Source organism: Streptomyces sp. SID5643 (assembly GCF_009872555.1).
In the GTDB taxonomy this organism is placed as follows: domain Bacteria; phylum Actinomycetota; class Actinomycetes; order Streptomycetales; family Streptomycetaceae; genus Streptomyces; species Streptomyces iakyrus.
Genome location: NZ_WWIC01000293.1, coordinates 1 through 44,918 on the forward strand (window position 1 = coordinate 1; position 44,918 = coordinate 44,918).

General features: G+C 70.1%; 42 protein-coding genes, 1 tRNA gene and 1 pseudogene. 9 read left to right on the forward strand and 35 right to left on the reverse strand.

Annotated elements, in window-relative coordinates; all coding sequences use genetic code 11:
- The first annotated feature begins 69 nt into the window (after positions 1-69).
- Entirely contained in the window at positions 70-951 is an 882-nt protein-coding gene (locus tag GTY56_RS31940; protein WP_161368767.1) for an ABC transporter permease, read from the forward strand.
- Between the two features lie 192 nt (positions 952-1,143).
- Here the strand turns inward: GTY56_RS31940 and GTY56_RS31945 are convergent, their stop codons facing one another.
- Complete coding sequence (locus GTY56_RS31945; protein ID WP_033312970.1) at positions 1,144-1,476, reverse strand: Rv1322 family protein; 333 nt, start codon at positions 1,474-1,476, stop codon at positions 1,144-1,146.
- Between the two features lie 265 nt (positions 1,477-1,741).
- Here GTY56_RS31945 and GTY56_RS31950 point away from each other — a divergent pair, with 265 nt between their 5' ends.
- Positions 1,742-2,770: an LLM class flavin-dependent oxidoreductase gene (locus GTY56_RS31950; RefSeq protein ID WP_161368768.1), complete on the forward strand. Its 1,029-nt coding sequence runs from the start codon at positions 1,742-1,744 to the stop codon at positions 2,768-2,770.
- Positions 2,771-2,854: 84 nt separating this feature from the next.
- On the opposite strand, the gene GTY56_RS31955 is transcribed toward GTY56_RS31950, so the two are convergent.
- Positions 2,855-3,247: an SCO5389 family protein gene (locus GTY56_RS31955; protein WP_053670566.1), complete on the reverse strand. Its 393-nt coding sequence runs from the start codon at positions 3,245-3,247 to the stop codon at positions 2,855-2,857.
- Positions 3,248-3,499: 252 nt separating this feature from the next.
- On the opposite strand from GTY56_RS31955, the gene nucS reads away from it, so the two are divergent.
- Positions 3,500-4,171, forward strand: a complete 672-nt coding sequence (gene nucS, locus GTY56_RS31960) for an endonuclease NucS (RefSeq protein ID WP_033312972.1) — start codon at positions 3,500-3,502, stop codon at positions 4,169-4,171.
- A 67-nt stretch (positions 4,172-4,238) separates the two neighbouring features.
- Here nucS and GTY56_RS31965 read toward each other — a convergent pair whose 3' ends face one another.
- From GTY56_RS31965 to GTY56_RS31975, 3 genes are all read right to left on the reverse strand, one after another.
- Entirely contained in the window at positions 4,239-6,746 is a 2,508-nt protein-coding gene (locus GTY56_RS31965) for an ATP-binding protein (RefSeq protein ID WP_161368769.1), read from the reverse strand.
- Between the two features lie 266 nt (positions 6,747-7,012).
- Entirely contained in the window at positions 7,013-7,336 is a 324-nt protein-coding gene (locus tag GTY56_RS31970) for an STAS domain-containing protein (protein ID WP_003993003.1), read from the reverse strand.
- Between the two features lie 150 nt (positions 7,337-7,486).
- Positions 7,487-8,335 (reverse strand): 3-hydroxybutyryl-CoA dehydrogenase, encoded by an 849-nt coding sequence (locus tag GTY56_RS31975; RefSeq protein ID WP_161368770.1) that lies wholly within the window; start codon positions 8,333-8,335, stop codon positions 7,487-7,489.
- Between the two features lie 279 nt (positions 8,336-8,614).
- On the opposite strand from GTY56_RS31975, the gene GTY56_RS31980 reads away from it, so the two are divergent.
- Positions 8,615-9,187 carry a cob(I)yrinic acid a,c-diamide adenosyltransferase gene (locus GTY56_RS31980; protein WP_161368771.1) on the forward strand — a complete coding sequence of 191 codons (573 nt, stop codon included), beginning with the start codon at positions 8,615-8,617 and terminating at the stop codon, positions 9,185-9,187.
- A gap of 67 nt (positions 9,188-9,254) precedes the next feature.
- Here GTY56_RS31980 and GTY56_RS31985 read toward each other — a convergent pair whose 3' ends face one another.
- A complete protein-coding gene (locus GTY56_RS31985; protein WP_161368772.1) occupies positions 9,255-9,833 on the reverse strand; it encodes a hypothetical protein in 579 nt (192 codons plus the stop codon).
- Between the two features lie 152 nt (positions 9,834-9,985).
- Between GTY56_RS31985 and GTY56_RS31990 the strand changes: the two genes are divergently transcribed.
- From GTY56_RS31990 to GTY56_RS32000, 3 genes are all read left to right on the forward strand, one after another.
- Positions 9,986-11,179: a sensor histidine kinase gene (locus GTY56_RS31990; RefSeq protein ID WP_161368773.1), complete on the forward strand. Its 1,194-nt coding sequence runs from the start codon at positions 9,986-9,988 to the stop codon at positions 11,177-11,179.
- On the forward strand, positions 11,176-11,817 hold the full coding sequence (locus tag GTY56_RS31995) for a response regulator (RefSeq protein ID WP_161368774.1): 642 nt from the start codon (positions 11,176-11,178) through the stop codon (positions 11,815-11,817). The genes GTY56_RS31990 and GTY56_RS31995 overlap by 4 nt, the downstream gene beginning before the upstream one ends.
- Positions 11,818-11,941: 124 nt before the next feature.
- A complete protein-coding gene (locus tag GTY56_RS32000; RefSeq protein ID WP_161368775.1) occupies positions 11,942-13,765 on the forward strand; it encodes a glycoside hydrolase family 18 chitinase in 1,824 nt (607 codons plus the stop codon).
- A gap of 35 nt (positions 13,766-13,800) precedes the next feature.
- Here GTY56_RS32000 and GTY56_RS32005 read toward each other — a convergent pair whose 3' ends face one another.
- The 26 genes and pseudogenes from GTY56_RS32005 to GTY56_RS32130 form a co-directional block, all read right to left on the reverse strand.
- Positions 13,801-14,247, reverse strand: a complete 447-nt coding sequence (locus GTY56_RS32005; RefSeq protein WP_161368776.1) for a DUF2550 domain-containing protein — start codon at positions 14,245-14,247, stop codon at positions 13,801-13,803.
- 131 nt (positions 14,248-14,378) lie between these two features.
- Positions 14,379-14,756, reverse strand: a complete 378-nt coding sequence (locus GTY56_RS32010; protein ID WP_033312984.1) for a F0F1 ATP synthase subunit epsilon — start codon at positions 14,754-14,756, stop codon at positions 14,379-14,381.
- Positions 14,757-14,868: 112 nt separating this feature from the next.
- Positions 14,869-16,305 (reverse strand): F0F1 ATP synthase subunit beta, encoded by a 1,437-nt coding sequence (gene atpD / locus GTY56_RS32015; RefSeq protein WP_161368777.1) that lies wholly within the window; start codon positions 16,303-16,305, stop codon positions 14,869-14,871.
- Between the two features lie 3 nt (positions 16,306-16,308).
- On the reverse strand, positions 16,309-17,223 hold the full coding sequence (locus GTY56_RS32020; protein ID WP_161368778.1) for a F0F1 ATP synthase subunit gamma: 915 nt from the start codon (positions 17,221-17,223) through the stop codon (positions 16,309-16,311).
- A 20-nt stretch (positions 17,224-17,243) separates the two neighbouring features.
- Positions 17,244-18,833 carry a F0F1 ATP synthase subunit alpha gene (gene atpA / locus GTY56_RS32025; protein ID WP_161368779.1) on the reverse strand — a complete coding sequence of 530 codons (1,590 nt, stop codon included), beginning with the start codon at positions 18,831-18,833 and terminating at the stop codon, positions 17,244-17,246.
- 125 nt (positions 18,834-18,958) lie between these two features.
- On the reverse strand, positions 18,959-19,774 hold the full coding sequence (locus tag GTY56_RS32030) for a F0F1 ATP synthase subunit delta (protein WP_161368780.1): 816 nt from the start codon (positions 19,772-19,774) through the stop codon (positions 18,959-18,961).
- Positions 19,771-20,319, reverse strand: a complete 549-nt coding sequence (locus GTY56_RS32035; RefSeq protein WP_161368781.1) for a F0F1 ATP synthase subunit B — start codon at positions 20,317-20,319, stop codon at positions 19,771-19,773. The genes GTY56_RS32030 and GTY56_RS32035 overlap by 4 nt, the downstream gene beginning before the upstream one ends.
- Before the next feature lie 39 nt (positions 20,320-20,358).
- Positions 20,359-20,595 carry an ATP synthase subunit C-like protein gene (locus GTY56_RS32040; RefSeq protein WP_010040161.1) on the reverse strand — a complete coding sequence of 79 codons (237 nt, stop codon included), beginning with the start codon at positions 20,593-20,595 and terminating at the stop codon, positions 20,359-20,361.
- A 79-nt stretch (positions 20,596-20,674) separates the two neighbouring features.
- The gene (atpB, locus tag GTY56_RS32045; protein ID WP_481713600.1) at positions 20,675-21,490 is read right to left on the reverse strand and encodes a F0F1 ATP synthase subunit A; all 816 of its coding nucleotides are present in this window, start codon (positions 21,488-21,490) and stop codon (positions 20,675-20,677) included.
- Positions 21,491-21,715: 225 nt separating this feature from the next.
- The gene (locus tag GTY56_RS32050) at positions 21,716-22,153 is read right to left on the reverse strand and encodes a Cg1360 family ATP-synthase-associated protein (RefSeq protein ID WP_062929089.1); all 438 of its coding nucleotides are present in this window, start codon (positions 22,151-22,153) and stop codon (positions 21,716-21,718) included.
- Positions 22,154-22,450: 297 nt separating this feature from the next.
- A complete protein-coding gene (locus tag GTY56_RS32055; RefSeq protein ID WP_161368782.1) occupies positions 22,451-23,791 on the reverse strand; it encodes an MraY family glycosyltransferase in 1,341 nt (446 codons plus the stop codon).
- A gap of 129 nt (positions 23,792-23,920) precedes the next feature.
- Positions 23,921-25,159, reverse strand: a complete 1,239-nt coding sequence (gene glyA, locus GTY56_RS32060; protein ID WP_161368783.1) for a serine hydroxymethyltransferase — start codon at positions 25,157-25,159, stop codon at positions 23,921-23,923.
- 194 nt (positions 25,160-25,353) lie between these two features.
- A complete protein-coding gene (locus tag GTY56_RS32065) occupies positions 25,354-26,034 on the reverse strand; it encodes an arsenate reductase/protein-tyrosine-phosphatase family protein (protein WP_033312994.1) in 681 nt (226 codons plus the stop codon).
- Complete coding sequence (locus GTY56_RS32070; protein WP_062929085.1) at positions 26,031-26,678, reverse strand: L-threonylcarbamoyladenylate synthase; 648 nt, start codon at positions 26,676-26,678, stop codon at positions 26,031-26,033. Before GTY56_RS32070 ends, GTY56_RS32065 begins: the two co-directional genes overlap by 4 nt.
- A gap of 70 nt (positions 26,679-26,748) precedes the next feature.
- On the reverse strand, positions 26,749-27,588 hold the full coding sequence (gene prmC / locus GTY56_RS32075) for a peptide chain release factor N(5)-glutamine methyltransferase (protein WP_161368784.1): 840 nt from the start codon (positions 27,586-27,588) through the stop codon (positions 26,749-26,751).
- A gap of 95 nt (positions 27,589-27,683) precedes the next feature.
- The gene (gene prfA / locus GTY56_RS32080) at positions 27,684-28,760 is read right to left on the reverse strand and encodes a peptide chain release factor 1 (RefSeq protein ID WP_161368785.1); all 1,077 of its coding nucleotides are present in this window, start codon (positions 28,758-28,760) and stop codon (positions 27,684-27,686) included.
- A gap of 105 nt (positions 28,761-28,865) precedes the next feature.
- Positions 28,866-29,087, reverse strand: a complete 222-nt coding sequence (rpmE, locus tag GTY56_RS32085; RefSeq protein ID WP_003992975.1) for a 50S ribosomal protein L31 — start codon at positions 29,085-29,087, stop codon at positions 28,866-28,868.
- A 171-nt stretch (positions 29,088-29,258) separates the two neighbouring features.
- A complete protein-coding gene (locus tag GTY56_RS32090; protein WP_161368786.1) occupies positions 29,259-30,395 on the reverse strand; it encodes an LCP family protein in 1,137 nt (378 codons plus the stop codon).
- A 207-nt stretch (positions 30,396-30,602) separates the two neighbouring features.
- Complete coding sequence (locus tag GTY56_RS32095) at positions 30,603-32,390, reverse strand: trypsin-like serine protease (protein WP_161368793.1); 1,788 nt, start codon at positions 32,388-32,390, stop codon at positions 30,603-30,605.
- Between the two features lie 141 nt (positions 32,391-32,531).
- Complete coding sequence (rho, locus tag GTY56_RS32100; RefSeq protein ID WP_161368787.1) at positions 32,532-34,592, reverse strand: transcription termination factor Rho; 2,061 nt, start codon at positions 34,590-34,592, stop codon at positions 32,532-32,534.
- Between the two features lie 402 nt (positions 34,593-34,994).
- A complete protein-coding gene (gene thrB, locus GTY56_RS32105; protein WP_161368788.1) occupies positions 34,995-35,924 on the reverse strand; it encodes a homoserine kinase in 930 nt (309 codons plus the stop codon).
- A gap of 361 nt (positions 35,925-36,285) precedes the next feature.
- Entirely contained in the window at positions 36,286-37,344 is a 1,059-nt protein-coding gene (thrC, locus tag GTY56_RS32110; protein ID WP_161368789.1) for a threonine synthase, read from the reverse strand.
- Between the two features lie 6 nt (positions 37,345-37,350).
- A complete protein-coding gene (locus GTY56_RS32115) occupies positions 37,351-38,643 on the reverse strand; it encodes a homoserine dehydrogenase (RefSeq protein ID WP_161368790.1) in 1,293 nt (430 codons plus the stop codon).
- 158 nt (positions 38,644-38,801) lie between these two features.
- Entirely contained in the window at positions 38,802-40,193 is a 1,392-nt protein-coding gene (gene lysA / locus GTY56_RS32120; protein WP_161368791.1) for a diaminopimelate decarboxylase, read from the reverse strand.
- A gap of 16 nt (positions 40,194-40,209) precedes the next feature.
- Entirely contained in the window at positions 40,210-41,289 is a 1,080-nt protein-coding gene (gene nrtL, locus GTY56_RS32125) for an ArgS-related anticodon-binding protein NrtL (RefSeq protein ID WP_161368792.1), read from the reverse strand.
- A gap of 424 nt (positions 41,290-41,713) precedes the next feature.
- Positions 41,714-42,115: pseudogene (locus tag GTY56_RS32130) on the reverse strand (response regulator); the annotation flags it as partial.
- Between the two features lie 163 nt (positions 42,116-42,278).
- Here GTY56_RS32130 and GTY56_RS32135 point away from each other — a divergent pair.
- Both GTY56_RS32135 and GTY56_RS32140 read left to right on the forward strand, forming a co-directional pair.
- A tRNA-Arg gene (locus GTY56_RS32135) sits at positions 42,279-42,350 on the forward strand.
- A 337-nt stretch (positions 42,351-42,687) separates the two neighbouring features.
- The gene (locus GTY56_RS32140) at positions 42,688-43,074 is read left to right on the forward strand and encodes a hypothetical protein (protein WP_161367871.1); all 387 of its coding nucleotides are present in this window, start codon (positions 42,688-42,690) and stop codon (positions 43,072-43,074) included.
- A gap of 68 nt (positions 43,075-43,142) precedes the next feature.
- Here GTY56_RS32140 and GTY56_RS32145 read toward each other — a convergent pair whose 3' ends face one another.
- From GTY56_RS32145 to GTY56_RS32155, 3 genes are all read right to left on the reverse strand, one after another.
- A complete protein-coding gene (locus tag GTY56_RS32145; protein WP_161367870.1) occupies positions 43,143-44,516 on the reverse strand; it encodes a site-specific integrase in 1,374 nt (457 codons plus the stop codon).
- Positions 44,513-44,683 (reverse strand): helix-turn-helix transcriptional regulator, encoded by a 171-nt coding sequence (locus GTY56_RS32150; RefSeq protein ID WP_237525051.1) that lies wholly within the window; start codon positions 44,681-44,683, stop codon positions 44,513-44,515. Before GTY56_RS32150 ends, GTY56_RS32145 begins: the two co-directional genes overlap by 4 nt.
- Positions 44,683-44,918: replication initiator (locus GTY56_RS32155; protein WP_346345631.1), on the reverse strand; the 236-nt coding region annotated here is incomplete at its 5' end. The genes GTY56_RS32150 and GTY56_RS32155, both read right to left, overlap by 1 nt.

Here is a 44,918-nt window from a genome sequence, read left to right on the forward strand (position 1 = left end):
CGCTCCGGCAGCGCCGCCGGCGGCCGCCGCCGCCCCGACCTCCGACCTGACCAAGCCCGAGGACGCCCGATGAGCAGCCCCCAGTCCCAGATGCCGCAGGCCGCGCCCGCCTGGCAGGCGGCGCCCGGTTCCGCCCCGTACGCCGGCGACCCCGGTTACACCTCGCCCATCCCGGTCGTGCCCACGCACCTGGGCAACGCCATCGCCTCGGAGTGGACGAAGATCAGGTCGGTGCGCTCCACCATGTGGACGCTCGGTGTGTTCGTCCTGCTCGTCATCGGCATCGGCACGCTGACCGGCGCGGTGGTGGCCAACTCCGACCCGGCCCTGGACGGCGAGAGCCCTCTCGGCCTGGGCTTCTTCGGGCTGCTCCTCGGCAGCATGTGCATCATCACGCTCGGCGTGCTGACCACGGCCTCGGAGTACGGCACCGGCATGATCCGCACCACGATGGTCGCGTGCCCGAGCCGGGGCAGGGTGCTGGCGGCGAAGGCCGTGGTGTTCTTCCTGACCGCGTTCGTCGTGACGCTGGTGTCCGCGTCCCTCGTCGCCTTCCTGCACGTGGCGATGCTGGAGGGCGACGGCACCAAGTCGCCCTCCGCGGGCGAGTGGCTGAAGGGAACGGTCGGCATCTCGCTCTACATCGCGCTGCTGGGCCTGCTCTCGCTCCTCGTCGGCTCGATGATCAGGCACTCGGCCGGTGCCATCACGATCATGATCGGCGCCGTGCTGGCCCCGCTGGTGATCGCGCTGTTCATGTACTCGGAGTCGTTGCAGGGCGTGCGCGACGCCCTGTTCGAGTACTCGATCCCGAACCAGCTCAGCGTCTTCTACGCCAACTCCCTCAGCCAGTCCGGCCCGTCCGGCTGGGACCCGCTGTGGATCATCCTCGGCGCCACGGCCGTCGCGTTCGCCGGCGCCTTCGCGCTGCTGGAGAAGCGGGACGTCTAGGGCCTGTCGTTTGGCTCAGGTCGCAGGGAAATCGGCGGTGCTTCTCGATGCCGTTGAGCGGGGCCTGGTGCGTGCAGCTGCAAGGCGGAGGAAGGAGTCGACGCGGAGCGTCGACGACTGACGACAACGCCGCAGATGCGCGTGCCAGGCCCCGCGTCTGCGACCTGAGCCAAACGGCAGGCCCTGGTCCGCTCAGAACTTCGGCGCGTTACGGGACCGCTGCACCCCCGGGGTGCGGCGGTCCCGCGCGTTCCAGCAGGCCTTGTGCCAGTGTCTGCGGTCGTCGACGCCCGTGTGCTCGGCCCAGGCCACCACGTGCGGCACGCCGTCCGGGATCATCTGGTCGCAGCCGGGGCAGCGGTAGGACTTGCCCTGCGCGCTCGCACCGGCCACGTGCCGCACGCTCCAGTTCTCGCCCTGCCAGTTCTCCGAGGACTGCCAGCCTCCGTAGCGGCCGGGGCGGTCGTCCTCGGCGCTCCGGCCGGACGAAGCGGCGCCCTTGGGTCGGTTGCGACGCGGGGACACAGGACACCTCTCGGAGCTATACAGGAAGCACGGGCCGCATCCAGCCTACGCGGCGCGCACCGGGGTACGCGTACGGCACCAATACGCCACAAGTCCTCGCGGGCGCGGCGGACGCGGCCCGGGTCCTCTCCCCCGGCCTCCCGGCGGAGCGCCCCATTCTGCAGACAATCCGCAAAATACTCCGCCCGGCCGTGTCCTCGGCACGTGTCAGACGGTTATGCGCTGTGGGGGAGCTCCGTGTCGGAGCCAAGGAAGCAGGAAAGCAATGCGCGTTGGAAGTTTCGTGTTGGCGGCCCAGTTCCCCGGTCAGGGCGAGGGAGAGGCGCTGCACCGCGCGGTCCGCTCGGCCGAGGTGGCCGAGGAGGCCGGGCTCGACGCGGTCTGGCTGGCCGAACACCACTTCGTGCCGTACGGCACGTGCCCGTCGGCCATCACCCTGGCCGCCTTACTGCTGGGCCGCACCCGCCGCATCCGGGTGGGCACGGCGGTCAGTGTGCTGCCCACCGTCCACCCCGTGGCCCTCGGCGAACAGGCCGCGCTGCTGCACCACACGAGCGGCGGCCGTTTCACGCTCGGTGTCGGGCGCGGCGGCCCGTGGGTCGACCTGGAGGTGTTCGGCGCGGGCCTGGAGGCGTACGAGAAGGGGTTCCCGGAGTCCCTGGAACTGCTGGTGCGGTGGCTGCGCGAATCGTCCGTGGCAGCCGACGGGGAGCGCTTCCGCTTTCGTGAAGTCCCGGTGGTGCCCCGGCCGTCGGAGGCGCTGACGGAGGCCGCGGGGCCCGAGCTGGTCGTCGCCTGCACCTCGCCGTCGAGTGTGCGGCTGGCGGCCGAGCGGGGTCTTTCGATGCTGCTCGGGATGCACGTGGGGGACGAGGAGAAGGCCGAGATGGTTGCGCTGTGGCGGCAGCACGCGCGGGCCAGCGGCCGGTCGCCGGAGGAGATCCGGAGCGCGTCCCATGTGTCGGCCGGCGTCTGCCAGATCGCGGACCGGCGGGTCGACGCGGCGGAGACGCTGATGAAGGCGATGCCGGGCTGGCTGAAGCAGGGCCTGGAGGCCCATGTCACGGTCGACGGGCGCACACGCCGGATGCGCGACCCGCTGGCGTACACCGAACTGCTCTGCGGGCTGCACCCGGTGGGCACCCCGCGGCTGTGCGCGGACCGGCTCGCGGCGACCAGCGAGCGGACGGGTATCTCCCGCTTCGCGCTGCTCGTCGAGGGTTCCGGGGACCTGGCGGCGACCGAGGAGAACGTGCGGCGGCTGGGCGCCGAGGTGCTCCCTCAACTCGTCTGAGAGCGCGGTGGGTTCCTGGGGGCTTGCCGCTCCGGTACAGAACTGCACCTCCCGCGTACGGAGCGGCAAGCAAGCGGCGCCGCGTCAGCAGTCCCTGAACTCGGGTGACTGGTTCAGCACCTGACTGCGGACCGAGGTGAAGCGGTCCAGCTTCTCGTCGACCGAGGAGTCAAGCGGGAACACGGCCACCCGGTGGCAGTTCTGGAAAGCCAGCCGCACACCGAAGTGCCGTTGCAGCGCGCCGCGTATCGCGTCACTCGCAAGCGCACGCAGCAGCTGGCCGCGTGCCTGCTCGTCCGGCGGGGGCGTCTGGTTGTCGGCGAACGCACCGCCGTCCACCTTCAGCTGGGCCACCAGTGAGCTGATCATCTCCCACGCGTAAGGCAGGGAGATCCGGACGCAGTCGACGAATTCCGCTTCGTCGACCTCGCCTCGCTCGGCCTGTTCGAGTAGGGCCGGTGAGACGTCGAGCGACATGAGTTCTCCTCTCGCACCCCCGGTGAGCAGGGGTTGCCGGACAGATAGGGGAAGTCCGCAATACGGACACGCTGCGTACACGCCTCGCGACCTCCCGTTCATACGGTAAGCAACGCGCGGTGACGGCACCAGGAAAATGCGCAGATGAGACACTCCCGCTGAGCACACCGTGCACACAATCGGCCATTACTGAACACGTGTTTTCCAGGGCGAATCGCGTGGACAGGTGCCCGTCGAGTAGCGTTGCCGACCATGCGTCTCGTCATTGCCCGCTGCTCCGTGGACTACGCCGGGCGGCTCACCGCCCACCTTCCCTCGGCCCCGCGCCTGATCCTGGTGAAGGCGGACGGCAGCGTCTCGATCCACGCCGACGACCGGGCCTACAAGCCCCTGAACTGGATGTCGCCGCCCTGCACCCTGAAGGAGGGCACCGGCGAGGAAGAGGGCGTCTGGACCGTCGTCAACAAGGCGGGCGAGAAGCTCATCATCACGATGGAGGAAGTCCTCCACGACTCGTCGCACGAACTGGGCGTCGATCCCGGCCTGATCAAGGACGGCGTGGAAGCGCACCTCCAGGAGCTGCTCGCCGACCGCATCGAGACACTCGGCGAGGGCTACACGCTGATCCGCCGCGAGTACCCGACGGCCATCGGGCCGGTCGACATCCTGTGCCGGGACGCCGACGGCAAGACCGTCGCGGTGGAGATCAAGCGACGCGGTGAGATCGACGGCGTGGAGCAGCTCACGCGCTATCTGGAGCTGTTGAACCGCGATCCCCATCTCGCCCCGGTGCGCGGTGTCTTCGCGGCCCAGGAGATCAAGCCCCAGGCCCGCGTCCTCGCCACTGACCGCGGCATCGGCTGCCAGGTCCTCGACTACGACGCGCTGCGGGGCATCGAGGACGACAAGCTGCGGCTGTTCTGACGGCCCCTACGACGACGAACAGGGCCGGGTCCGCGAAACGGACCCGGCCCTGCCGTGTGCTCGGGTGTCAGATCACCGTCTCCGAGCCGCCGCTCGGCGTGCCCGTGGTGCTCTCCGACGCGCTGGCGGTGGTGCTCGTGGGAGCGCTGGGCGCCGGGCCGCTGGCCGAGTCGGAGGTGGGGGGGCTGGTCGTGGGCGGCTCCGAGGTGGGCGGCACGGAGGTGGGCGGTTGCGAGGTCGGCGGCTCGGACGTCGGCGGCTTCGACGTCGGCGGCTTGGACGTCGTGGGGGGCTTGGACGTCGTCGGCGGCTTGGACGTCGTCGGCGGCTTCGAGGACGACGGCGGCTTCGACGGCGACGCGGAGTCGCTCGGGTCCTGCGAACCGCTCGGGGAGTCCGACGGTGTCGGGTCGTCCGACGTGCCGGGCGTGCCGTCGGGTCCCGGGTCCGTCGGGCGGGGGGCCGCTTCGCCGTTGTCGCCGTCGCTGTCGTTCGCCGGCCGGTCGGCGCCGAGGCTGCCGTCGTTGATGCCCTGGCTGGCGGACGGGTTGACGCCGACCTGGTCGGACGGCGGGTTCTGATCCTTGTCGGAGGTGGCGCCGAGCGTCACCACCGTGCCCAGGACCGCGACGAGCAGGGCACCGGCACCGGCGGCCACGAGGTTGCGCCGGGCCAGGCCCTTGAGGCCGCCGCGCGCCTTGCGCGAGGGCGCGGGCGAGCTGCGGTGGGTGACCAGGGCCGGGGAGGGCGGCTTCTGGAGCGTCGGGAAGGCCGCCGGAACACCACCGGGCGGCGACGCCGACTCCTCGTCCCGGGCGTCGGGCACCTCCTCCCCCGCGGTCGGCCCGAGCCCGATCGGCGTGCCCGAGCGGTCGGCGACCAGGGCGAGGGCACGGCGGCCGGCGACGGTCCCGCGCTTGTCGGCGAGGGCGCCGCGCAGGCCGATGGAGGCCTCCAGCTCGGCACGGGCCCGGTCGAGCTGTCCCCCGCACAGGGCGAGGACACCGAGCTCGTGGTGGAAGTAGGCCTCTTCGCCGACGTCCCCGGCGAGGCGGGCGGCCTCGGCGCCGGCCCGCAGGGCCCGCTCCCAGGCGCTCCAGTGCAGTCCGGCGGCGAACGCCGGGGCGGCGGTGCGGGCCAGGTGGACGGCCGCGCTCTCCTCGTCCTCGGCGGGCGGGCGGGTGGCCGGTCCGAGGAGGGCCAGGGCGGCGAGGATCACGTCGGCCTCGGCGCACACGCGCTCCGGGGTGACCGAGGGGTGCCCGGCCCACCAGGAGTAGTGCTGGGCGGCGCTGCGGGCCCCGGCCTCGGCCTCGTCGCCGTACCCGGCGGCCTCCAGCTGGGCCGGTACGCCGGCTGCGAGGCGGTAGCGGGAGCCGACCGGGGAGACCAGGCCGCAGGCGGCCAGTTCGCCGAGTGCGGCGTCCGCGTGGGTGTCGCCGACCAGGGCGGGCAGATGCGCCTGGTGCGGGACCTCGCCGCCCAGGGCGACGGCGAACCGCAGGGTGGCGCGGGCGGAGGCGCTCAGCCGGGAGGCGAGCAGCGGCGCGGGCGCGGCGGCCTCACCGAGCGCCGGCAGCGGCACGTCGTCACCGAGGTCGTAGGCGTCGGCGGGGTCGGCCGGGGGGACGTCCTCGAAGACGCCGAACTCGTCGACGGCGCCGGCACCGGCGCGCAGCCGGTCGCGCTGCCGCAGCAGGGCGCCGGCCTGGACGAAGCGCAGCGGCAGGCCCTCGGACTCGAACCAGAGGTCGCCCGCCCAGTTGGACTCGTCCTCGGTGAGGGTCCGGCCGACGGCGTGCTCCAGCAGATCGAGCCCGGCCGCGCGCTCCAGCCCGCCGAGGAGGACCTCCTCGACGCCGGCGTCGGCGGAGGGGGCCGGCACGTCAGGGGTGGCGCCGAGCAGGAAGGCGCACTCGGGGGTCGCCTCCAGCAGTTCGTCGAGCGCGGCGCCGCCGAACTCCAGGTCGTCGAGGACGACGACCGCGCCGATCTCACGGACGTAGGTGAGCAGTTCGTCCCGGTCCGGGCGGTGCAGGGGGGCGCTGTAGACGGCGTGGAACAGGTCGTACAGCAGGTCGTCGGCGGTGCGTCCGAAGCCGTTGAGGCGGACGACGCCGTCGGGGGCGAGGTCGGAGCAGTCCTCGGCGACGAGGTCGAGGAGGCGGGTGCGGCCGGAGCCGGCCGCGCCGGTGAGGCGGGTGGAGCGGCCGCGGGCGAGCAGGCGCACCAGGCGCTCGCGCTCGTCCTGGCGGGCCAGCAGCGGCAGGGCGGGCAGCGCGGGCCCGGGCGGGACGGGCGGGCGGGCGGCGCGCTCGGCCTCGGCGCGCTCGGCCGTGGTGAGCTTCACGGGCCGGGCGGGTCGTTCGGTGGGCGGGCAGGCCTCTATCTCGCTGCCGTCGACGGGGTTGACGGTCAGCAGGAAGTCGCCGGAGACGAGCTGCACCGTGCGCGCGAGCGCCGGCGCGTGCTGCGCGAAGTCCGGTGTGAGGGATTCCCTGGGAGGGCGCTGGCGCGGCGCGGGGCCGTCACCTTCGTGGCCGTACTCCTCGGGTCCCCGGTTGTCAGGATCCATAGGTCAAGCCCCCCAAAAGCGTGTGTGTGCTCGGAAAAGCCCCTCCCGGCCTTGCTGCACACCGCGCTGTCGCTTCTGGTCCGGTCCCGCCGAAGGGTTTCAAGGCAGCGGGCAGCCGAACCCTAAACCTTCGCACAGTATCTACGACAGTCCGGGGTACCGCGCCGTCCATAACGTCACGGTCTCGTGAGGATTGTGCGCGTCGCACGATGCGACGACGTGCGTCCGGGTCTCCCCGGCCGCCCGGCTCACACCCGTACGAGGCGTCACACCCGGGGAAGCGTCTCCACCCCGATGCCCCCCTCGATCGCCAGGATCCGGTGCAGGCGGGTGGCCACCAGCAGACGCTGCATCTGCGGCGGTACGCCGCGCAGCACCAGGCGCCGGCCACAGCGGCCGGCCCGCCGGTGAGCTCCCATGATCACGCCGAGTCCGGTGGCGTCCCAGGAGTCCAGTTCGGACAGGTCGAGCACCAGATCGCCGACTCCGTCGTCGACGGCCGAGTGCAGGACCGTTCGGGCGTCCGCCGCGCTCCGGACGTCGAGGCGGCCCCCGACGACCAGCTCGGCGTGGTCGCCCCTGATGTGCATATGCGCTCCCCGTGCGTGCGAATCGTGCTCCGCGTTCTGGATGTGGGTGATGCAACCTCTGACTGTGTGGAGGAGTCAGAGGTTGCTTCTTGTAAGCGAACCGATACCGAATTCACCCGGGCGTGTGATGAGCCTGGGGCATGTGCGGTTTCAGTGCTTGTAGAAGCCCTGCCCGCTCTTGCGTCCGATGTCACCGGCGTCAACCATCCGGCGCATCGACTCGGGGGCTGCGAACTTCTCGTCCTGGGACTCGGTGTAGATGTTGTTCGTGGCGTGCAGCAGGATGTCGACGCCGGTCAGGTCCGCCGTCGCCAGCGGGCCCATGGCGTGGCCGAAGCCCAGCTTGCAGGCCAGGTCGATGTCCTCGGCGCTGGCCACGCCCGACTCCTGGAGTTTCGCGGCCTCGACGACCAGGGCGCAGATGAGACGGGTCGTCACGAAGCCGGCGACGTCGCGGTTGACGACGATGCAGGTCTTGCCGACCGACTCGGCGAACCGCCGGGCCGTGGCGAGGGTTTCGTCGCTGGTCTTGTAGCCGCGGACGAGTTCGCACAGCTGCATCATCGGCACCGGCGAGAAGAAGTGCGTGCCTACGACCCGCTCCGGGCGCTCCGTGGCCGCCGCGATCTTGGTGATCGGGATGGCGGAGGTGTTGGAGGCGAGGATCGCCTCGTCCTTCACGATCTTGTCGAGCGCGCGGAAGATCTCGTGCTTGACCTCGAGCTTCTCGAACACGGCCTCGACGACCACGTCCGCGTCGGCCGCGGCGTCCAGGTCGGTGGTCGCGGTGATGCGGGCCAGGGCCGCGTCGGCGTCGTGCGCCTCCAGCTTGCCCTTGGCGACGAACTTGTCGTACGACGCCTTGATGCCGTCGGTGCCGCGGGTCAGCGCCTCGTCGGTGACGTCACGCAGGACCACCTCCCAGCCCGCCTGAGCGGAGACCTGGGCGATACCGGCTCCCATGAGGCCGGCCCCGATGACGGCGAGCTTCCCTGCCACTGTGCGACTCCCCTGACGCGCTGTTCATGTCTGCCTCTCCGGCGGACACTAGCGTTCGTGAGGCGGCACGCGCCTGACTTAGTAACGCGTTTCACGTCTCATGGAGTGAGACCCCTGTCACGTCTCACATTTCCTTGCTTTTTGCGCCGGTTGGCGCTTCACGGACCGGCCTGCGCCGAGGCCCCGACGCCCTGCGCCCCGGGTGCCTACAGGCCGTGGTCCGGTTCGCCCGCGCAGGTGAGGAGGTGGGCCCATGACACCAACGTCTAGATTGGCCACATGGTCAATCTGACGCGCATCTACACCAGGACCGGCGATCAGGGCACCACCGCCCTCGGCGACATGAGCCGGGTCGCCAAGACCGATCTGCGGATCTCCGCTTACGCCGACGCCAACGAGGCGAACGCGGTGATCGGCACGGCGATCGCGCTGGGCGGCCTGGACGAGGAGGTCGTCAAGGTCCTCACCCGCGTCCAGAACGACCTGTTCGACGTGGGCGCGGACCTGTCGACGCCGGTGGTGGAGAACCCGGAGTTCCCGCCGCTGCGGGTCGAGCAGTTCTACATCGACAAGCTGGAGGCGGACTGCGACCGCTTCAACGAACAGCTGGAAAAGCTCCGCTCCTTCATCCTTCCCGGCGGCACCCCGGGCGCGGCCCTGCTCCACCAGGCCTGCACGGTCGTACGCCGGGCGGAACGCTCCACGTGGGCGGCGCTGGAGGTGCACGCCGAGGTGATGAACCCCCTGACGGCGACCTACCTCAACCGCCTCTCCGACCTGCTGTTCATCCTCGCGAGGACGGCGAACAAGCAGGTCGGAGACGTGCTGTGGGTGCCGGGCGGGGAGCGCTGAAGCGCCCCGCGAGGGGCGCGAAGACCTGCGCGACGAGCCACGGCGCACCGGCCGCCGGGGAACCGGCCTACCGTCGCACCCTCTCCTTGTCGAGCTGCCGCTCGGCCTCCCCCGCCGGAGCCTTCCGCGGCCAGATCGCATAGCTCAGCGCGACCAGCCCGTGGATCCCGGCGGCACGCCAGGCCACATAGCGCCAGCTCTCCAGGGAGGTCACGCGGCTCGCGTCGTCCACGTACCAGATCGCCAGCTGGAGCAGCACGGTCGCGACGGCGGCCGCCGTGAGGGTCCCCATCCAGACCTTGCCCTCGTGGCGCGCCCGGGCCATGCCGTAGCGGGGAGGGCCGATCGGCTTCGGGGCGCCGCCCAGCCGGTGCGCGGCGTGGCCGTCCAGCCACTTCACCGTGCGGTGGCCGTGCCCGACGGTGTAGCCGATGTACAGCGCGGCCAGGCCGTGCGTCCAGTTCGGCTCGGCGCCGTTCTTCAGGTCCAGCGCGGTGGCGACCAGCAGGACGACCTCCAGCAGCGGCTCGCACAACAGCAGTGCCAGGCCGGTGCGCGGCATCTTCAGCAGGTAGCGGGTGGCCAGTCCGGCGGCCAGCAGCACCCAGAAGCCGACCTCGCAGGCGGCGATCAAGGCGACGATCACGGTTCGCTCCTCTCGGTCACCTTTTCAGGCTCCCGTGCGGCGTGCCCGGAATCGTCGTCGCGACTGACGAAACCGCAGTACATCGAAGGATGCAGCCGCGGACCCTCCGCGGGGATCACGCGCGGGGCGCGACGGCCGTGTTGGATGGTGACATGGCCGTACGACTCCCCCGTCCCCGCCGTTTCGACGTGCACGTCGCGCTGGCCGGCCTGCTCGGCGGGCTGCTGCTGTGGGGCGTCGGCCTGGCCACCCGGCCGCACACCGAGGCATACGTGCTCCTGCCCGGGCGCTGGCCGGTGCTGCTGCCGCTCTTCGTCATGGCGGGCTGCGAGCTGCTGCGCCGGGCCGCCCCGCGTACCGCCCTGCTGATCGGCACGCCCGCGATCGTCCTGGACACCGTCACCCAGGGCAACCTCGTCACGATCCTGATGTACACCGATCTGATGTACGCGGCCGTCCTGTACGGCCCGCCCGCGTCGGCGCACCGCATCCCGCGCATCACCGGGCTGCTCTCGGTGGCCGGGGCGGTGGTGCCGTTCGCGGTCTGGCGCGAGCCCGAGGCGCTGCTGATCGGCGTGGTCACCGGGCTCGTGTCCTTCGGCCCCGCCGCCACGGGTCTGATCGTCCGCAACCACCGTGACGCGGCCGAGGCGGCCCGGCTGCGCGCCGAACAGACCGCGCTGCTCGCCGAGATGGACCGCACCCAGGCGGTCACCGCCGAACGTGCCCGGATGGCCCGCGAACTGCACGACATGGTCGCCAACCACCTGTCCGCGATCGCCATCCACTCCACCGCCGCACTGTCCCTCGACGACCCGAGGACCTCTCAGGATGCGCTCGTGGTCATCCGCGAGAACAGCGTGGAGGGGCTCGCCGAGATGCGGCGGCTGATCGGCATCCTGCGCGACAGCAGCGGCGACGTGGAACCGTCCGCCGCACCCACGCTCGACGGTCTCGGTGCGCTGGTGGACGGCGCCCGCACCAACGGCCTCGACGTCACCCTCGACGCCGACCGGAGCGAGGTGCCCGCCCCCGTCGAGCTCGCCGCCTACCGCATCGTGCAGGAGTCACTGACCAACGCGCTCAAGCACGCCGCCCCGGGCCGGGTCACCGTGTCCCTCGCCCGGCGGGACGGCTCCCTCGTCGTCAGCGTGACCAGCCCCTACGGGGACCGGGACGCCCCGCGCGCCCCCGGTTCCGGCGCGGGTCTGGTCGGTATGAGGGAACGCGTGGCCCTGCTGGACGGCACGTTCGAAGCCGCCCCCGAGGACTCGCCCGGGGGCAAGGTCTGGGTGGTACGCGCCACCCTCCCCGTCAGCCACAGCCCCGAAGGAGACACCGCATGATCCGCGTCCTGGTCGCCGAGGACCAGTCCGCCGTCCGCGCCGGCCTGGTCCTCATTCTGGGCAGCGCGCCCGACATCGAGGTGGTGGGCGAGGCGGCGGACGGCGAGCAGGCGGTGGCGCTGGCCCGCGAGCTGCGGCCGGACCTGGTGCTGATGGACGTTCAGATGCCGCGTCTGGACGGGGTGTCGGCCACCCGTCAGGTCGTCGCGGAGCGGCTCGCCGACGTGCTGGTGCTGACCACCTTCGACCTCGACGAGTACGTCTTCGGGGCGCTGCGGGCGGGCGCATCCGGCTTCCTGCTGAAGAACACCGAGGCGAGGGAGCTGCTGGAGGCGGTGCGGACGCTCGCGCGCGGAGAGGGGCTGATCGCGCCGGCGGTCACGCGGCGGCTGATCGCGGAGTTCGCCGCGAAGCCCGCCCGGGAGCCCGCGGCCGATCCGGCGGTGCTCGAACAGCTGACCCGGCGGGAGCGCGAGGTGCTGTCCTGCCTCGGCGAGGGGCTGTCCAACGCGGGCATCGCGGAGCGGCTCGACATGGCCGAGGCGACCGTGAAGACCCACGTCAGCAGGCTGCTGGGGAAGCTGGAGCTGCGCAGCCGGGTGCAAGCGGCCGTGCTGGCCCAGGAGTTGGGTGTCTGAATCGCGTTTCAGTGCTGGTGGTCCAGACCTATTGACCGGTGGTCCAGACCTTTCTATTCTCACCGCACCAATAGTGGGCGTGAGGCTCAGTCACGCCCCCACAACTCCATCAAGGAGGCGCAGCATGCGCTTCAGACACAGAGCCGCGGCAGGGTTCGCGACGCTGTTGCTCCCGCTGGCCGGCCTCGTCGGCCTGGCGAGCCCGGCCCAGGCCGCGACGTCCGCCACCGCTTCCTACGCCAAGACCCAGGACTGGGGCTCCGGCTTCGAGGGCAGGTGGACGGTGAAGAACACCGGCACCACGGCCCTCAGTTCCTGGACCGTCGAGTGGGACTTCCCCTCCGGTACGTCCGTCACCTCCGCCTGGGACGCCGACGTCACCTCCTCCGGCACCCACTGGACCGCGAAGAACAAGTCCTGGAACGGCACCCTCGCCCCCGGCGCCTCCGTCACCTTCGGCTTCAACGGCAGCGGCTCCGGCTCCCCCACGAACTGCAAGCTCAACGGCGGCAGCTGCGACGGCGGCACCACGGAACCCGGCGACAGCGCGCCCAGCGCCCCCGGCACCCCGACCGCCTCGGACATCACCAACACCTCGGTGAAGCTGTCCTGGTCCGCCGCCACCGACGACAAGGGCGTCAAGAACTACGACGTCCTGCGCGACGGCGGCAAGGTCGCCACCGTGACGGGCACCTCGTACACCAACACCGGCCTCACCGCAGGCACCGACTACTCCTACTCCGTCCAGGCCCGTGACACCGCCGACCAGACCGGCCCGGTCAGCGGCGCCGTCCGGGTCCGCACCACCGGCGGCACCACCGAGCCGCCCACCGGCGACAAGGTCAAGCTCGGCTACTTCACCGAGTGGGGCGTCTACGGCCGCAACTACCACGTGAAGAACCTGGTGACCTCGGGCACGGCCTCGAAGATCACCCACATCAACTACGCCTTCGGCAATGTCAAGAACGGCCAGTGCACCGTCGACGACACCTACGCCGCCTACGACAAGGCCTACACCGCCGACCAGTCCGTCAGCGGCACCGCCGACACCTGGGACCAGCCGCTGCGCGGCAACTTCAACCAGCTGCGCCAGCTGAAGGCGAAGTACCCGCACATCAAGGTGCTGTACTCCTTCGGCGGCTGGACCTACTCGGGCGGCTTCGGCCAGGCGGCGCAGAACGCGGCCGCGTTCGCCAAGTCCTGCAAGGCCGTCGTCGAGGACCCGCGCTGGGCCGACGTCTTCGACGGCATCGACATCGACTGGGAGTACCCGAACGCCTGCGGCCTGACCTGCGACACCTCGGGCCCGGCGGCCTTCAAGAACCTCTCCCAGGCCCTGCGCAACGAGTTCGGTCCGGACTACCTGGTCACCGCGGCCATCACCGCCGACGGCTCCTCCGGCGGCAAGATCGACGCGGCCGACTACGGCGGCGCCGCCCAGTACCTCGACTGGTACAACGTGATGACCTACGACTACTTCGGCGCGTTCGACAAGGACGGCCCGACCGCCCCGCACTCCCCGCTCACGTCCTACCCGGGGATCCCGCAGGCGGGCTTCAACTCGGCCGACGCGATCGCCAAGCTGAAGGCCAAGGGCGTCCCGGCCAAAAAGCTCCTGCTCGGCATCGGCTTCTACGGCCGCGGCTGGACCGGCGTCACCCAGTCCGCGCCGGGCGGATCGGCCACCGGCGCGGCTCCGGGCACGTACGAGGCGGGCATCGAGGACTACAAGGTCCTGAAGAACTCCTGCCCGGCCACCGGCACCATCGCCGGCACGGCGTACGCGCACTGCGGCAGCAACTGGTGGTCGTACGACACTCCGGCCACGATCGCCGGGAAGATGACCTGGGCGAAGAACCAGGGACTCGGCGGCGCGTTCTTCTGGGAGTTCAGCGGAGACACCGCGAACGGAGAGCTGGCGACGGCCATCGACAGCGGCCTGAAGTAGGCCGGATCACAGAGAAGTTCGAAGGGTTTCAGACCCTAGGCGACATTGACGCGCTGACCGGGCGGGGCTGCCTCCAGCCACGCGAGAAAGCCGGTCAGCGCGTCTTCGCTCATCGCGAGTTCCAGACGGGTGCCCCGGTGCACACAGGCCAGGATCACATGGTCGGAGAGGAGCGCCAGCTCCTCCTCGCCCTCCGGCACCCGGCGGCCTGCCACCTCGATGGCGGACCGCTCCAGGGTGCGGCGCGGACGCGGCGAGTACGAGAAGACGCGGTACCACTCGACGCGGTCGCCGTTGTAGCGGGCCACCCCGTACGCCCAGCCCTTGCCGTTGGCGTCACCCTCGGCCGGGGCGTCCCAGCGCAGGCTGGCGTCGAAGGTGCCGCCCGAGCGCTGGATCAGCCGGCGGCGCAGGCCGAAGACGAACAGGCCCACCACCACGAGGGCCACCACGATTCCGCACACAGTCAGAGCGAGGACCATCGACACCGACCTCCTCGTCTCCTAGGTAACGGAACGTAAAAATCACCCACATCCGCCTCAGCCGCGGCTGGGTCCGGATCTCTCCGGTACCCAGCCGCGGCTGAGTGACGTCATCACACGGCGGACTCCGGTCAGCGCGCCGCCGTGGCAGCCCGCAGGCGGACGTCCGCGCGGCGCTGGGCCTCCGCGTCGTCCTCCGCCTTCGCGCGCTCGAGCTCCTGCTCCGCGCGCTGGACGTCGATCTCGTCCGACAGCTCCGCGACTTCCGCCAGCAGCGAGAGCTTGTCGTCCGCGAACGAGATGAATCCGCCGTGGACCGCGGCGACGACCGTCCCGCCCTCACTCGTACGGATGGTCACCGGGCCCGACTCCAGCACACCGAGCAGCGGCTGGTGACCGGGCATGACGCCGATGTCGCCGGACGTGGTGCGCGCGACGACCAGGGTGGCCTGGCCGGACCAGACCTCACGGTCGGCCGCGACCAGCGCGACGTGCAGCTCAGCAGCCAAGGGTGGCTCCTCGGGTCACCACCCGGCAGGGGTGCCGGGTGTTGGTTACAAGTCTAGTAGGCGTGACAGAGGGGGCGGGACGAACCCCCGCCCCCTCCGACGAGCACGGGGCTCAGGAGACGCCGAGCTCCTTGGCGTTGTTCTTGAGGTCCTCAAGACCACCGCACATGAAGAACGCCTGCTCCGGGAAGTGGTCGTACTCGCCGTCGCAGATCGCGTTGAACGCGGCGATCGACTCGTCCAGCGGCACGTCCGAACCGTCCACGCCGGTGAACTGCTTGGCGGCGTGGGTGTTCTGGGACAGGAAGCGCTCCACGCGACGGGCACGGTGGACGACGAGCTTGTCCTCCTCGCCGAGCTCGTCGATACCGAGGATCGCGATGATGTCCTGGAGGTCCTTGTACTTCTGCAGGATGTTCTTCACGCGCATCGCGGCGTTGTAGTGCTCCGCCGAGATGTACCGCGGGTCGAGGATGCGGGACGTCGAGTCCAGCGGGTCCACGGCCGGGTAGATGCCCTTCTCGGAGATCGGACGGGACAGAACCGTCGTCGCGTCGAGGTGGGCGAAGGTGGTGGCCGGGGCCGGGTCGGTCAGGTCGTCCGCGGGGACGTAGATCGCCTGCATCGAGGTGATCGAGTGACCACGGGTCGAGGTGATGCGCTCCTGGAGGGTGCCCATCTCGTCGGCCAGGTTCGGCTGGTAGCCCACCGCGGAGGGCATACGGCCGAGCAGGGTCGACACCTCGGAACCGGCCTGGGTGAAGCGGAAGATGTTGTCGATGAAGAACAGCACGTCCTGCTTCTGGACGTCACGGAAGTACTCCGCCATCGTCAGGCCGGCCAGGGCCACGCGCAGACGGGTGCCCGGGGGCTCGTCCATCTGGCCGAAGACCAGGGCGGTCTTGTCCAGAACGCCGGACTCCTCCATCTCCGCGATGAGGTCGTTGCCCTCACGGGTGCGCTCGCCGACGCCCGCGAAGACGGAGACGCCCTCGTGGAGGTTGGCGACACGCATGATCATTTCCTGGATCAGCACGGTCTTGCCGACACCGGCACCACCGAACAGACCGATCTTGCCGCCCTTGACGTACGGGGTGAGCAGGTCGACGACCTTCAGGCCCGTCTCGAACATCTCGGTCTTCGACTCGAGCTGGTCGAACGCGGGGGCCTTGCGGTGGATGGACCAGCGCTCGCCCTCGTGGGTCTCGTCGCTGTTCAGCACCTCACCGAGGGTGTTGAACACCTTGCCCTTGGTGAAGTCGCCGACCGGGACGGTGATGCCCGCGCCCGTGTCGGTCACCGGGGCCTGGCGGACCAGACCGTCGGTGGGCTGCATGGAGATCGCGCGGACCAGGCCGTCACCCAGGTGCTGGGCGACCTCCAGGGTCAGCGTCTTCTTCTCGCCTGCGAGCGCCGGGTCGGCGACCTCGACGTGAAGGGCGTTGTAGATCTCCGGCATCGCGTCGACGGGGAACTCCACGTCGACGACCGGGCCGATGACCCGCGCGACGCGGCCCGTCGCCGTGGCCGTCTCAACAGTGGTGGTCATTTGTCAGTCACTCCCCGCGGTCGCGTCGGCCAGGGCACTGGCGCCACCGACGATCTCGCTGATTTCCTGGGTGATTTCGGCCTGGCGGGCCTGGTTGGCAAGCCGGGTGAGCGTCTCGATGAGCTCTCCGGCGTTGTCGGTGGCCGACTTCATCGCGCGCCGCGTGGCGGCGTGCTTGGAGGCAGCCGACTGGAGCAGCGCGTTGTAGATGCGGCTCTCGACGTAGCGCGGCAGCAGGGCGTCGAGGACGTCCTCCGCCGAGGGCTCGAAGTCGAACAGCGGGAGGATCTCGCCCTTGGGCTTGGCCTCCGCCGCCACCTCGTCGAGGCTGAGCGGCAGCAACCGCGCCTCGATCGCCGTCTGCGTCATCATCGACACGAACTCGGTGTAGACGATGTGGAGCTCGTCCACGCCGCCCTCGGCCGTCTCCGTCTCGATCGCCTCGATCAGCGGGGCCGCGACCTTCTTGGCGTCCGCGTACGACGGCTCGTCGGTGAAGCCCGTGAACGACTCCGCGATCTTGCGCTCGCGGAAGTTGTAGTGGGCGACACCGCGGCGGCCGACGATGTAGCTGACGACCTCCTTGCCCTCGGCCTCGAGCTTCGCCGTGAGCTTCTCCGCGGCCTTGATGGCGTTGGAGTTGAAGGCGCCGGCCAGACCGCGGTCGCTCGTGAGGAGCAGGACCGCGGCACGGGTCGGGTTCTCCGGCTCGGTCGTGAGCGGGTGCTTGGTGTTGGATCCGCCGGCGACCGCCGTGACCGCCCGGGTGAGCTCGGTCGCGTACGGGGTGGAGGCCGCCACCTTGCGCTGCGCCTTGACGACGCGCGAGGCGGCGATCATCTCCATCGCCTTGGTGATCTTCTTGGTCGCGGTGACGGATCGGATGCGACGCTTGTAGACCCGGAGCTGGGCTCCCATGAGTCAGGTCCCTTCCGTCGTCACTTACCGGCAGCCGGGGTGTCCTCGCCGAGCAGCTTGCCGTCGGAGGTCTCGAACTGCTTCTTGAACTCCACGATGGCATCGGCGACGGCCTGGAGCGTGTCGTCGGACATCTTGCCGCCCTCGCGGATGGAGGTCATGAGGCCCTGCTCCTTGCGGTGCAGGTACTCCAGCAGCTCCTTCTCGAAGCGGCGGATGTCGGCGACGGGGACGTCGTCCATCTTGCCGGTGGTGCCGGCCCAGACGGAGACGACCTGGTCCTCGGTGGCCATCGGCTGGTACTGCGCCTGCTTCAGCAGCTCGACCATGCGCTGACCGCGCTCCAGCTGCGCCTTGGACGCGGCGTCCAGGTCGGAACCGAAGGCGGCGAAGGCCTCCAGCTCACGGAACTGGGCGAGGTCCACGCGCAGACGGCCGGAAACCTGCTTCATCGCCTTGTGCTGCGCGGAACCACCGACTCGGGAGACGGAGATACCGACGTTCAGCGCGGGGCGCTGACCGGCGTTGAACAGGTCCGACTCCAGGAAGCACTGGCCGTCGGTGATGGAGATGACGTTGGTCGGGATGAACGCCGAGACGTCGTTGGCCTTCGTCTCGACGATCGGCAGACCGGTCATCGAGCCGGCACCCATCTCGTCGGAGAGCTTCGCGCAGCGCTCCAGCAGACGGGAGTGCAGGTAGAAGACGTCACCCGGGTAGGCCTCACGGCCCGGCGGGCGGCGCAGCAGCAGCGACACGGCGCGGTAGGCGTCGGCCTGCTTCGACAGGTCGTCGAAGATGATCAGGACGTGCTTGCCCTGGTACATCCAGTGCTGGCCGATGGCCGAACCGGTGTACGGCGCCAGGTACTTGAAGCCGGCCGGGTCGGACGCCGGGGCGGCGACGATGGTCGTGTACTCCAGCGCGCCGGCCTCTTCCAGAGCGCCGCGCACACCGGCGATCGTGGAGCCCTTCTGGCCGATGGCGACGTAGATGCAGCGGACCTGCTTGTTCGGGTCGCCCGAGCGCCAGTTGTCGCGCTGGTTGATGATGGTGTCGACGGCCAGGGCGGTCTTGCCGGTCTGGCGGTCACCGATGATCAGCTGACGCTGGCCACGGCCGATCGGGGTCATCGCGTCGACGGCCTTGTAGCCCGTCTCCATCGGCTCGTGCACCGACTTGCGGACCATGACGCCCGGAGCCTGCAGCTCCAGGGCGCGACGGTCCTCGGTCTCGATCTCGCCGAGGCCGTCGATCGGGTTGCCGAGGGGGTCCACCACGCGGCCGAGGTAGCCCTCGCCCACCGCAACGGAGAGAACCTCACCGGTACGGGAGACCGGCTGGCCCTCCTCGACGCCGCTGAACTCGCCGAGGACGATGGCACCGATCTCGCGCTCCTCGAGGTTGAGGGCGAGGCCGAGGGTGCCGTCCTCGAACTTCAGCAGCTCGTTGGCCATGGTCGAGGGCAGGCCCTCGACCTTCGCGATGCCGTCACCGGCGAAGGTGACCGTACCGACCTCCTCGCGCGAGGCCGCGTCCGGCTTGTACGCCTGGACGAAGTTCTCCAGCGCGTCCCGGATCTCCTCCGGCCGGATCGTGAGCTCCGCCATCTGGGTTCCCTGCTCTCCTTGTTGGGCCCGAAGTTTCACTTTGGGGGTCTGGGGGCGACCCCCAGGATTCTTCTGCACGGCCCAACCAGGGCCGTCGTAAGTACGTATGCCTATTGAGTTGCTGCTCAGCCGGCGAGCCGACGGCCGGCGTCCTCGATGCGGTCCGCGAGGGAGCCGTTGATGAGCTCGTCACCGACCTGCACCCGGATCCCGCCGAGGACCTCGGGGTCCACGTCCAGGTTCAGGTGCATCTTGCGGCCGTAGAGCTTCGCGAGGACGGCGCCCAGGCGCTGCTTCTGTGCGTCGCTCAGCGGCACCGCCGAGGTGACGACGGCCACCATGCGGTCCCGGCGCTCGGCGGCGAGCTTGGACAGGGACTCCAGTCCCGACTCCAGGCTACGTCCCCGCGGCGCGGTCACAAGGCGCGCGACCAGACGCTCGGTGGCCGACTGGGCCCGGCCGCCGAGCAGGCTGCGCAGCAGCTCGCTCTTTGCCGAGGTGGTGGCCTTGCGGTCGGTCAGCGCGGCACGCAGCTCGGTGCTGCCGGAGACGATCCGGCCGAACCGGAACAGCTCGTCCTCGACGTCGTCGAGCTTGCCGGCCTGCTGCGCGGCGGTGAGGTCGGCGGTGTCGGCCAGCACCTCCACCGCGTCCACCAGGTCGCGCGACTGCGACCAGCGGGAGCGCACCATGCCGGCGACCAGGTCGGCGGCCGGGCCGCTGACCTGGGTGCCGAGCAGACGCTGGGCCAGACCTGCCTTGGCCTCCGCGTCCTGCGCCGGGTCGGTGAGGACCCGACGCAGCGACACCTCGCGGTCGAGCAGCGCGGTGACGGCGGCCAGCTCGTCGGCGAGCGAACTCGCGTTCACGGACGTCGAGTCCGTCAGCGCGTCGAGACGCTCACGTGCGGCTGCCAGGGCCTCGCGGCTCGCTCCGTTCATCGCCCGGCCTCGGCCTTCTCCTCGAGCTCGTCGAGGAACCGGTCGATCACGCGGCTCTGGCGGGCGTGGTCCTCCAGGGACTCCCCGACGAGCTTGCCGGCCAGGTCGGTGGCGAGCTTGCCGACGTCCTGGCGCAGCGCGGACGCGGCGGCCTTGCGGTCGGCCTCGATCTGGGAGTGACCGGCGGCGACGATCTCCTCGCGCTGACGCTGGCCCTCGGCCCGCATCTCGGCGATGAGCGCGGCACCCTGCTCCTGCGCCTCCTGGCGCAGGCGCGCGGCCTCGTGCCGGGCCTCGGCGAGCTGTGCCTTGTACTGCTCAAGGACGCTCTGGGCCTCGACCTTCATGGTCTCGGCCTCTTCGATACCGCCTTCGATCGCCGCGCGGCGCTCCTCCAGAACCTTGTTGATGTTCGGAAGCAGCTTCTTCCAGAAGAAGAAGAACACGATGGCGAAGGCGATGGTGCCGACGAGCAGCTCGGGGCCCGGAGGAACGAGCGGGTTCTGCTCTTCCTCGGCCGCCAGCTGCACCAGGTTGGCGATCACATCAGTGCCTTTCGTCGAAACGTGTCGGTGAGCAGGTAATTACTGACCGAACACGAACGGCATAACGATGCCGATGAGGGCGAGCGCCTCACAGAAGGCGAAGCCCAGGATCTGGTTGGCGCGGATCAGGCCGGCGGCCTCGGGCTGGCGGGCCAGGGCCTGGGTGCCGTTACCGAAGATGATGCCGACGCCGATGCCGGGGCCGATGGCGGAGAGGCCGTAGCCGATGGAGCCGAGCGAACCGGAGACAGCGGCGAGGGTCTCAGTGGCAGCCATGCTGTTTCTTCCTTCTCTTTCACGGACCGGCGGGGGTTGGCCACCGGACGTTCTTGGGATCTTGCGGGGGGTGAGGGGCTCAGTGGTGCTCGGCCAGAGCGCCCTGGATGTACGTGCAGGCGAGGAGTACGAAGACGTACGCCTGGACGGCCTGCACGAAAAGCTCGAAGACGATCATGGCCATGGTCATCACGAAGGAGATACCGGCCGCCGGGATCATCCAGCTGTTGAGCAGGTACCAGGAGGCGACGGTGAACATGACCAGCATCAGGTGACCGGCGAACATGTTCGCGAACAGTCGGACGGCGTGCGTGAACGGCCGGACGAGCAGGTTCGAGAAGAACTCGATGATCATCACGAGCGGCAGCACCGGGCCGAGCGACTTGTCGTAGCCGGTGATGTTCTTGAAGAACCCGACGAAGCCGTGCCGCTTGAAGGTCAGCGAGACCCAGGTCACGTAGACGACCGCGGCGAGGACCGCCGGGTAGGCGATGACCGACGACACCGGGAACTGCGCCAGCGGGATCACGGACCAGATGTTCATGATCCAGATGAAGAAGAACAGCGAGACCATCAAGGGGACGTACTTCTCGCCCTCCTTCTTTCCGAGGGTCTCGTAGACGATGCCGCGGCGGACGAAGTCGTAGCCGGCCTCACCGACCATCTGCAGCTTGCCGGGCACCACCTTGGCCTTGCCGAAGGCCGCCCAGAAGAAGCCGATGACGAGGATGGTGGTGATGATGGCGAGCAGCATCACCTTGTTGAACTCGTACCCTCCAACCGTGGCAATCGGCTTGAAGAGGAACGAGTGCAGGCCCGGTGCCGGAAAACCACACCCGTCGGACATGATCCGACAGCTCCAGTCAAAGGCGAGCTGGGTCTGGTCAGCACTCACCGCGGGCTCCTTCGGCGTGACGCATAGGTACGGCAACCTCGTTGTGTCGGCGCGGCGCGCAGCCGCGGTTCGGCACGGGACTGGTGTTACGGATGTGAGGGCGGCTGGGGGGCATCGAGCCTCGCGTTCGAGCAGGCGTCAGCTCAGATGCCCGCGCCCGCGATGCCGCAGTTGGCACCGGACGATAGCAGGAGTTCCTACTGCCCTTTATCGCGCCCCTACTCGTCACGACGACGGTCCGGTCTTCTCGGGCTTCTCGCTCTTCTCGGAGTCCGGGTCGATGTAGAAGATCTTGGCTTTCATATGCGCACGAGCCTGCGCGGCCATCCACACGACGGTGGCGATGACGAGCCCGAGGGCGAACGTCTTCGCGTTGAAGAGAGAGGTGTCCTTGAAGAGGGCGACGAAGATCAGGAGAAGCAGCAGCTGGGCGACGTAGAGCATCAGCCCCATGGCCTGGAACAACTGCGGGAGCGTTTTTGCCGTCCACTGGAGAACGTAGAGACCGACCCCCATGAAGAGGATGGCCAGCACGGTGCCGACGGCCGCTCCGACGGCTCCCTTGCCTCCGGCCACCACGCCACTGACGGCGACCACGACCACACCGGCAGCGGCTGTGGGCACAGCGCACTGCAAGAGGTTCCGGGCGTCATTGGACGGCATGGCGGCAACTCCGCTTTCGCAGGGGGCAGGGGTGTCGTCATGGACGAGCGTAGTCCCGGGCTGAGTGGAGTCCTCACGCCAAGGACCGTCGCACTACGGTCCTTCGGCTCTATCCGGGGGGTTCTCGTGAACCGTATCACAAACTATTTGATGCAGTCTTTACCTGGAGGTGTGCGGACTGTCACACATGAGAGTGAACCTGCGCGTCTGAGCGGGAAGTTCGCCGAGATGTCTGGTATTGCGACGCTTCGCACCCCCATCGCAACCCCACGACTTGGCAATGCTCTAGTCAGATTCTTACCTTGTCCCCGCCTTGCGCCGGTCGGCCAGGCGTGAACGGGGGCCGATGGCGGTCGCCCCGTTGACACCGGCCACCCCGGACACCACAGGGGCGCGGTCATCGGCGGTGACGGGCTGGTCCGCCGCCGACGCCGGGGTCGAGGCCTCCGGTGAAAGGGCCGCGACCGAGCCGCGGCGCCGGTAGCGCGGCGGCACGAAGCGCTCCATCCAGCGCGGGACACGCGGCGTGAAGCGCGGCAGCAGAAGCAGCAGGAGTCCGACCGCGCTGAGGAACACCACACCCAGCACGATCCACATCGACGCGGAGTTGACCGAGTAGGCGAGGGCACCGAAGGCGATCAGCGCGGACCAGAAGTACATGATGAGCACCGCGCGGCTGTGCGAGTGGCCGATCTCCAGCAGCCGGTGGTGCAGGTGGCCGCGGTCGGCGGCGAACGGGGACTGCCCGCGCCAGGTGCGGCGCACGATCGCCAGGATCAGGTCGGCGGCCGGCACCGCGATGATCGTCAGCGGCAGCAGCAGCGGGATGTAGACGGGGACCGTCTGGTGCACGGCCTCCTTCTCGGAGCCCACGTACAGGTTGAGCGCGTCCGGGTCGACCTGCCCGGTGATGGAGATCGCGCCGGCGGCCAGGACCAGGCCGATCAGCATCGAGCCCGAGTCGCCCATGAAGATCCGGGCCGGGTGCATGTTGTGCGGCAGGAAGCCCAGGCACATGCCCATCAGGATCGCCGAGAAGAGGGTGGCGGGGGCGGCGGCCTCGATGCCGTACGAGTACCAGATGCGGTAGGCGTACAGGAAGAACGCCGTGGCGGCGATGCAGACCATGCCGGCCGCGAGGCCGTCCAGGCCGTCGACGAAGTTGACCGCGTTGATGGTGATGACGACCAGCGCCACCGTCAGCAGGGTGCCCTGCCACTGGGTGAGCGCGACCGAGCCCACACCCGGGATCGGTAGCCACAGAATCGTCAGACCCTGCACGACCATCACGCCCGCGGCGATCATCTGGCCGCCGAGCTTGATCAGGGCGTCGATCTCGAACTTGTCGTCCAGCACACCGATCAGCCAGATCAGCGCCGCCCCGGACAGCAGCGCCCGGGGCTCGTTCGACGTCTCGAAGACCTGGTTGAGGTTGGTCAGGTGGTCGGCGACCAGCAGGCCCGCGCACAGGCCGAAGAACATCGCGATACCACCGAGGCGCGGAGTGGGCTCCCGGTGCACGTCACGTGCCCGGATCTCCGGCATCGCTCCGGCCACGATCGCGAACTTCCGTACCGGCCCTGTCAGCAGGTACGTCACCGCGGCCGTGATGCAGAGCGTCAGGAGGTATTCACGCACGGGCTTCCCCACAGGTCTCGCTGGCCATCTCAGCCCCACACCCTAGCGATGCGCGCATATGGGTGGGGACTTCCGGGTAGCGACGATGGTTGCACGAGTGGCTGTGCACCCTGATGCGCTTACCCCCGCTCACGCCGGATACGGCGGAAATCCACCGGCCAGCTCCCGCACATCTTCACGGGCCCTTGAGGTCTCCGTCACTCCCCCGAGCACCCCGGCGAGCAGTTCGGCGATCCGGGCCATCTCCGCCTCGCCCATGCCCTGGGTGGTGACCGCGGCGGTGCCGAGCCGCAGGCCCCGGGCGTCCCCGTGCGGCAGGGCGCAGCAGTCCATGACCAGGCCCGCCGCGGCGAGACGGCCCCGGGCCGTGCGCCCGTCGACGCCGAGCGGCGCCGGGTCGGCGGTGATCAGGTGGGTGTCCGTGCCTCCCGTGGTGACGACCATGCCCGCCGCGGCCAGCCGGGCCGCCAGAACGCGCGCATTCGCCACCACCTGATGGGCGTACGCGGCGAACGCCGGTGTTGCCGCCTCCCCGAACGCGACCGCCTTGGCGGCGATGGTGTGCATCTGCGCACCGCCCTGGGTGAAGGGGAACACCGCCCGGTCGACCCGGTCGGCCAGCTCCGCCCGGCACAGGATCAGGCCGCCGCGCGGTCCGCGCAGCACCTTGTGAGAGGTCCCGCAGACGATGTCCGCGTACGGCACCGGATTCGGCGCCGCTCCCCCGGCGACGAGCCCGAGGGGGTGCGCGGCGTCCGCGATGAGATAGGCGCCCACCTCGTCGGCGACCTCGCGGAAGAAGGCGTAGTCGAGGTGCCGGGGGTAGGCGATGGAGCCGCACACGATCGCCTTGGGCCGGCGGGTGCGGGCCAGGGCGCGCACCTGCTCGTGGTCGATGAACCCCGACTCGGCGTCCACCCCGTAGCCGACGAAGTCGAACCAGCGGCCGGAGAAGTTGGCGGGCGAGCCGTGCGTGAGGTGCCCGCCGTGGGGCAGGCCGAGGGCGAGGACGGTGTCGCCGGGGCGGAGCAGGGCCGCGTAGGCCGCGAGCACCGCCGAAGAGCCCGAGTGCGGCTGGACGTTGGCGTGGTCGGCGCCGAACAGGGCCTTCGCCCGCTCCACGGCGAGACGCTCGGCGACGTCGGCGATCTCGCAGCCGCCGTGGTGCCGCGCCCCCGGGTAGCCCTCGGCGTACTTGTTCGCCAGCGGTGACCCGAGGGCGGCCAGGACGGCCGGGGAGCTGAAGTTCTCGGCGGCGATCAGCTGGAGCGTGGTCGACTGCCGCTCCCGCTCGCCGAGCAGGACGTCGGCGAGCTCGGGGTCCTGGCGGCGCAGGACGTCGGCCTGGATGGCAGGGGTGACCGTCATGGTGGGCTCCGGGCGGCGTCGCATGTCTGGGCGGTTCGCCTCCGGGGCGCCTGAGTCGGTCCTGAGAGGCCGATCGTGCTCAGCCCTCCGGGCCTCCGCGCGTTCGGCCTCTCAGGACCGACGCGCCCCTTCGGCTCACGCGCCGGGGTGACGTACGTCCAATGTAGGCCTGGGGCCCCGGGACCGCTCGGCTGTTACATCTTTGCGGGGACGCCCGTCAGCGCCGTGACGACCGGATCGAGCGCCTGGTGTATCTCGTCGCCGATGGACCGGAAGAACGTCAGGGGCGCCCCGTACGGGTCGTAGACCTCGTCCGCCTCGGCGTTCGGTGCCAGCAGCCACCCGCGTAGAGCCGCAGCGGCGCGGACCAGCGCACGGGCGCGGACGACCACGCCTTCCTCCAGAGGAGGCAGGGTCACCGGGTCGATGGCCTTGACCAGACGGGTGAACTCCTTGAGCGTGAAGGTCCGCAGGCCCGCCGAGTGCCCCATGGAGATGACCTGCGCCCGGTGGTCCCTGGTGGCGGTCAGCACCAGGTCGGCGCGGATCACGTGCTCGTCGAGGAGCTCGCGCCCGGTGAAGCCGGAGGCGTCCGCGCCGAAGTCGGCCAGGACGGTCTCCGCGTGGGACTCCATGGGCGCGCCCTCATGACCCCAGGTGCCCGCGCTCTCCACGATCAGCCCGCCGCCCAGGATGCCGAGCCGCTCCCGCACCGCATGGCGGGTCAGCCGCTCGGTGATGGGCGAGCGGCACACGTTGCCGGTGCTGACGTGGAGGATGCGGAAGCTGTCGCGCGGAAGTCCCACGAAGGTCGTCGTGATCTCCGCCGCGCTTTCCCCGTTGCCTATGCCACGCCCCGATCCAGGGGCCGTCAATTCGCCACCTCGAGGTCGGGTACGACCTTTCGCAGCTCGTCCGCCGAGATGGCACCCGCGCGCAGCAGCAGCGGCACCTCACGGGTCACGTCGACGATCGACGACGGCACGATGCCGGGGGTCGGGCCGCCGTCGAGGTAGACGGAGACGGAGTCGCCCAGCATCTCCTGCGCGGCGTCGCAGTCCTCCGGCGCCGGGTGGCCGGTCAGGTTGGCGGAGGAGACGGCCATGGGGCCGACCTCGGTCAGCAGCTCGATGGCGACCGGGTGCAGGGGCATGCGCACGGCGACCGTGCCCCGGGTGTCCCCGAGGTCCCACTGGAGAGACGGCTGGTGCCGGGCGACGAGCGTCAGGGCGCCCGGCCAGAACGCGTCGACGAGCTCCCAGGCCAGCTCGGAGAAGTCCGTGACGAGGCCGTGCAGCGTGTTCGGGGAGCCGATCAGGACGGGGGTGGGCATGTTGCGGCCCCGGCCCTTCGCCTCCAGCAGGTCGGCGACCGCCTCCGAGGAGAACGCGTCGGCGCCGATGCCGTACACCGTGTCCGTCGGCAGCACCACGAGCTCGCCACGGCGGACGGCGGACGCTGCCTCGCGCAGACCGGTCACTCGGTCGGTCGCGTCGTTGGTGTCGTATCGCCGTGCCATCTTTAGCTGGCCTCCTCGTACACGTGCTGCTGGGATGAAGTCCGCGAAGAGCGCGGGGTGCCCGGTGTGCTCACGGCAGTGCCTTGCGTGCCGTGGCGAAGCGCGGGCGGTTGTTGAGGTCCGGGTGGTCGGCCGCGTCGGTCCAGCCGCGGTCCTCGGCGAAGATCCACGGCACCTGGCCGCCCTGGGTGTCGGCGTGCTCGACGACGACCACGCCGCCCGGCCGCAGCAGCCGGTGCGCGGTGCGTTCCAGGCCGCGGATGAGGTCGAGGCCGTCCTCGCCGGAGAAGAGGGCCAGGCCGGGGTCGTAGTCCCGCGCCTCGGGGGCGACGTACTCCCACTCGGTGAGCGGGATGTAGGGCGGGTTGGTGATGACCAGGTCGACCTGGCCGTCGAGGTCCGGGAAGGCCGTCAGCGCGTTGCCCTGCCGCAGGTCGACCCTGGACCCCTCGACGTTCTTGCGGGTCCACTTGAGGGCGTCCTCGGACAGCTCCACGGCGTGCACGCGCGAGCGCGGCACCTCCTGGGCGAGGGCGAGCGCGATGGCGCCGGAGCCGGTGCACAGGTCGACGATGCACGGCTCGACGACGTCCATGGCCCGTACGGCGTCTATGGCCCAGCCGACCACGGACTCCGTCTCGGGCCGCGGCACGAACACCCCGGGGCCGACCTGGAGTTCCAGGTAGCGGAAGTAGGCGCGCCCGGTGATGTGCTGGAGCGGTTCGCGGGCCTCGCGGCGGGCGATGACCTCCCAGTAGCGGGCGTCGAAGTCGGAGTCCTTGACGGTGTGCAGCTCGCCGCGCTTGACGCCGTGCACGAACGCGGCGAGTTCCTCGGCATCGGTGCGCGGCGAGGGCACGCCGGCGTCGGCGAGCCGCTGGGTGGCCTGGGCCACCTCCGCGAGCAGCACGCTGCGGGGGCTTGGGGGTCGCCCCCCAAATGACTGCTGCACGCAAGTCCTCCGTTGTACTCGTACGTGATCACTCGTACGTGCTCGTGCCTGCCTTACGCAGCCGCCAGCTTCGCCGCCGAGTCCGCGTCGACGCAGGCCTGGATCACGGCGTCGAGGTCGCCGTCCAGGACCTGGTCCAGGTTGTACGCCTTGAAGCCGACGCGGTGGTCGGAGATGCGGTTCTCCGGGAAGTTGTAGGTGCGGATCTTCTCGGAGCGGTCGACGGTGCGGACCTGGCTGCGGCGGGCGTCGGCCGCCTCCCTCTCCGCCTCCTCCTGCGCGGCCGCGAGCAGCCTGGAGCGCAGGATACGCAGTGCCTGCTCCTTGTTCTGGAGCTGGCTCTTCTCGTTCTGGCAGGAGGCGACGACTCCGGTCGGCAGGTGCGTGATGCGCACGGCGGAGTCGGTGGTGTTGACGGACTGTCCGCCGGGCCCGGAGGACCGGTAGACGTCGATGCGCAGGTCGTTGGGGTTGATCTCGACGTCGACCTCCTCGGCCTCGGGCGTGACGAGCACACCGGCCGCGGAGGTGTGGATCCGCCCCTGGGACTCCGTGGCGGGCACGCGCTGCACGCGGTGCACACCGCCCTCGTACTTCATCCGCGCCCAGACGCCCTGGCCCGGCTCGGTGGCCCCCTGGCCGCCCTTGGTCTTCACGGCGACCTGGACGTCCTTGTAGCCGCCCAGCTCGGACTCGGTGGCGTCGATGATCTCGGTCTTCCAGCCGACGCGCTCGGCGTAGCGCAGGTACATGCGCAGCAGGTCGCCCGCGAACAGGGCGGACTCGTCGCCGCCCGCGCCCGCCTTGATCTCCAGGATGACGTCCTTGTCGTCGCTGGGGTCACGCGGGACGAGCAGGAGGCGCAGCTTCTCCGTGAGCTCCTCGCGCGCCTTCTCCAGCTCCTTGACCTCGGCGGCGAACTCAGGGTCGTCGGCGCCCAGTTCACGCGCGGTCTCGATGTCGTCGCCCGTCTGCGTCCAGGAGCGGTACGTGGCGACGATGGGGGTGAGCTCGGCGTAACGCTTGTTCAGCTTGCGCGCGTTGGCCTGGTCGGAGTGGACCGACGGGTCGGCGAGCTTCTTCTCCAGGTCGGCGTGCTCGGCGACGAGTTCCTCGACGGCCTCGAACATCTTGGGCTCCTGTGCGGGACGGGGGTGAAGGGCGGGCGACCAAAAACGCCGGTCCCGGAGCGCCCGGTGAGGGGGCGCGTCCGTGGACCGGCGATTCGGAGCTCGCTACTTCTTGGAGCCGGCGGCCTTGCCGAAGCGGGCCTCGAAGCGGGCCACACGGCCACCGGTGTCGAGGATCTTCTGCTTGCCCGTGTAGAACGGGTGGCACTCGGAGCAGACATCGGCGCGGATGGTGCCGGACTCGATGGTGCTGCGGGTGGTGAACGACGCGCCACAGGTGCAGCTGACCTGCGTCTCGACGTACTCGGGGTGGATGTCGCGCTTCAAGGTGTCTCCTAGGTTCGGGAGGGCGCCGGGTCGCTGCCGCGGGGTGCGGGAGCGTGAACCGGAGCCGACGTACCAGTCTGCCAGGACTGGGGCCATCCCCCAAAACCGGGGGTTGCCGTTGTTTGTTCCCGGCGGGCCGGTGCCGCTTGCCCGCGCGGGTCCCCGCGCCCCTTACGGGGCGCTGACCACACCCTTGGCTTCGCCCGAGGCGTTGCCCTTCGTCGCGCTCTTCGGGATCGGCTTGTCGTTCTCCAGGGCCTTCCAGATCTGGTCGGCCTTCTTCTCCTGGAGGAGGACGCGGTTGGGGTCGGCCGGGTCGTAGGCCACCGGCATCGTGACCATGTGCATGCTGGACGGGCTGATGCCCTTCAGGCCGCTCGCGAAGGACGCGAGCCTGTTGACCGAGCCGAGGTCGGAGTCGGTCGTCACCGTCTTGGTCGCGGTCTCCGCGAGGTCGAGCAGCCGCTTCGGGTCCGAGAAGACGCCGACGTCCTTGATCTGGTGGACCAGCGCCTTGATGAAGGCCTGCTGGAGCTGGATCCGGCCCAGGTCCGAGCCGTCACCGACGCCGTGTCTGGTGCGGACCAGACCGAGGGCCTGCTTGCCGTCGAGCGTGTGGGTGCCGGCCTTCAGGTCCAGATGGCTGTCGGGGTCCTCGATGCTCTTGGTCGTGGTGATCTCGACGCCACCGAGGTCGTCGATGAGCTTCTGGAAGCCGGCGAAGTCGACCTCCAGGTAGTGGTCCATGCGCAGGTCGGTGATCGACTCGACGGTCTTCACGGCGCAGGCGGCCCCGCCGGTGGAGTACGCGGAGTTGAACATCACGCTGCGCGCGGCGGGGTACTCCTTGCCCTTGGTGTCCGTGCACGCGGGACGGTCGATGAGGGTGTCGCGCGGGATGGAGACCACGCTGGCCTTCTTGTGCCCCTTGTAGACGTGCACGACCATCGCCGTGTCCGAGCGGGCGCTGCCGTCGTCGGTGCCGCCGCCGAGCTGCTTGTTGCCGCCGGCGCGGGTGTCGGAGCCGAGGACGAGGATGTTCTCCGAGCCGTTGTCGGCCTTCTCGGGCCGGTCCGTGCCCAGGGCCTGGTCGATGTCGACGCTCTTGAGGTTGCCGTTGAGCTTGAAGTACAGGTAACCGGCTCCGGCGCCGCCCAGCACCACGATGCCCGCGGCCGTCCAGGCCATGATCATCAGGCCCTTGGTGCGCCGCGGGGGCTTACGGCGCCGGCCCTTGCCGCGGTGACGCTCTCCACTGCTACCGGTATCGACCGGTATCCCCGGTTCGGGTGTGCTCTCGGCGGACATGTACTCCTCAGCTCTTCTACGGTCGGTTACCCCCTGCGGTCAGTGCCAGGCGTGGCCGGAGAAGACCCTTCCTCGCACTATCGTCGCCCCACCTGGACAGACGGAGAAACTCGGGAAAGGGTTGCACAACGGACTGTGCCCACCGCGTAGGACGGTGGGCACAGCGCGTGTTCGTCGCAACGGAGCGGGACCCGCTCACCTGCAATTTCAGCCGAAGATGTCGTACTGCTTGAAATCGGTGCCCACGGACTTCCTTGTGGCAAAGATCTCGCTCGTCCCCTTGCCGGTGCCCGCGTACAGGTACAGCGTGCCGCCGGGGGTGCGGGCCAGGAAGTCGGCCTTGCCGTCGCCGGTGACGTCACCGGGCGCGTCGAAGGCGTTGTAGTCGGCCCAGGTGCGCACCTTGACCCGGGCGGAGAAGGCGCCCGAGCCGGCCTTGCCGGTGCCCTTGTAGAGGTAGATGGCGCTGCCGGACTTGCTGCGGGCGATCAGGTCGGTCTTGCCGTCCCCGTTGAAGTCGCCCTTGCCGCGCACGGAGTTGTACTGGTTCCAGCCGGAGCCGACCTTCACGCGGGGCGCGAAGGTGCCGTTGCCCTTGCCCGGGTAGATCCACATGACGCCCGCCGAGTCGACCGAGAGCAGGTCGGGCAGGTAGTCGCCGGTGACGTCACCGGGGGTGATGATCCGGGTGCGGGTCTTCCAGTTGTCGGCGATCTGCTTGGTGGACCAGGTGCCGCTGGAGATGACGTAGTGCGTCCAGAAGACGTCGCCGTCACTGCTGCGCCGGTAGACCAGGTCCTGGTAGCCGTCGCGGTCGAGGTCCGTCTGCAGGACGACGTTCACACCGTCCCAGTTGCCCCAGGACTCGCGGGCGGCGAACGACGTGCCGTTGGAGTCCTTGGAGTAGCCGGTCTTGGTGGAGGCGTTGCGCACCCACAGGTCAGCCTTGTGGTCGCCGCTGATGTTGGTGTCGTCCAGGCGCGGGTAGGCGGCGCCGACGTAGGAGCTGACCTTGGCGAAGACGCTGTAGGCGCCCTTGGCGACGCAGTCGGTCACGCCCCAGGACACGACGCCGACGATCCGGTTGTTGACGACCAGGGGGCCGCCGGAGTCGCCGTTGCAGGCGGAGACGGTGCCGGTGTCGCTGCCGGTGGCGGGCTTGCCCGCGCAGACCATGTGGCCCTTGACGAAGTCCGCGCCGTACGCGCCGGAGCACGTCGCGTCGGACTGCATGGGCAGCGTGGCCGTCTTCAGCGTCTCGGAGATGTCGTCGCTGGTGGAGCTGGTGCGACCCCAGCCGTAGACCTTGGCGCTGGTGCCGGCCGCGTACGACGCGGTGTCGCCGGAGGTCGTCATGCGGATCGGGGTGGCCTTGACCGGGACGGGCAGGGTCAGCACCGCGATGTCGTTGTCGATGGTCGTCGCGCTGTACGACGGGTGGTTCCACTGCCGCCAGACGCCGGTGACGGTGCCGCCGTGCAGGTCGGTGCCGTCAGCCGAGGGCAGCTGGGAGGTGCCGGTGACGACGGCGCCGTTGCCGTTCCAGTTGTAGCCCTTGACGCAGTGCGCGGCGGTCAGGATCTTCGTCGGCGCGACGACGGCACCGCCGCAGAAGAACCCGATGTCGTCACTGGTGCCGGAGGTGCCCCGGTCGTCGTAGTAGTGGAGCTGCGCCATCCACGGGGCCGTGCTGATGGTGGTCTCGTTGCCACCGATGATCTTCGGGTCGATGCTGCCGGTGACGGTGCCCGCGCTGAGCGAGGCCTTGCTCGTCTTGCCGGCGACGTCGTCACCGGCCATGGCGCCCGCGACGCGCTTCTCCAGCTCGGCGAGCGACGGCGAGCTGACGGCGGGCTTGACGGTCGGCTGCGGCAGCGGGGTGGCCGCACCGGCGGACGTCGTCAGCAGCGTGCCGGCCACGGCGGCGGCGACACCGGCCGCGGCGACGGGCAGTGCGATGCGTATCCGGCGTCTGTGCCGACCGCCCCCGGGCATGGGTGTACCCACGTATGTCCCCCCTCGGGATCACAAGTTCGAAGAGAGCGTGATCCTACCCGCACACGAACAGCACAGAGAGGGCCGCTCCCCGGACGGGGAGCGGCCCTCTCTGTGCAGTGCTTACCTCAGCCGACCGCCTCAGTCGCCGTTGCCCGGCGTCGGGGTGGTCTTCTGGATCTGCATCAGGAACTCGGCGTTCGACTTCGTCTGCTTCATCTTGTCCAGGAGCAGTTCGACCGCCTGCTGCTGGTCGAGGGCGTGCAGCACCCGGCGCAGCTTCCAGACGATGGCGAGCTCGTCGGGGGCCAGCAGGATCTCTTCCTTGCGGGTGCCGGACGCGTCGACGTCCACCGCCGGGAAGATGCGCTTGTCGGCGAGCTTGCGGTCGAGCTTGAGCTCGGCGTTGCCGGTGCCCTTGAACTCCTCGAAGATCACCTCGTCCATGCGGGACCCGGTGTCCACCAGGGCGGTGGCGAGGATGGTCAGCGAGCCGCCGTCCTCGATGTTGCGGGCCGCACCGAAGAAGCGCTTCGGCGGGTACAGCGCCGTCGAGTCGACACCACCGGACAGGATGCGGCCGGAGGCCGGGGCGGCGAGGTTGTACGCGCGGCCCAGACGGGTGATCGAGTCGAGCAGCACGACCACGTCGTGACCCAGCTCCACCAGGCGCTTGGCGCGCTCGATGGCGAGCTCGGCGACGGTGGTGTGGTCCTCGGCGGGGCGGTCGAAGGTCGAGGAGATGACCTCGCCCTTCACCGACCGCTGCATGTCGGTGACCTCTTCCGGACGCTCGTCGACGAGGACGACCATCAGGTGGCACTCGGGGTTGTTGTGCGTGATCGCGTTGGCGATCGCCTGCATGATCATGGTCTTGCCGGTCTTCGGCGGGGCCACGATCAGACCGCGCTGGCCCTTACCGATCGGCGACACGAGGTCGATGATGCGGGTGGTGAGCACGCCCGGGTCCGTCTCCAGACGGAGGCGGTCCTGCGGGTACAGCGGGGTGAGCTTGTTGAACTCCGGGCGGCCGCGGCCGTGTTCGGGCGCCATGCCGTTGACGGAGTCCAGGCGGACCAGCGCGTTGAACTTCTCGCGGCGCTCGCCCTCCTTCGGCTGACGGACCGCACCGGTGATGTGGTCACCCTTGCGCAGGCCGTTCTTGCGGACCTGGGCGAGGGAGACGTACACGTCGTTCGGGCCGGGCAGGTAGCCGGACGTGCGGATGAACGCGTAGTTGTCGAGGATGTCCAGGATGCCCGCGACGGGGATCAGGACGTCGTCCTCGTTGATCTGCGGCTCGGAGGCGATGTCGTCGCGGCCCCGACGGCCACGGCGGTCGCGGTAGCGCCCGCGACGGCCACGACGGCCACCGTCGAAGTCGTCCCCGTCGTCATCGGCTCGCTGCTGGCCACGGTCCTGACGGCCGCCGCCCTGCTGGTTCTGCTGCTGGCCGCGGTCCTGGCGGCCGCCGCCCTGCTGGTCGTCGCCCTTGCCGCCGCGGCGGTCGCCGCGGTCACGCCCGCGGTCCCGGTCGCGGTCACGGCGGTCGCGACGACGGCCCTCGCCGTCACCGGCGTCGGACTTGGCCTCGTTGTTCTGGGCCTGCTGCTGCGACTGCGCCTCGGCCTTGGTGTCGGTCTTCGCCTCGGCGACGATGGTCTCGGCGGCGGAAGCGGGGGCTCCGGCCTCGGCGGTGGCCCGGCGACGACGGCGCTCGGGCGCGTCGTCCCCAGCGCGCTCGTTCTCGCTGGACCGGGAGGCGCCTCCGGCGGGCTGGCCGGGGATCTCGATCTGCTGCTGGGCCACGGCCTTCTCGGCCTTGTCCGCGGGGGCCTTGGCCTCCTTCGCGTCCGCCTTCTTCTCCGCCTTCTCGGCGTTGTCGCCCGTACGGGTCCGCGAGGTGGCGCGGCGCTTGGGCTTGGTCTCGGCGGGGGCGTCGGCCTTCGCAGCCGGAGCGGCGCCGCCGGACGCCTGCGCCTCCTTGATGACCTCGATCAGCTGGCTCTTGCGCATCCGCGCGGTGCCCCTGATACCGAGGCCGGATGCGACCTGCTGCAACTCGGCCAGCACCATGCCCTCGAGGCCGGTACCGCGGCGCCGCCGGGAGCCGGCACCGCTGGCAGGCGCGGAGGCGTCCGTGGCGGGCGCGGCAGCGGTCTCCTCGACACGTGCGCCCATCAGATCGGTGGTGTCGCTCACGAAGGGTCCTTCCCTGGAGCGGACGTCGGCCTGTCTGGCTCGGCGACCGGTTGTGCTGTCCGGCTTCGGTCCGTGTGGTGTGAACCGTGCCGGGGCGGTGGTCCGCCTAAGCGGCGGAGGAATCTGGTGATGGCGCTTCCTTGAGCCGTGGCACCCAGTGTCAGTGTCACGCGGCGTGGTCGCACCGGTTCCGAAGCGTGCCCTGCGCCCCGCTCAGTGTCCTCGTACGGCGTACGGTCCGACGTACGGAACACAGTGCGGCTTGGGGGGCTCCCGGAAGAATGTCTGTCCCGGACGGGGACACGAGGCACCTCGCCATGGTGGGGTCGGGTGCAGACTTGAGGTTAACACTACCGGATCCAACAAACATTCCCCCTCTCGAAATCCGGCAACCGCGCGGTTTCAGATGTCACCGGAGGCGGCGAGCGGCAGCACGCTCGCGCCCTGCTGATCGAGGCGGAGCCGGTTCGCCGCCCAGTCCGCGCCCGCCAGGGCCTCGACCTTGCCGGCGCTCTCCTCGTCGGCCAGCGCCATGACCGTCGGTCCGGCCCCGGAGATGACGGCGGGGATGCCGTCGCCCCGCAGCCGCTCCACCAGTGCCGCGCTCTCGGGCATGGCCGGCGCGCGGTACTCCTGGTGCAGGCGGTCCTCGGTGGCGGGCAGCAGCAGTTCGGGGCGGCGCGTCAGGGCTTCGACGAGCAGGGCGGCGCGGCCGGCGTTGGTGGCCGCGTCGACGTGCGGCACGGTGCGCGGCAGCAGACCGCGCGCGGTTTCCGTGAGAACCGGCTTCCCGGGCACGAAAACCACCGGAACGATGGAATCCGCGGGCTCCATCCTGATCGCGCGGGCAGCACCGCCCTCCATCCAGGACAGCGTGAAGCCGCCCAGCAGGCAGGCCGCGACATTGTCGGGGTGGCCCTCGATCTCCGTGGCGAGTTCCAGCAGGGCGGTGTCGTCGAGCTTCGCTTCGGCCCCTATGGTCACGGCGCGGGCGGCGACGATGCCCGCGCAGATGGCCGCCGAGGAGGAACCGAGGCCCCGGCCGTGCGGAATGCGGTTGGCGCAGACGATCTCCAGCCCGCGCGGCTGTCCGCCGAGCAGGTCGAAGGCGGTGCGCAGGGACCGTACGAGAAGGTGCTGCTCGTCGCGCGGGAGCGTCTCGCTTCCCTCACCCGCGATGTCGATGTGCAGCCCGGAGTCGGCCACCCGGACGACCACGTCGTCGTACAACCCCAGCGCGAGGCCGAGGGCGTCGAAACCCGGGCCGAGGTTGGCGCTGGTGGCGGGGACGCGCACCCGGACGGCGGCGGCGCGGAACGCTGGACCGGCCATCGCTCGATGACTCTCCTTGAGCTGCGTGATTGTCGAATGACGTTCAGTGGACATTCGATGGCGTACGAGAACCCTGAGGGCCGCTGCCGACCGGGCCGGCCTGCGGCTGTCCCGGCCGCGGAGACGGCGCGGCACCGTGCTCCTTGCGGAGGCATATGCGGCGGGCGGGTTCAGTACAGCCTATCGAAGGAAGGTTCTGTGGCGACATAGGGCGCACAGGAGGCGCACGATGCGTGTCGTAAGCCCCCTGTGCACCCGCCGTAGGGAATCTCCCCGGGCCGACGCCGTCTTACGCCGGAACGTGTCGGGCGTAACACCGGCGCTCGGTGCATCGGCGCACGTCAGCCCCGTTCGAGCGCCGTCAGGCGAGACCCAGGCGCTCCGCCGCCGCCGCGGAGTCGACCGGCACGGTGACCGGCTGCGGGGCACCGGCGACGGCCCAGTCGGGGTCCTTCAGCCCGTTGCCGGTGACGGTGCAGACGATCCGCTGCCCCGGGTCGACCTTGCCCTGCTCCGCGGCCTTCAGCAGACCGGCGACGGACGCGGCGGACGCCGGCTCGACGAAGACGCCCTCCTGGGACGCCAACAGCCGGTAGGCGCGCAGGATCTCACGGTCCGTCACCTCGTCGATGAAGCCGCCCGACTCGTCCCGTGCGGCGAGCGCGTACTGCCAGGAGGCCGGGTTGCCGATGCGGATGGCCGTGGCGATGGTCGACGGGTCCTTGACGACCTCGCCGCGCACGATCGGGGCGCTGCCGGAGGCCTGGAAGCCCCACATCCGCGGCTTCCGGGTCGCCACGCCGTCGGCGGCGTACTCCGTGTAGCCCTTCCAATAGGCCGTGATGTTGCCCGCGTTGCCGACCGGCAGGACGTGGATGTCGGGCGCGTCGCCGAGCATGTCCACGATCTCGAAGGCCGCCGTCTTCTGACCCTCGATTCGCACCGGGTTGACCGAATTGACCAGGGCGACGGGGTAGTTGTCGCTGAGGCCGCGCGCGAGCGTGAGGCAGTCGTCGAAGTTGCCGTCGACCTGGAGGATCTTCGCGCCGTGCACGAGGGCCTGGCCCATCTTGCCGAGCGCGATCTTGCCCGTCGGCACGAGCACGGCGCAGACCATCCCGGCCCGCACCGCGTAGGCGGCGGCGGAGGCCGACGTGTTGCCGGTGGAGGCGCAGATGACCGCCTTGGCGCCTTCCTCCTTGGCCCGGGTGATGGCCATGGTCATGCCGCGGTCCTTGAAGGACCCGGTCGGGTTCGCACCCTCGACCTTGAGGTGGACCTCGCAGCCCGTGCGCTCGGAGAGCACCTGCGCGGGCACGAGGGGCGTGCCGCCCTCGCGGAGCGTCACGACCGGCGTGTTGTCGGAGACGGGCAGCCGGTCCCGGTACTCCTCGATGATTCCGCGCCACTGGTGGGTCATTGCTGGTTACTCTCCTTCAACCCGCATGATGCTGGCGACACCACGCACGGTGTCGAGCTTGCGCAACGCCTCGACGGTCCCGGTGAGGGCGGCGTCGGACGCACGGTGCGTGACGACGACGAGGGAGGCCTCGCCGTCCTTCCCCGACTGGCGAACCGTATCGATCGAGACTCCGTGCTCGGCGAAGACGGTCGCGACCTGGGCGAGAACACCCGGTTTGTCAGCCACGTCGAGGCTTATGTGGTACCGCGTGACGACGTCACCCATCGGGGACACCGGCAGCGCGGCATAGGCGGACTCGCCCGGTCCGGTCGTGTCGCCGATCCGGTTGCGGCAGACGGCGACGAGATCGCCGAGCACGGCGGAGGCGGTCGGGGAACCACCCGCTCCGGGGCCGTAGAACATGAGCTGCCCGGCGGCGTCGGACTCGACGAACACGGCGTTGTAGGCGCCGCGGACGGAGGCCAGGGGGTGACTCAGCGGGATCATGGCGGGGTGCACGCGCGCGGTGACGGACGCGCCGTCCCCTGCCCGCTCGCAGATGGCGAGCAGCTTGATGGTGCAGCCCATCTCCTTGGCGGAGGCGAAGTCGGCCGCGGTCACCTCGGTCATGCCCTCGCGGTAGACGTCGTCGAGGCGCACGCGCGTGTGGAAGGCGATGCCGGCGAGGATCGCGGCCTTGGCGGCGGCGTCGAAGCCCTCGACGTCGGCGGTCGGGTCGGCCTCCGCGTACCCCAGGGCGGTGGCCTCGTCGAGGGCCTCCTGGTAGCCCGCGCCCGTCGAGTCCATCTTGTCGAGGATGAAGTTGGTGGTCCCGTTGACGATGCCCATCACCCGGTTGATCTTGTCGCCGGCGAGGGACTCGCGCAGCGGCCGGATCAGCGGGATGGCACCGGCGACGGCGGCCTCGTAGTAGAGGTCCTTGCCGTGCTGCTCGGCGACGGCGTGCAGCGCGGCCCCGTCCTGGGCGAGCAGCGCCTTGTTGGCGGAGACGACGGAGGCGCCGTACTCGAAGGCGGTGGTGATGAGGCCGCGCGCGGGCTCGATGCCGCCGATGACCTCGACCACGACGTCGATGTCGCCGCGTTTGACCAGGGCGGTGGCGTCGGTGGTGATCAGTTCGGGGGCGATGCCCTCACGCACCCGGTCGGGCCGCCGCACGGCCACGCCCGCGAGCTCCACCGGGGCCCCGATCCGGGCCGTGAGGTCGTCGGCGTGCGTCGTCATGATGCGCGCCACCTCTGAGCCGACCACTCCACAGCCCAGCAGCGCCACCTTCAGCGGACGCGTACGCATCATCCGACCTCGTTTCCTCTTTACCGTCTACGGTGGAACCAGTCTCACTCACCGGACGGGGGTTTCTGCCCCCGGTCCGGATCGTGAGATGTCTATTTCATTTTCACGGAGGCGGAAGACAGGAGATCTTCCGCCGCGCGCCGATGCCGGCCTGTGCCGGTTCAGCCGACGTCGAGACGCAGCAGGTCCTCCTCCGTCTCCCGGCGGACGATCACGCGCGCCTCACCGCCGTCCACGGCGACGACCGGCGGGCGGAGCACGTGGTTGTAGTTGCTGGCCATGGACCGGCAGTACGCGCCCGTGGCCGGTACGGCGAGGAGGTCACCCGGCGCCACGTCGGACGGCAGGAACGCGTCCTTGACCACGATGTCCCCGCTCTCGCAGTGCTTGCCGACGACGCGGACGAGCATCGGCTCGGCGTCCGAGGTGCGCGACACCAGCGCGACGCTGTACTCGGCGTCGTACAGCGCGGTGCGGATGTTGTCCGACATGCCGCCGTCGACGGAGACGTAGGTCCGCAGCCCGTCGAGGGGCTTGACGGTGCCGACCTCGTAGAGCGTGAAAGCGGTCGGGCCGACGATGGCCCGCCCGGGTTCGACGGAAATCCGCGGCGTGCGCAGCTTGGCGGCCTCGCACTCCCGGGTGACGATCTCGGTGAGGGCCTTGGCGATCTCGTGCGGCTCGCGGGGGTCGTCGTCGCTGGTGTACGCGATGCCGAGGCCGCCGCCGAGGTCGATCTCCGGCAGCTCGACGCCGTGCTCGTCGCGGACGGCCTTCAGCAGCCCGACCACCCGGTGCGCGGCCACCTCGAACCCGGACATGTCGAAGATCTGCGACCCGATGTGGCTGTGGATGCCGACCAGCTCGAGACCGTCGAGCTGAAGGGCCCGGCGCACGGCCTCGGCGGCCTGCCCGCCGGCCAGCGGGATGCCGAACTTCTGGTCCTCGTGGGCCGTGGCGATGAACTCGTGGGTGTGGGCCTCGACGCCGACGGTGATGCGGATGAGGACCTTCTGCCGCTTGCCGAGGCTCTGCGCGATGTGCGCGACGCGGACGATCTCCTGGAAGGAGTCGAGGACGATGTGCCCGACGCCCGCCTCGACGGCCCGGGTGATCTCGTCGACGGACTTGTTGTTGCCGTGGAAGGCGATGCGGTCGGCGGGCATGCCGGCGGACAGGGCGGTGGCCAGCTCACCGCCGGAGCAGACGTCGACGTTCAGCCCCTCCTCGTGGAGCCAGCGCACGACGGCACGGGAGAGGAACGCCTTGCCTGCGTAGAAGACGTCGGCGTCGGTCCCGAAGGCGGTGCGCCAGGCCCGCGCGCGGGCCCGGAAGTCGGCCTCGTCCAGGACGTAGGCGGGGGTGCCGTACTCCTCGGCGAGCCGGGTGACGGGGATGCCTCCGACGGTCACGACCCCGTCCTCGTCACGCGTGACGGTCTGGGCCCACACCTTGGGGTCCAGCGCGTTGAGGTCGGCGGGCGGGGCGGAGTAGTGGCCCTCGGGGAGGACATCGGCGTGACGGGGCCCGGCGGGGTGTGCGGAACGGCTCATGATCTGTTCGTGTCTCTCAGAGATGGTCGGGAGCGTCGATGCCGAGCAGGGACAGGCCGCCGGCCAGCACCGTCCCGGCCGCTTCGGCGAGCGCGAGCCGGGCACGGTGGGCGGCCGAGGGTTTCTCCTCACCGAGGGGCAGCACGGCGGGGAGCAGGGGCATCGCGGCATCGGCGACGGTGACGAGGTGCCGGGCCAGGCGGTCGGGGGTGTGCTGCGTGGCGGTGGCGGCGAGGACGCGGGGGTGGTCGCCGAGTGCGGCGAGCAGCGCTTCCGCTTCGCGCACGGGACCGGGCTCGGGGTGGAAGCCGAGGTCGGCGGCGTTGCGCAGGAGCGCCCGGGTGCGGGCGTGGGCGTACCGGACGCGGAACAGGGGGTTGCTCTCCCGCTGGACGAGGTGGTCGCCGGGGATCCGGGGCCGGTCGTGGGCGGCGGGGTGCAGCAGCGCCCAGCGGCCGGCGTCCCGGCCGAGGGACAGCGGGTCGCCGGGGGCGGGCACGGGGCGGACGGTGACGCCCCGGTCGGCGCTGCCGGGCGCCCGGGTGGGGACGCCCCGGTCGGCGCTGCCGGGCCCCCGGGTGGTGACGTCCGCCCCGAGGACGGATTCCCACTCCGCGGCGGGCCGGCCCTCGCATTCGACACGGACGACGTCGCCCTGGCTGCGCAGCACACGGGCAACGGCGTCGGCGACCACGACGGCACGCACCTCGGCCGGGCATCGGAGCCGGACGGCGGCCCCGCTGCACCCGGTCGCCGCGTGCCCGTACTGCCCCCCACGCCGCAGGATCTCCTCGACGAGGCCGGCCGAGGCAGTGCCGCGCAGGCTGAGGTTGAGGAAGCCGGGCCCGGTGACGACGACGTCGGTGAACCGCTGCTCACCGAGGAGCCGTGCCCGCAGGATCTCGGCCACGTCACGCGGCGGCCGCCCTGCCGCGCGAGCCAGCTGGAGGGCGACGTTGGTGGCGTAGTCGCCGCAGCCCCCGGGCCCCGGCGGAGCGACCACGGCCCGCTCCGGCACGGTCACGCTGAGCTCACCCTCGTCGACAGCGCGGCGCACGGCGTGCAGCACGGTGTGGGAGAGCTCGGCGGGGGTCACGGGACAAGCGTATGGGAGGAAGGGGGTGGGTATGCGAGCCGGTTTCCGTACGGTCCGGGATGTGGACGCGGTGCCGGTTCGAGGGCTGGCCGGGATGTGGACGCGGTGCCGGTTCGAGGGCTGGCCGGGAGCCTCGTGCCTAGGGCACGGCGGGCAGATCCACTTCCTTGGCTTGTTCGCCGGCGTCCCTCGCGTGTTCTGTCGCTTCAGTGGTGCGTTCTGCGACTTCCGTCGCGCGTACTGTCACATCTGCCGCCGCGCGTTCTGTCGTACGTGCTGTCACATGATCCGTGAGGTGATCCGTCGCGCGTCCTGTCGCGTGCCGCGTCGCTTGATCCGTCACGTGCCCTGTCCCGTGCCGCGTCGCTTGATCCGTCACGTGCCCTGTCCCGTGTCTCGTCGTCGCGTGATCCTTCGTCCGGGGGCCGCCGCGCTGTCGGCCCTCACTCCGGGCCCGCTCGACCAACTGCCGCACCATGCGGACCAGTTCGGCGGGCTCGAAGGGCTTGGCGAGGAAGGCGTCGACGCCCGCTTCGAGTCCGGCCTCGACCTCGTGATGCCCGCAGGCACTGACGATGGCGAGGGGCACGTCGCGGGTGCGCGGATCGGCCCGGAGGCGCGCGGCCGTACGGATCCCGTCCAACCGGGGCATGACGACGTCGAGGGTCACTACATCGGGCCGCACCTGATGCACGACATCAAGACACTCGGCACCATCGGCCGCGGTCACGACCTCCAGCCCCTCAAGCTCGAGGTTGACCCTGATCAACTGCCGGATGACCTTGTTGTCGTCCACAACAAGCACCCGGCCCGATGCGCCTGGCACAACTCGAGAGTAGGTCGGCCCCGGCCACCGCGTCCGGGTTTTCCCCACTTCCACCCCTCACGAGCGACCGACACCCCCGCCCCCGACAGCGAAAACCCGTTCATGACCACCCCGAGGGAGCTGGTAGTGTTCTACCCGTCGCCGCGAGCAACGCGACGAACACGCCCCCGTAGCTCAGGGGATAGAGCAACGGCCTCCGGAGCCGTGTGCGCAGGTTCGAATCCTGCCGGGGGCACCCTGTATGAGGTGCCCAAAGACCCCGTCACCAGCGGAAACGCTGAGGCCGGGGTCTTCGCGTATGTGCAGGCATGTGCCGTCCGAAGCAGCCCTGCGACGCGGTCCGTGGACTATTCGTGGACAGGATCCTGAAGCGTTTCCCCTGATCAGCCGCTGCGCGGGGAGGTCATCGGACGAGCCCAGAAGCGCCGCCGCTGAGCACCGGAAGGCGGGTCGCCTGTCTGGCCGACCGGCAGGCCCAGGGTCGCGCCATGCCATGTTGAGTGGGCGTTCACCACGCGTCCCTGCCAGTTGCGTTCTAGGCTGCCCAGTGCTGCCGTGCCCAAGGGGGGACTATGACAACCGCCGTTGAACGCCTGCGCGCTGACTCCGAAGCCGTGCGCATCATCGAGACGTTTGCGGGCCGCGGCGAGATCGCGCTCTTCTCGATGAAAGAACTCCGCCGCATCGGGAAACATCGGAGCCTGCGGGGACAGGCTCTCACGCATATCACCGAGATGCTGCGCGCCCGAAAGTTGGAGTACCTGCCCATTCGCCTGCCGCGCAACCAGGATCACCACATCGTGGCCTGGCGGCGAGGTACCCCCGGCACTGAACTGCTAGAGAGAGTCCAATGGCTCAGCCGTGAGGCGGGAAGTCATGGGGCTGCCGTGCGACTCTCAGACGACGAGACCGTTCATCTGTACCGTGCCGCACTGGCCGAGCGGGATAGGCGCGCGTAATGTCGCAGTCTTGAAATGCGAAGCCCCCTGGAAAGGTCCAGGGGGCTGAAGCCCAGCGCTGAGCTCGATCACTCGTACTCGCGTAGCAGCTCTTCGATCTTGCGGTTGGCGATCTCCTTCCGTCCGTCGATGCACTTGGCATATCGGCTCAGCAGGACTTCGACGCTATTGCCGGCGCGCTCGGCTACCTCGGTCGGGTCCACTCCGGAGTTGAGCCAGGTCGACAGCGCCGAGTGCCGTAGGTCGTACGGGCGCGCGGCGAGCGGCGAGGCGACCGCGGCCGGCGGGAGCGCCAGTGCACGGGCCTCCTGCCAGACGCGGTAGTACGTCGAGGAGCCGACCACTCCCCCGCGCTCATTGGTGAACAGCCGCCCGTCCTCGACGGTGCCGAAGGTGTCAAGATGCTGCCGGAGGATGGCGACGAGCTGAGGCGGAATTGGCACGAGCCGGACCTCCTCCGCGGGCCGGTTCTTCAGGCCCCGGTCGTCGTGGGTCTCGCCGGAGTCTGTCCACTGCTTGCCGACACTGGGGCGCGTCCGGTTCAGCAGTGCCGTCCCCCAGCCGGTCTCGGGAAGCTTCAGGTCCGTACTGTTGAGGCCGACGGCCTCAGCCGGGCGCAGGGCGCCGTAGTACATGCAGGCGAACAGGCCGACGAGTCGACGGCCACGCGCGCGACCGTACCCGCCGACGTACGAGACCGCCGTCAGCAGGGACCGAGCCTGCTCGGGATTGGCTACCACCCGGGGGTCGACTTCTCCGGCGACCTTCGGCTTCTTCCAGCGGATGCCCGTGATCGGATTCTCTTTGAACTCCCCGAGGTCCACGGCGTAGTGCATTGCATTGACGAGTGTCCGACGCTTGCGCCGAACGGTCTCCGCAGCCGCCGCCGTCCCGTCGAGCTTCAGCTTCAGCGAGTCCAGGACGGCCCTGCCGATCGCGGCGTCACCGAGATCCGAGAGCGGACGCGACGCCTTGGCCACCCAGTGCAAGGTGTTTGCGATCTCGGTCGGCAATTCGCGCTCGTCCGGCCCCGGGAGGACGAAGGCCCAGTTGCGGAGTGCCTTCCTGATCAGTTCCTCGGACGGCTGACCCGGACGATCGTCGAGGAGGGCCATCGTCACGGCGGTCAGGGCCTCATTGACCCCGTTTCGCGTGTTCGGCGCCGCGTGCGGCCACTTCATGGCCAGGTACTTCAGAGCGAAGGCGTACCAGGTCATCGAGGCCGCCTTCTCGACCATTGAGTCGGGCAGCCCTGTGATCGTGTCGAATTCTTCGCCGGCATGAGTGGCGCGGAGCAGCTTGGAACGGTAGTGGTCCGCTAACCCTTTGGTACGGAACTGTTCGGAGAACACGTTCCCGACGACAGTCCATCGGACGTCATAGGAGGACTTCTTGGTATTCCTCTTCCGGACGCCCCACACCTTCACGTCGAGGGACTTCACGCTGCCGCCTCCAACTGCCGCAGCCAAGCGGTGAAGTCGCTCCGCCAGACTCGCAGCTCGCCGTTGGGCAGCTTGAAAGCCGCCGGTCCGAGCCCCAGCTCGCGCCAGCGGTAGAACGTCCGGCGAGAAACGCCGCCCAGTTCGTCCAGGACTTGGCGAACAGTCATCAGCTCGTCGCGGCGGGCGTCCATGTCGGCTCTCCTTCCGTTCCAGGGGCAGGTTCGAGGGTTTCGGCGAGCCAGGCTTCGGCGTCGGTGAGGCCGGTCCCGGCGTAGATCCAGTGCGCGAGGACGAGGGTGGTGTCCCGGTCGGTCTCGGTCGCTTCCAGGGCCTGTGCGCGGCGCCATTCGGCGCGGGCGTCGCGAAGGGCGCCGAGGGTGGTGGAGTAGCGGCGGGACTTGG

Coding starts and splice junctions, on each gene's coding strand:
- GTY56_RS31940 (WP_161368767.1), top strand. CDS start 70: ATGAGCAGCCCCCAGTCCCAGATGCCGCAGGCCGCGCCCGCCTGGCAG.
- GTY56_RS31950 (WP_161368768.1), top strand. CDS start 1,742: ATGCGCGTTGGAAGTTTCGTGTTGGCGGCCCAGTTCCCCGGTCAGGGC.
- GTY56_RS31955 (WP_053670566.1), bottom strand. CDS start 3,247: ATGTCGCTCGACGTCTCACCGGCCCTACTCGAACAGGCCGAGCGAGGC.
- nucS (WP_033312972.1), top strand. CDS start 3,500: ATGCGTCTCGTCATTGCCCGCTGCTCCGTGGACTACGCCGGGCGGCTC.
- GTY56_RS31965 (WP_161368769.1), bottom strand. CDS start 6,746: ATGGATCCTGACAACCGGGGACCCGAGGAGTACGGCCACGAAGGTGAC.
- GTY56_RS31970 (WP_003993003.1), bottom strand. CDS start 7,336: ATGCACATCAGGGGCGACCACGCCGAGCTGGTCGTCGGGGGCCGCCTC.
- GTY56_RS31980 (WP_161368771.1), top strand. CDS start 8,615: ATGGTCAATCTGACGCGCATCTACACCAGGACCGGCGATCAGGGCACC.
- GTY56_RS31990 (WP_161368773.1), top strand. CDS start 9,986: ATGGCCGTACGACTCCCCCGTCCCCGCCGTTTCGACGTGCACGTCGCG.
- GTY56_RS31995 (WP_161368774.1), top strand. CDS start 11,176: ATGATCCGCGTCCTGGTCGCCGAGGACCAGTCCGCCGTCCGCGCCGGC.
- GTY56_RS32000 (WP_161368775.1), top strand. CDS start 11,942: ATGCGCTTCAGACACAGAGCCGCGGCAGGGTTCGCGACGCTGTTGCTC.
- GTY56_RS32005 (WP_161368776.1), bottom strand. CDS start 14,247: ATGGTCCTCGCTCTGACTGTGTGCGGAATCGTGGTGGCCCTCGTGGTG.
- atpD (WP_161368777.1), bottom strand. CDS start 16,305: ATGACCACCACTGTTGAGACGGCCACGGCGACGGGCCGCGTCGCGCGG.
- GTY56_RS32020 (WP_161368778.1), bottom strand. CDS start 17,223: ATGGGAGCCCAGCTCCGGGTCTACAAGCGTCGCATCCGATCCGTCACC.
- atpA (WP_161368779.1), bottom strand. CDS start 18,833: ATGGCGGAGCTCACGATCCGGCCGGAGGAGATCCGGGACGCGCTGGAG.
- GTY56_RS32030 (WP_161368780.1), bottom strand. CDS start 19,774: ATGAACGGAGCGAGCCGCGAGGCCCTGGCAGCCGCACGTGAGCGTCTC.
- GTY56_RS32040 (WP_010040161.1), bottom strand. CDS start 20,595: ATGGCTGCCACTGAGACCCTCGCCGCTGTCTCCGGTTCGCTCGGCTCC.
- GTY56_RS32050 (WP_062929089.1), bottom strand. CDS start 22,153: ATGCCGTCCAATGACGCCCGGAACCTCTTGCAGTGCGCTGTGCCCACA.
- glyA (WP_161368783.1), bottom strand. CDS start 25,159: ATGACGGTCACCCCTGCCATCCAGGCCGACGTCCTGCGCCGCCAGGAC.
- GTY56_RS32070 (WP_062929085.1), bottom strand. CDS start 26,678: ATGGCACGGCGATACGACACCAACGACGCGACCGACCGAGTGACCGGT.
- prfA (WP_161368785.1), bottom strand. CDS start 28,760: ATGTTCGAGGCCGTCGAGGAACTCGTCGCCGAGCACGCCGACCTGGAG.
- GTY56_RS32090 (WP_161368786.1), bottom strand. CDS start 30,395: ATGTCCGCCGAGAGCACACCCGAACCGGGGATACCGGTCGATACCGGT.
- GTY56_RS32095 (WP_161368793.1), bottom strand. CDS start 32,390: ATGCCCGGGGGCGGTCGGCACAGACGCCGGATACGCATCGCACTGCCC.
- thrB (WP_161368788.1), bottom strand. CDS start 35,924: ATGGCCGGTCCAGCGTTCCGCGCCGCCGCCGTCCGGGTGCGCGTCCCC.
- thrC (WP_161368789.1), bottom strand. CDS start 37,344: ATGACCCACCAGTGGCGCGGAATCATCGAGGAGTACCGGGACCGGCTG.
- GTY56_RS32115 (WP_161368790.1), bottom strand. CDS start 38,643: ATGATGCGTACGCGTCCGCTGAAGGTGGCGCTGCTGGGCTGTGGAGTG.
- lysA (WP_161368791.1), bottom strand. CDS start 40,193: ATGAGCCGTTCCGCACACCCCGCCGGGCCCCGTCACGCCGATGTCCTC.
- GTY56_RS32140 (WP_161367871.1), top strand. CDS start 42,688: ATGACAACCGCCGTTGAACGCCTGCGCGCTGACTCCGAAGCCGTGCGC.
- GTY56_RS32150 (WP_237525051.1), bottom strand. CDS start 44,683: ATGACTGTTCGCCAAGTCCTGGACGAACTGGGCGGCGTTTCTCGCCGG.